The sequence below is a fragment of the Lactobacillus sp. UMNPBX19 genome (assembly GCF_002553805.1).
Classification (GTDB): Bacteria; Bacillota; Bacilli; order Lactobacillales; family Lactobacillaceae; genus Lactobacillus.
Window position 1 is genome coordinate 1 of record NZ_PCYR01000012.1, and the last position, 52,975, is coordinate 52,975.

50 protein-coding genes, 1 tRNA gene, 1 pseudogene and 2 riboswitches are annotated in these 52,975 nt (G+C 35.0%); of the genes and pseudogenes, 19 read left to right on the forward strand and 33 right to left on the reverse strand.

Annotation, left to right across the window (positions count from 1 at the left end; genetic code table 11):
• Nucleotides 1–396: 396 nt before the first annotated feature.
• Entirely contained in the window at nt 397–462 is a 66-nt protein-coding gene (locus CP370_RS04870; RefSeq protein WP_228764854.1) for a putative holin-like toxin, read from the forward strand.
• 158 nt (nt 463–620) lie between these two features.
• On the opposite strand, the gene CP370_RS04875 is transcribed toward CP370_RS04870, so the two are convergent.
• Nucleotides 621–1,130, reverse strand: a complete 510-nt coding sequence (locus CP370_RS04875; protein WP_087713302.1) for a YbhB/YbcL family Raf kinase inhibitor-like protein — start codon at nt 1,128–1,130, stop codon at nt 621–623.
• 162 nt (nt 1,131–1,292) lie between these two features.
• Entirely contained in the window at nt 1,293–1,925 is a 633-nt protein-coding gene (locus tag CP370_RS04880) for a TetR/AcrR family transcriptional regulator (protein WP_087713303.1), read from the reverse strand.
• A 155-nt stretch (nt 1,926–2,080) separates the two neighbouring features.
• Here CP370_RS04880 and CP370_RS04885 point away from each other — a divergent pair, with 155 nt between their 5' ends.
• Entirely contained in the window at nt 2,081–2,473 is a 393-nt protein-coding gene (locus tag CP370_RS04885; protein ID WP_087713304.1) for a hypothetical protein, read from the forward strand.
• Between the two features lie 90 nt (nt 2,474–2,563).
• Here the strand turns inward: CP370_RS04885 and guaA are convergent, their stop codons facing one another.
• Entirely contained in the window at nt 2,564–4,117 is a 1,554-nt protein-coding gene (guaA, locus tag CP370_RS04890; protein WP_087713305.1) for a glutamine-hydrolyzing GMP synthase, read from the reverse strand.
• 187 nt (nt 4,118–4,304) lie between these two features.
• Between guaA and CP370_RS04895 the strand changes: the two genes are divergently transcribed.
• From CP370_RS04895 to CP370_RS04905, 3 genes are all read left to right on the forward strand, one after another.
• On the forward strand, nt 4,305–5,081 hold the full coding sequence (locus CP370_RS04895; protein WP_087713306.1) for a beta-carotene 15,15'-monooxygenase: 777 nt from the start codon (nt 4,305–4,307) through the stop codon (nt 5,079–5,081).
• Nucleotides 5,082–5,125: 44 nt separating this feature from the next.
• Nucleotides 5,126–5,224, forward strand: a riboswitch (purine riboswitch).
• Between the two features lie 70 nt (nt 5,225–5,294).
• Nucleotides 5,295–5,873 (forward strand): xanthine phosphoribosyltransferase, encoded by a 579-nt coding sequence (locus tag CP370_RS04900; RefSeq protein ID WP_087713307.1) that lies wholly within the window; start codon nt 5,295–5,297, stop codon nt 5,871–5,873.
• A complete protein-coding gene (locus tag CP370_RS04905) occupies nt 5,874–7,202 on the forward strand; it encodes a nucleobase:cation symporter-2 family protein (RefSeq protein WP_087713308.1) in 1,329 nt (442 codons plus the stop codon).
• A 73-nt stretch (nt 7,203–7,275) separates the two neighbouring features.
• Here the strand turns inward: CP370_RS04905 and CP370_RS04910 are convergent, their stop codons facing one another.
• The 4 genes from CP370_RS04910 to CP370_RS04925 all read right to left on the reverse strand — a co-directional run bounded on the left by CP370_RS04910 (nt 7,276) and on the right by CP370_RS04925 (nt 11,435).
• Nucleotides 7,276–8,541: a UDP-N-acetylglucosamine 1-carboxyvinyltransferase gene (locus CP370_RS04910; protein ID WP_087713309.1), complete on the reverse strand. Its 1,266-nt coding sequence runs from the start codon at nt 8,539–8,541 to the stop codon at nt 7,276–7,278.
• Nucleotides 8,542–8,672: 131 nt separating this feature from the next.
• Nucleotides 8,673–10,295, reverse strand: a complete 1,623-nt coding sequence (locus tag CP370_RS04915) for a CTP synthase (protein ID WP_087713310.1) — start codon at nt 10,293–10,295, stop codon at nt 8,673–8,675.
• A gap of 129 nt (nt 10,296–10,424) precedes the next feature.
• Nucleotides 10,425–10,967 carry a DNA-directed RNA polymerase subunit delta gene (rpoE, locus tag CP370_RS04920; protein WP_012845594.1) on the reverse strand — a complete coding sequence of 181 codons (543 nt, stop codon included), beginning with the start codon at nt 10,965–10,967 and terminating at the stop codon, nt 10,425–10,427.
• A gap of 48 nt (nt 10,968–11,015) precedes the next feature.
• A complete protein-coding gene (locus CP370_RS04925; protein WP_087713311.1) occupies nt 11,016–11,435 on the reverse strand; it encodes a DUF1934 domain-containing protein in 420 nt (139 codons plus the stop codon).
• 112 nt (nt 11,436–11,547) lie between these two features.
• Between CP370_RS04925 and CP370_RS04930 the strand changes: the two genes are divergently transcribed.
• Complete coding sequence (locus CP370_RS04930; protein WP_087713312.1) at nt 11,548–12,912, forward strand: HD domain-containing protein; 1,365 nt, start codon at nt 11,548–11,550, stop codon at nt 12,910–12,912.
• A gap of 37 nt (nt 12,913–12,949) precedes the next feature.
• On the opposite strand, the gene CP370_RS04935 is transcribed toward CP370_RS04930, so the two are convergent.
• From CP370_RS04935 to trpS, 22 genes are all read right to left on the reverse strand, one after another.
• On the reverse strand, nt 12,950–14,566 hold the full coding sequence (locus CP370_RS04935; RefSeq protein ID WP_087713313.1) for an alpha-glucosidase: 1,617 nt from the start codon (nt 14,564–14,566) through the stop codon (nt 12,950–12,952).
• A gap of 73 nt (nt 14,567–14,639) precedes the next feature.
• Complete coding sequence (locus CP370_RS04940) at nt 14,640–15,497, reverse strand: sugar ABC transporter permease (RefSeq protein WP_004895978.1); 858 nt, start codon at nt 15,495–15,497, stop codon at nt 14,640–14,642.
• Nucleotides 15,498–15,499: 2 nt separating this feature from the next.
• On the reverse strand, nt 15,500–16,855 hold the full coding sequence (locus CP370_RS04945; RefSeq protein ID WP_087284872.1) for a carbohydrate ABC transporter permease: 1,356 nt from the start codon (nt 16,853–16,855) through the stop codon (nt 15,500–15,502).
• 36 nt (nt 16,856–16,891) lie between these two features.
• Nucleotides 16,892–18,109, reverse strand: a complete 1,218-nt coding sequence (locus tag CP370_RS04950; RefSeq protein WP_087713314.1) for an extracellular solute-binding protein — start codon at nt 18,107–18,109, stop codon at nt 16,892–16,894.
• A 110-nt stretch (nt 18,110–18,219) separates the two neighbouring features.
• Nucleotides 18,220–19,323 carry an ABC transporter ATP-binding protein gene (locus CP370_RS04955; RefSeq protein ID WP_087713315.1) on the reverse strand — a complete coding sequence of 368 codons (1,104 nt, stop codon included), beginning with the start codon at nt 19,321–19,323 and terminating at the stop codon, nt 18,220–18,222.
• 20 nt (nt 19,324–19,343) lie between these two features.
• Nucleotides 19,344–20,006: a beta-phosphoglucomutase gene (gene pgmB, locus CP370_RS04960; protein ID WP_012845587.1), complete on the reverse strand. Its 663-nt coding sequence runs from the start codon at nt 20,004–20,006 to the stop codon at nt 19,344–19,346.
• Nucleotides 19,991–22,261 (reverse strand): glycoside hydrolase family 65 protein, encoded by a 2,271-nt coding sequence (locus CP370_RS04965; RefSeq protein WP_087713316.1) that lies wholly within the window; start codon nt 22,259–22,261, stop codon nt 19,991–19,993. Before CP370_RS04965 ends, pgmB begins: the two co-directional genes overlap by 16 nt.
• Nucleotides 22,262–22,415: 154 nt before the next feature.
• Nucleotides 22,416–24,140: a glycoside hydrolase family 13 protein gene (locus CP370_RS04970; RefSeq protein ID WP_087713317.1), complete on the reverse strand. Its 1,725-nt coding sequence runs from the start codon at nt 24,138–24,140 to the stop codon at nt 22,416–22,418.
• A gap of 19 nt (nt 24,141–24,159) precedes the next feature.
• Nucleotides 24,160–25,815 carry an alpha-glucosidase gene (locus CP370_RS04975; RefSeq protein ID WP_087713318.1) on the reverse strand — a complete coding sequence of 552 codons (1,656 nt, stop codon included), beginning with the start codon at nt 25,813–25,815 and terminating at the stop codon, nt 24,160–24,162.
• Nucleotides 25,816–25,919: 104 nt separating this feature from the next.
• Nucleotides 25,920–26,864, reverse strand: a complete 945-nt coding sequence (locus CP370_RS04980) for a LacI family DNA-binding transcriptional regulator (protein ID WP_087713319.1) — start codon at nt 26,862–26,864, stop codon at nt 25,920–25,922.
• A 149-nt stretch (nt 26,865–27,013) separates the two neighbouring features.
• A complete protein-coding gene (locus CP370_RS04985) occupies nt 27,014–27,985 on the reverse strand; it encodes a ribose-phosphate diphosphokinase (RefSeq protein ID WP_004898715.1) in 972 nt (323 codons plus the stop codon).
• 110 nt (nt 27,986–28,095) lie between these two features.
• Nucleotides 28,096–29,481, reverse strand: coding sequence for a bifunctional UDP-N-acetylglucosamine diphosphorylase/glucosamine-1-phosphate N-acetyltransferase GlmU (glmU, locus tag CP370_RS04990; protein WP_087713320.1), 1,386 nt, complete (start codon nt 29,479–29,481; stop codon nt 28,096–28,098).
• A gap of 47 nt (nt 29,482–29,528) precedes the next feature.
• Nucleotides 29,529–30,365, reverse strand: coding sequence for a pur operon repressor (gene purR, locus CP370_RS04995; protein ID WP_087284887.1), 837 nt, complete (start codon nt 30,363–30,365; stop codon nt 29,529–29,531).
• Nucleotides 30,366–30,482: 117 nt separating this feature from the next.
• Nucleotides 30,483–30,722 (reverse strand): Veg family protein, encoded by a 240-nt coding sequence (locus tag CP370_RS05000; RefSeq protein WP_012845579.1) that lies wholly within the window; start codon nt 30,720–30,722, stop codon nt 30,483–30,485.
• Nucleotides 30,723–30,797: 75 nt separating this feature from the next.
• Complete coding sequence (gene rsmA, locus CP370_RS05005; protein ID WP_087713321.1) at nt 30,798–31,688, reverse strand: 16S rRNA (adenine(1518)-N(6)/adenine(1519)-N(6))-dimethyltransferase RsmA; 891 nt, start codon at nt 31,686–31,688, stop codon at nt 30,798–30,800.
• Nucleotides 31,678–32,241 carry a ribonuclease M5 gene (gene rnmV, locus CP370_RS05010; RefSeq protein WP_087713322.1) on the reverse strand — a complete coding sequence of 188 codons (564 nt, stop codon included), beginning with the start codon at nt 32,239–32,241 and terminating at the stop codon, nt 31,678–31,680. Before rnmV ends, rsmA begins: the two co-directional genes overlap by 11 nt.
• Entirely contained in the window at nt 32,225–32,998 is a 774-nt protein-coding gene (locus CP370_RS05015; protein WP_087713323.1) for a TatD family hydrolase, read from the reverse strand. Before CP370_RS05015 ends, rnmV begins: the two co-directional genes overlap by 17 nt.
• A complete protein-coding gene (gene metG, locus CP370_RS05020; protein ID WP_012845575.1) occupies nt 32,998–34,974 on the reverse strand; it encodes a methionine--tRNA ligase in 1,977 nt (658 codons plus the stop codon). Before metG ends, CP370_RS05015 begins: the two co-directional genes overlap by 1 nt.
• A gap of 98 nt (nt 34,975–35,072) precedes the next feature.
• The gene (locus tag CP370_RS05025; RefSeq protein WP_087713324.1) at nt 35,073–36,104 is read right to left on the reverse strand and encodes a cation-transporting P-type ATPase; all 1,032 of its coding nucleotides are present in this window, start codon (nt 36,102–36,104) and stop codon (nt 35,073–35,075) included.
• A 69-nt stretch (nt 36,105–36,173) separates the two neighbouring features.
• Nucleotides 36,174–36,346, reverse strand: a riboswitch (M-box (ykoK) riboswitch).
• Between the two features lie 56 nt (nt 36,347–36,402).
• A complete protein-coding gene (locus tag CP370_RS05030; RefSeq protein WP_012845573.1) occupies nt 36,403–36,990 on the reverse strand; it encodes a TPM domain-containing protein in 588 nt (195 codons plus the stop codon).
• Nucleotides 36,980–37,468 carry a deaminase gene (locus CP370_RS05035; RefSeq protein WP_003649538.1) on the reverse strand — a complete coding sequence of 163 codons (489 nt, stop codon included), beginning with the start codon at nt 37,466–37,468 and terminating at the stop codon, nt 36,980–36,982. The genes CP370_RS05030 and CP370_RS05035 overlap by 11 nt, the downstream gene beginning before the upstream one ends.
• 19 nt (nt 37,469–37,487) lie before the next feature.
• Entirely contained in the window at nt 37,488–38,516 is a 1,029-nt protein-coding gene (gene trpS, locus CP370_RS05040; protein ID WP_012845572.1) for a tryptophan--tRNA ligase, read from the reverse strand.
• 134 nt (nt 38,517–38,650) lie between these two features.
• Between trpS and CP370_RS05045 the strand changes: the two genes are divergently transcribed.
• Both CP370_RS05045 and CP370_RS05050 read left to right on the forward strand, forming a co-directional pair.
• The gene (locus tag CP370_RS05045) at nt 38,651–39,262 is read left to right on the forward strand and encodes an SOS response-associated peptidase family protein (protein ID WP_087713325.1); all 612 of its coding nucleotides are present in this window, start codon (nt 38,651–38,653) and stop codon (nt 39,260–39,262) included.
• A gap of 26 nt (nt 39,263–39,288) precedes the next feature.
• Nucleotides 39,289–39,359 (forward strand) — tRNA-Gly (locus CP370_RS05050).
• 43 nt (nt 39,360–39,402) lie between these two features.
• Here the strand turns inward: CP370_RS05050 and CP370_RS05055 are convergent.
• Nucleotides 39,403–40,065 (reverse strand): type II CAAX prenyl endopeptidase Rce1 family protein, encoded by a 663-nt coding sequence (locus CP370_RS05055; protein WP_087713326.1) that lies wholly within the window; start codon nt 40,063–40,065, stop codon nt 39,403–39,405.
• Between the two features lie 142 nt (nt 40,066–40,207).
• On the opposite strand from CP370_RS05055, the gene CP370_RS05060 reads away from it, so the two are divergent.
• The 9 genes and pseudogenes from CP370_RS05060 to CP370_RS05100 all read left to right on the forward strand — a co-directional run bounded on the left by CP370_RS05060 (nt 40,208) and on the right by CP370_RS05100 (nt 47,980).
• Nucleotides 40,208–41,068: an ROK family protein gene (locus CP370_RS05060; RefSeq protein WP_087713327.1), complete on the forward strand. Its 861-nt coding sequence runs from the start codon at nt 40,208–40,210 to the stop codon at nt 41,066–41,068.
• Nucleotides 41,069–41,270: 202 nt separating this feature from the next.
• A complete protein-coding gene (locus CP370_RS05065) occupies nt 41,271–42,650 on the forward strand; it encodes a glycoside hydrolase family 1 protein (protein WP_180707166.1) in 1,380 nt (459 codons plus the stop codon).
• Nucleotides 42,650–44,080: a PTS sugar transporter subunit IIC gene (locus tag CP370_RS05070; protein WP_087713328.1), complete on the forward strand. Its 1,431-nt coding sequence runs from the start codon at nt 42,650–42,652 to the stop codon at nt 44,078–44,080. Before CP370_RS05065 ends, CP370_RS05070 begins: the two co-directional genes overlap by 1 nt.
• A 146-nt stretch (nt 44,081–44,226) precedes the next feature.
• Nucleotides 44,227–44,550, forward strand: coding sequence for a PTS sugar transporter subunit IIB (locus tag CP370_RS05075; protein WP_004896007.1), 324 nt, complete (start codon nt 44,227–44,229; stop codon nt 44,548–44,550).
• A gap of 4 nt (nt 44,551–44,554) precedes the next feature.
• Nucleotides 44,555–44,772, forward strand: a pseudogene (locus tag CP370_RS05080) (hypothetical protein).
• 116 nt (nt 44,773–44,888) lie between these two features.
• Nucleotides 44,889–45,215, forward strand: coding sequence for a PTS lactose/cellobiose transporter subunit IIA (locus CP370_RS05085; protein ID WP_003647909.1), 327 nt, complete (start codon nt 44,889–44,891; stop codon nt 45,213–45,215).
• Nucleotides 45,215–45,940, forward strand: coding sequence for a GntR family transcriptional regulator (locus tag CP370_RS05090; protein ID WP_004898682.1), 726 nt, complete (start codon nt 45,215–45,217; stop codon nt 45,938–45,940). Before CP370_RS05085 ends, CP370_RS05090 begins: the two co-directional genes overlap by 1 nt.
• 66 nt (nt 45,941–46,006) lie before the next feature.
• The gene (locus CP370_RS05095; protein WP_087713329.1) at nt 46,007–47,500 is read left to right on the forward strand and encodes a glycoside hydrolase family 1 protein; all 1,494 of its coding nucleotides are present in this window, start codon (nt 46,007–46,009) and stop codon (nt 47,498–47,500) included.
• A gap of 72 nt (nt 47,501–47,572) precedes the next feature.
• The gene (locus CP370_RS05100) at nt 47,573–47,980 is read left to right on the forward strand and encodes a DUF3284 domain-containing protein (RefSeq protein ID WP_087713330.1); all 408 of its coding nucleotides are present in this window, start codon (nt 47,573–47,575) and stop codon (nt 47,978–47,980) included.
• Between the two features lie 49 nt (nt 47,981–48,029).
• Here CP370_RS05100 and CP370_RS05105 read toward each other — a convergent pair whose 3' ends face one another.
• The 3 genes from CP370_RS05105 to CP370_RS05115 form a co-directional block, all read right to left on the reverse strand.
• Nucleotides 48,030–48,728: a GntR family transcriptional regulator gene (locus tag CP370_RS05105; RefSeq protein WP_087713331.1), complete on the reverse strand. Its 699-nt coding sequence runs from the start codon at nt 48,726–48,728 to the stop codon at nt 48,030–48,032.
• 75 nt (nt 48,729–48,803) lie between these two features.
• Nucleotides 48,804–50,156 carry a PTS cellobiose transporter subunit IIC gene (celB, locus tag CP370_RS05110; protein WP_087713332.1) on the reverse strand — a complete coding sequence of 451 codons (1,353 nt, stop codon included), beginning with the start codon at nt 50,154–50,156 and terminating at the stop codon, nt 48,804–48,806.
• 22 nt (nt 50,157–50,178) lie between these two features.
• Nucleotides 50,179–50,676 (reverse strand): hypothetical protein, encoded by a 498-nt coding sequence (locus tag CP370_RS05115; RefSeq protein ID WP_012845562.1) that lies wholly within the window; start codon nt 50,674–50,676, stop codon nt 50,179–50,181.
• 198 nt (nt 50,677–50,874) lie between these two features.
• On the opposite strand from CP370_RS05115, the gene CP370_RS05120 reads away from it, so the two are divergent.
• Nucleotides 50,875–52,323, forward strand: coding sequence for a 6-phospho-beta-glucosidase (locus CP370_RS05120; RefSeq protein WP_087713333.1), 1,449 nt, complete (start codon nt 50,875–50,877; stop codon nt 52,321–52,323).
• A 148-nt stretch (nt 52,324–52,471) separates the two neighbouring features.
• Nucleotides 52,472–52,903, forward strand: coding sequence for an Hsp20/alpha crystallin family protein (locus tag CP370_RS05125; protein WP_012845560.1), 432 nt, complete (start codon nt 52,472–52,474; stop codon nt 52,901–52,903).
• Nucleotides 52,904–52,975: the final 72 nt, after the last annotated feature.

A 52,975-nucleotide genomic window follows, 5' to 3' on the forward strand; every position in this document is an offset into this window, starting at 1 on the left:
CAGGTCCGAATGGACTTTTTATTTTTTATCAAGTGTTCAATTTAATTTTACAATCGGCGTTTTTTTATCTTTCAAAAATTCCTCCACCTTACTCCAAATAAGTTTTCTCTTTTAACTCTATCATATCAATAATTTTACTATAGTTTAGTATCAGCTACTTACGATGATACTTTTCAAAGAGAACTATTTTTTGAATATAATTATGGTAAAAGCCCGCAAATTAATTGTGAGCTTTTTGACTAATCTATATTCTTTTGCAAACAAATTTTCGCTATAATTATATCCGCAGAAATTTTTATGAGCGGTGGCTGTTTTTTCTCCCGGAGGTGAGGCCTATGGTCCGACATCAATTGGAAAGGGTTCAGCCTAATGAGTGTTTACGAGGCCATTTCGTTAATGCTATTGTTTGGTACTTTTGTGTTAGCATTGCTAACATATATCGACAACCACAACAAAAAATAAAAAACGCCGCTCAATATATAACTTTTGACCGAGTTATTGAGTAGGCGTTTGCCAAAACTATAATTTTGTCACCGCTCTTAAAGCGGGCTGCAAAGGAGATCTTATGATCTCCTTTTTCTTTATCTAAATTATAGCATATTTATTAGTAACTTCGACTTTTATTTTGCTCTACTTGGAACTGAAATAGTCGCACTATCAATTATATGACCTTCCATCTCACGCAAAAAGTCGTTTAACCAATAACCTTCTTTTAGATCAATTTTTGTGTCTAATGCATACACGGTTAAGGTGTAATAGTGCGTCTTATCAGGAGGCATCGGACCTGTATAGCCTTCAACTGGGCCAGAATTTTCACCCAAAAACTTGCTAATATTACTATTATTTCCTTGAACAAAATCAAGGCTGCTATTCTTAGAATGACTAATATTAGCTGGAACATCTCGAACCGGAAGATTGGCAGCTAACCAGTGAATCCAAGTAAATCCACAGACTGGAACTGAATCAAAATCTCTAAAATACACAGCTAAAGTTTTTGCCTTATCAGGCGCATCAGTAATAAAAATTGGAAAAGATCTACTAGGCTTCCCTTCAATCTTTTGATCAGCATTGGCAAATTTACCGTAGCAATCTGGAATAAATCCATTCATAGTTGGAATTTCTATTTTCATTGACGTATCCCCTAAAACTTCGTTTTTTAATTACTATTCTTCTTATGCTACTTCATATTTAAGTACAATTATTTCTCAATTGCCAACAAAACCACTTCATTCAATACTTTAGCCAGTTATCGTGGAATTTAGCCTAGTATACTATAAATTATTTTATCGTCTCTATTTTTTATTTATATTCATGGAAGCTATCGGTGACTCACGTAAAAATGTAAGTATACTTTGACGAACGTCATATGGAGCTAATCTATCGCTGCATTCAAGCAAGACTCTTACCATGCCAATGATGCTATGTACAAATACCTGCACACTAATCATCATTCTCATTTGGTCTTTTTCGTCCATTTTTAACTCATCAATATGTTTCATCTGGCTCATACGTTTCATAATTTCCTCACAACCAGTGTGGAAAATCATATTATAGAAGCGCGTATCCCCATTATCAGATAACAAGAGTTGAATCTCTTTTTTATGCGCATAACAGAACTCAATGGTATTCTTTGTTGCATTTAAAATAGTCTCTAACTGATCTTCAAAAGGCACATCTAAATCAAGATCTCCTAGTGAATCACGATCTTTTTCAACATTTTTTAGATATTCTGCAATAAAGCTATCTTCTGTATCTCTTAGCAAATCATTGACATCTGAATAATATTGATAAAACGTTCTAGTACTTACGCCAGCCTTATCAATAATATCTTTTACCTTTAGCTCATGCACACTCTTATCTTCTAAGCAGCTTAAAAGAGCAGTAATTAAATTACTCTTTGTATTCTGCACCCTAATATCACTCAAACTTTTTCCTCACTTCTCTTTCCTGGATAACTTACTCTTCGTAACTTTCTTTGATATAAAAATTTTTTCTTTTTCAACTTAGTTAACATTCATTGTTTTTACTTTTTTCAATTTATATACTTTAGGTGCAATAGTAAGAATAGGAATTGATAGCGATGATTAACTTAGATAGCAATGATTATGTCATTAACAAAAAAGATCAAAAATTACTTAAACAATTTGAAAAACAAGTTCTAAACTCTCAAATCTTATATCCTTTTCATCAGATTAGACATATCAACTGCGAATTTTTCCACTTTATTAAAGGCTCAGGAAAAGTCTTATTACTTGATTTTGTAATGCAACCTAAAAAACGTAATGTAATTTTTTCTGAGCTACTATTTATTAGTTACAAATACTTAGCTAAGGTCAGATATGACATTGATGACTATTTTCTTAGAAAAAATTGGGTTAATCTGATTAATGTCTCATATACCAATGACATTATTACCGATGTTTCATCTTTCCTAACTAAGATCGATGAAGCAAATAAGCTTGAGTTTAATTAAATACTATAAAAGCCTATTAAATCATGGTTCATCAATACCAAGATTTAATAGGCTTCTTTCATTTATATTCTTTTTTCAGAGATGAGTCTCTTATTCCCATTCAATAGTGGAAGGTGGCTTACTGGTAATATCGTAAACTACGCGGTTAATGTGGTCGCATTCATCTACGATTCTAGTAGAAATCTTGCTCAAAACATCCCATGGAATTTGGGCAAAATCAGCAGTCATACCATCAATTGAAGTTACGGCACGAATACCGATAGTGTAGTCGTAAGTACGCCCATCTCCCATAACCCCAACTGAGCGAATACCTGGAAGAACCGTGAAGTATTGCCAAATATCTTCTTGAAGACCAGCATTCTTGATTTCTTCACGTAAAATAGCATCTGATTCACGCACGATCTTCAGCTTGTCTTCAGTAACTTCGCCAATAACACGAATACCAAGACCTGGACCTGGGAATGGTTGACGCCATACTAAGTCATGAGGAATACCGAGCTTTTCACCAAGTTCACGAACTTCATCCTTGAATAGCTTACGAAGTGGTTCAATTAATTCGAAGTGCATGTCTTCAGGAAGACCACCAACATTGTGGTGTGACTTAATAGTTTGAGCGGTATTCGTTCCAGACTCAATAACATCAGTATAGAGAGTTCCTTGGGCCAAGAAGTCAACATCTTTTAACTTTTTAGCTTCTTCGTTGAAGACTTCGATAAATTCTTTACCGATGATCTTACGTTTTTGTTCAGGATCAGTTACTCCCTTAAGCTTACTCAAGAAACGCTCTTGGGCATTCACGCGAATAATATTAACGCCAAGATCCTTGTTCAAAGCTTGCATTACTTGATCGCCTTCGTCTTTACGAAGCATCCCGTGATCAACAAAAATTGCAGTTAATTGATCACCAATTGCCTTGTGAAGAAGAGTAGCAGTAACACTAGAATCAACCCCACCGGAAAGGCCCAAGATAACCTTCTTATCGCCAACTTTTTGACGAATTTCATCAACTTGCATCTCGATAAAGTCATCCATAGTCCAGTTAGCTTCGGCACCACAAACCTTAAAGGCGAAGTTCTTCAAAATATCTAAACCATACTCTGAATTACGAACTTCGGCATGGAATTGAATTCCGTAGAATTTATTCTCATCGTTAGCAATTGCAGAAATTGGACAGTTCTTACTCTTAGCAGTTACAGTAAAGCCTTCTGGAGCCTTAGTTACTAAGTCACCATGACTCATCCAAACGTATTGTTCTCTTGGCAAGCCCTTAAATAAAACTGCATTAGGATCAATTACCTCAATATCAGCACGACCATATTCGGAATTATCAGCCTTTTCAACCTTACCGCCCAAATCGTAACTCATGAGTTGCATCCCATAACAAATCCCCAAAATTGGAATACCAAGCTTGAAAATTTCAGGATCAACTTTTAAAGCACCTTTGTCATAAACACTGTTTGGACCACCAGAAAAAATAATTCCCTTAGGGGCCATTTCCTTGATCTTTTCAATACTTAAGTCATGTGGTAAAAGTTCTGAATAGATACCAAAGTCACGAATTCGACGAGTAATCAATTGGTTATATTGACTACCAAAATCAAGCACAATAATCTTGTCAAAATCATTTAGATTAGTCTTAACCACAATTTTCTCCTTCTAAAAAATAATTTATCCCTATTTACTAGAAACTTTACTAAGAAAAATTCAATTGGTCAATCATTAATTTATAATTTAATTTCACAAGCATTAAAATATCGCTCTCATAGTCTGTTATATAAAATTAAAGTAAAACTATATTACTTCAGCTTTATATACAAAAGAGGTGACTTTTATGTCTGAAAGAAATTATCTATCTCAGTCTTCTGTTCAAGAATTCTTAACTGCAAGAAAACGCAGCTCAACTTTTATTGCTACTGGAGTGATGCTTTGTATTTTTTCACCGATCACTTTATTGCTTTTAATTAGTCTAACCAAATTAGGTACTCTAACTTCATCCATCAACTTTGCAACCGGAATTGGAGTAATTGCTACACTAGTTCTCGTTGCCATCGCTGTTGCCTGCTTTATTGCCGGTAATTACTGGCTAAAAGTAAACGAAAATTATGAATATGAAGATTGTAATCTTTCTGAGGAACTGCATAAAAAAATTCTCAAGGAAAGTAGAGATTACGAAAACAAACACTACATCTTTAAAATTATTGGTATCGCTTTTTGTATTCTGTCTGCTATTCCTCTTATGAGTGGTGCTTTATTCACTGATGCTCTCTCCAATAGTCGATTAGATGATTTTATGACTGGCCTTTCTTCAATTACAATTTTTCTTGTTGGTATTGGGGTCTTTTTCTTGGTTAAAACTAATATTGTTCACGATAGTTTTAATATTATTTTGCAAATAGATGATTATACTACAGAGAAAAAAGCTGGCAAAAAAGTCATTGAAAAATATACAAGCATTTATTGGATGATAATTGCTTTTATCTACTTAACCTACAGCTTTCTGAGCAATAACTGGCAACAAAGCTGGATTATTTGGCCACTTGCTGGAATTGCATATGGAATTCTTGAGGCAATCCTTTCTTTAAAAAAGAAAAAATCAATTTCAGAATAATATATCAAAAAAAGAGGCCTTGTGTTCGGAAAATGATTCTGCTACACTCTAGATATCAAAATATCTATATATCGTCGTAATAAGGTCGACAGTTTCTACCCGGAACCAATTAATTCTGGACTATAGGTAATCGATGTCATAAGTAGCACTACAAAGGACTTCTTTTACCCTAATTTACGGGTAGAAGAAGTCTTTTTTTGCAGGAGGATAAAATTGAAATTACTTGAGGAACGGATTCGTAAAGATGGAGAAGTATTAGATGGCAATGTTTTAAAAATTAACTCTTTTCTAAATCATCAAGTCGATCCGCAACTTATGATGGAAGTCGGTAAGGAATTTAAGCGTTTATTCGAAAACGAAAAAATTACTAAAGTTCTTACTTGTGAAGCTTCAGGAATTGCTCCTAGTATTATGGCTGCATATCAGTTAAGAGTTCCAATGGTTTTTGCGAGAAAGAAAAAACCTTCAACTCTTAATGATGCTGTTTATTGGGCAGAAGTATTTTCCTACACTAAAAAAGTTAATAATAAAATTTGTGTTGAAAAGAAATTCTTGAGCAGTGACGATCACTTATTAATTATTGATGACTTCTTAGCCCATGGAGAAGCTGTTAAAGGGATGCTTAATATTGCAGATCAAGCAAATGCAACTGTAGCTGGTGTTGGTGTAGTTGTAGCTAAAGAATTCCAAGGTGGCAGCGAATGGGTTAAAGATCATGGCTACCGTCTTGAAGCCTTAGCTAGAATTTCTGATTTTGAAAACAATCAAGTGCATTTTGTAGGAGAAAAATAAATGAAGCACACACAAGTTAACCACAAAAAAGCTGCTTTACTAGGTCTACAACATTTACTCGCAATGTATTCGGGAGCAATTGCCGTTCCTCTTTTAATTGGAACTGCCTTGAAATTCAACTCCACTCAGATGACTTATCTAGTTTCAATCGACATTTTCATGTGTGGTTTAGCAACTGCTCTCCAGCTTCTACGTAATCGTTATTTTGGAATTGGCCTACCTGTTGTTTTAGGGTGTGCTATTCAAGCTGTAGCTCCTCTTCAAATGATTGGGAAAAAATTCACCATTGGTACTATGTATGGTTCAATCATCGTAGCGGGAGTTTTCGTATTTTTAGTAGCAGGCTATTTTTCTAAAATCAAAAAGCTCTTTCCACCAGTTGTAACGGGAAGCTTAATTACAGTAATTGGACTTTCCTTAATTCCGGTTTCTATTCAAAATCTTGGTGGGGGCAATTCTACAGCTAAAAACTTCGGTGATCCTAAAAATCTTTTAACTGGCTTTATAACTGTAGCAATTATTCTTGCCCTTCAAGTTTGGGGCAAAGGATTTATCAAATCCATCGCTGTTTTAGTGGGATTAATTGCAGGAACATTAATTGCCAGTACTCTTGGTATGGTTTCACTTACTCCAGTTGCTCAAGCTTCTTGGTTCCACTTACCTCAACCTTTTTACTTTGGAATGCCACAGTTTGAGTGGTCATCCAGTTTAACAATGATTATCATTGCTCTCGTTTCAATGGTAGAATCTACCGGAGTATTCTTTGCTATTGGCGATTTACTCCACAAAGACATCACTAGCGATGACCTTAAAAAGGGTTATCGTGCTGAAGGGCTCGCACAGATCCTGGGCGGAGTCTTTAACACATTCCCCTACACTACTTTTTCACAAAATGTAGGTTTACTGGAATTATCAGGTATTACCACAAAAAGACCAATTTACTGGGCATCCGGATTTTTAATGTTAATGGGATTATTACCTAAGTTTGGTGCTTTAGTAACTATTATCCCTGACTCTGTCTTAGGTGGCGCAATGCTTGTAATGTTTACAATGATTGCCGTCCAAGGAATGAGAATGCTAAAGAGAGTAGACTTTGAGGATACTCGTAATATCCTAATCGTAGCTATTTCAATTGGTCTCGGATTAGGTGTTACTGTTTATCCACAAGTTTTCCAAGCTTTACCAGAAACTATTCAATTATTCCTTGGAAATGGTATTGTTGTAGCAAGCTTAAGTGCTACGATTCTCAATTTACTATTTAAAGGAAAATCTGGCTTAGAAGAGCAACATATTCCTGCTACCCCAGAAAAAATTGAAGTACAAAGCTAAATAAAAATATTTTCTTAAAACCAATAAAAAAGGACTTGGAGATTCCAAGCCCTTTTTTAATGTTCTATTTTAATTAAACATCAATCACAGATACCTCTGCACCTAGTTGACGCAACTTTTGTTCAATTCTATCATAGCCACGCAAAATGTTTCCTGCATTTGAAATGATAGTTTCACCATCTGCCATTAAGCCAGCAAGCATCAAACAAGCTCCTGCTCTAATTTCACCAGCACTAACATGTGCTCCATGCAAATGATGAGTTGGATGAACTAAGATAATATTATCTTCTACTTGAATATTAGCACCCATCTTCTGAAGTTCAGGAATATGACCAACACGTTTAGGATATATTTGATCAATTACTACGCCTTCACCGCTCTTAGCTGTTAAAAGAAGTGGAGTAATTGGCTGCTGTAAATCAGTCGCAAATCCAGGATATACGTCAGTTCTAACTTGAATCATTTTCAAGTCACCTGCTGGATAAACATAAAGTGAATCTTCATCAGCATCAATTACTACACCCATTTCTTCTACTTTAGCTAAATAAGAATCTAGGTGTTCTTCGATAATATTATGAATTCTAATACCATTTCCGATGCAGGCGGCTAGAGCCACATATGTTCCAGCTTCAATTCGATCAGGAATAATAGTATGAGGAGTTTGTGCTTTTAATTCCTCTACTCCTTCAATTCGAATCACTTCAGTACCTGCACCACGAATAACAGCGCCCATATTATTCAAAAATGTAGCTAAATCAATAATTTCCGGTTCCTTAGCCGCATTTTCAATAATAGTTTGGCCCTTTGCCATTACGCTAGCCATAATTATATTCATTGTTGCGCCTACAGAAGGCATCTTTAAATGAATTTTTGCACCACGAAGCCCAGTTTTAGGAGCTGTAATGATAATTTGATCGTTTTCATTCTCAACAGTTGCACCTAATGCTTCAAAGCCTTTAATATGCTGATCAATAGGACGAGGGCCAATATCATCTCCGCCTGGAAAGCCCACCACAGCTTTACCAAAGCGACCTAATAATGCACCCATAAAGTAATAAGAAGCTCTCAAGCTCTTAATCTTTCCTGCTGGAAGGGGACTACGCTTAATGTTATCCGGATTTATTCGTAAAGTAGTTTCATGAAAATCACACTTTACATCCATTTCACCAAGTAGATCCATCAAATTATCTACATCAGCAATTCGCGGAACCCCTTCTAGGGTAACAGGAGTCCGCGAAAGTATTGACGCTGGAATCAATGCTACAGTGGAATTCTTAGCACCGCCGATCCATACGTCGCCCTTCAGGGGCTTTCCACCATGAATAATCATCTGTTTCATTGGGGAAACAATCCTTTTCTCTATTTGTAATACCCAAATGTATCACAAAATATATTAAATGAAAAACTCAAAAAAAACAAGAGAAGCCGAGGATTATGGCTCTCTTGTTACCGAAATTTAATTTTTAAAGTCTAGTTAAAATGTTGTGCTGGAAGACCACTTGCTGCACCAATAAATGCTTTAAATAATCCTTCTGGTCTTTGTGGACGACTTAAAAATTCTGGATGATATTGAGCTGCGATAAAGAATTTTTTATTTGGAATTTCAATAATTTCTACTAAATGATTATCTGGAGAAACACCAGAGAAGACCATGCCTGCCTTTTCAAATGCTTCACGATATTCATTATTGAATTCATAACGGTGACGGTGTCTTTCTTGAATTACATCTTGGTCATCATATGCTTCACGGGTCTTAGTGCCCTTCTTTAAAGTTGCTGGGTATAGACCTAAACGAAGCGTACCACCAATATTTTCTTCATCACGCTTGTCAGCCATAATATCAATAATATTATTCTTAGTGTCTGGATTAGCTTCTGCACTATTAGCATCTTTTAAGCCGAGTACATTTCTGGCAAATTCAACGCTTGCCATTTGCATACCTAAGCAGATTCCTAAAAATGGGATATCGTGTTCACGGGCATATTTAATTGAAGTAATCATACCTTCAAGACCACGTGTACCAAAACCACCAGGTACAATTAATCCATCTGAATCCTTCATAATTTCTGCAATATTGTCTTCAGTAATGTCTTCTGCTTGAACCTTATTTACCTTAATTTTAGTGTCATATAAGTAGCCAGCGTGTTGCAATGCATCAGTAACAGAAATATATGCATCTTCAAGTTCTACATACTTACCTACTAAGGTAATGGTAGTTTCGTGCTTTAAGTTCTTTGCACGTTCATCTAATTTCTTCCAAACTTCCATATCTGCTTCTGGCTTTGGAGTCTCCAAGTGTAAAAAGTCGCAAACCTTTTGATCCATACCTTGAGCTTGAAAAGCAAGTGGTAAATCAAAAAGTGAAGGAGCATCAATAGATTCAATAATGCGGTCTACTGGAACATCAGTAAAGGTAGAAATCTTATTTTTTAACTCTTGAGCAATTGGTTTCTCAGCTCTTAAAACAAGCATATTTGGTTGAATACCAATACTTCTAAGTTCGGCAACTGAATGTTGTGTTGGCTTAGTTTTCATTTCGTGAGCAGCATGAAGATAAGGTACTAATGTACAGTGAATATACATTACATTTTCTTCACCAACTTCACGACGCATTTGGCGAATTGCTTCCATAAATGGAGTAGACTCGATATCACCTACAGTACCACCAATTTCAGAAATAATGACATCTGAATCGGTTGTTAAGGCAGCACGCATGATTTTTTTCTTAATCATGTCCGTAATATGCGGAATTACTTGCACAGTTGCACCATGATAGTCACCGCGACGTTCTTTATCAAGCACTTCTTGATAAATTTTACCAGTAGTAACATTAGAATATTTACTTGTTCTAACATCAACAATTCTTTCATAGTGACCCAAGTCAAGGTCAGCTTCTGTACCATCATCGGTAACATAAACTTCCCCATGTTGATATGGATTCATTGTACCTGGATCGATATTAATGTAAGGATCAAACTTTTGCATGGTAACTTTTAAGCCACGATTTTTAAGTAAACGTCCTAAACTTGAAGCTGAAATCCCCTTACCTAGTGATGAAACAACTCCACCAGTCACAAAAATATACTTTGTCATGCCGTGCTTCCTCTCTTTTCTTTTATTCTCTGTTAAAATCAAAAAAAGCTCCCAAATACATGGGAGCTTAATTGCACATAGAGTGCCCATACAAAATACTAAAGGGAAATTTGCTTTCCGTCAAGTACTTTACTCATCATCGTCATCAAGATCATCTTGATGAAGTTCAGATAATTGGCCTTCAATACCATCATCTAATTCATTGTCATCGGCATCATCAAGATCATCATCTGAGTAGTCGTCTTCATTAGTATCTTCTTCGTCAACATCCAAATCTTCATCTTCTGGATCATCTGAATCGTAGTCGATAATATCATCATCGTCAGAATCACCAATGAAAGCATTAACTTTCTTATGGTGTTTCTTACGTGGTACATCTTCTTCATCTTCTGGATGGTTTACTTCTTCATCAACAGATTCATATGGGAACCAAGAACGCAATGCCCAAACATTATCACCCATTGAAATGAATTCACCATCAGTGTTCATATCAGTGTAAAATTGTGGCAAACGCTCACGAATTTCTTCGTCACTCTTACCCAGAAAGTTCTGGACGGCGTTAACGATATCAGCAAAGGCCATTCGCTTGCCGCTATCTTGTAAAATTGTACGAGCAACTTCGATCATTGACAATTCGTCTTTATTTTGGCCTTGAAAATCATCTAACCCCACAGTGGCACGTCCTTTCACGTAATCAATTTATCTAAATTTGCTAAAGATCTATTCTATTATATCAATCTTTATTGCATAGTTACCTACTAAGTATAGACCAGAAAAGAGATCATATTCAACTTTTAGTTGCATCTTTCCTAGAGAAATTTCAGAAAAATTCAATTTATTAGTCAAAGACTCTAAATTCATTTGCTTACCAGAAGCTACAACCTTGCATTTTCTTTTTTCTCCTGGTTCAAATTTCATTAGCGTATGATCACCTTTAGCGTCTCCTCGTTGCATTACAAGCTCATTTGGCTTAATTAATAATTTTACTTCAACATCGCCCTCTTTATTTTTTTCCCTATATTTTATGCGCCAATCTTCGCCAACTTTTTCAATTGATCCTAAGCCATCTCTTTCAAAAACGGCTGACTCATCTTCCTGATGAATTTTACTAGTAATTTTAATCTCAACTTTCTTGCTCATATTTTCACCTTCATTCACGCCAAGATAGCCTTAAAGTAGCATTATTGTTATAATCAAATTGATTATACGTTAGCAAATTTATTTTATTATCCGAGAAAATAGTATAAGAAAAATGGAAAAATTTCAAAGTAAAAAGCTGGATCATGAAAAAGTATTAAGAGATCCAGTTCACAATTATATTCATGTTAAAGATCAAGTTATTTTAGATATCATTAATTCAAAGGAATTCCAACGTTTACGCCGAATTAAGCAATTAGGACCGGCATCTTACGTTTTTCAAGGAGCAACTCATACACGTTTTGAACATAACCTAGGTGTTTATGAATTAACTCGAAGAATTTGTGATATCTTTGAAGAAAAGTATGTAAGTAAAGAACCAGGCGATGGATTATGGAATCCAGATGAAAGACTCTTAGCAGAATGTGCAGCTTTACTTCATGATATCGGTCATGGCCCTTATTCTCATACTTTTGAGCATCTATTTGGTACTAATCATGAAAAAATGGGCCAACAGATTATTACCGATAAAAATACTGAAGTTAATCAAGCCTTAAGAAAAATAAGTCCTAATTTTCCAGAATTAGTAGCTAGTGTTATTGCTAAAACCTACCCTAATCCTCAGGTAGTCAAACTAATTTCAAGTCAAGCAGACGCAGATAGAATGGATTATTTATTACGCGACGCTTATTTCACTGGTGTTACTTACGGAAGCTTTGATTTAACGAGAATTTTAGAAGTAATCCGTCCATATCGTGATGGTATCTGCTTTACAGATAAAGGAATTCACTCAGTCGAAGATTACATTATTAGCCGTTACCAAATGTATCAACAAGTTTACTTTCACCGTGTCAATCGTTCAATGGAAGTTATCTTACATCACTTACTTGAAAGAGCTCAAATCATCTATGAAGAAGGCAAACTTCAAGTTACTCCTCAACTAGAAGCATTTTTAAACGGAAAATGGACTCTTGAGGATTACATTAAGTTAGATGATGGCGTAATGGAAACTAATTTCTTACTCTGGACCAACTCAGGGGATCAAATTTTATCTGATCTTTCAAATCGTTACTTATACCGTCATCCCCTTGAAAGTGTCAAAATCAATGAAGATACTAAGAGTTTACTGCCAAAACTAAAGAATCTTATTAAACAAGCCGGCTTTGATCCTAATTACTACACTGCTACCAATTCAGCTTTTGATGAGCCATATGACGCATATAAGCCAACTGGAAAAAATGCTCACAGTCCAATTGAAATCATGCAAGCTGATGGTAGCTTAGTCGAACTATCTGAATTGAGCCCACTCGTTAAATCCTTAAATGGAACTCTTCAAGGAGATGAACGTTTCTTCTTTCCAAAAGTAATGGTTAAAGAAACTGATGAACCTCAAATTTTTGATCCAATTTATCAAGAATTCCAAAAATATATTCGAAATAATACTTTACGTTACTTACGACGTCCAAATAAAAAGAAATAAATTAAAGACGCATTGATAAAATTCAATGCGTCTTTTACTATGCCTTAACTGCAAAAGCTTCATAAGGTTTTAAAACCATATCTTTTAAACTGTCTCGTTTTTCATAGTTACTAATCAAAACTTTTTTAAAAGATATATCTAAATTTAGATTTTGTTCTTCACCAGACAGGTTAGATACTATTAACCACTTTTCATCTTCTAGTTTTCGCCAAAAGGCCAAAATATTATCACTAGTATTTTCAACAAGTTCAAAATCTCCATCCACTACAACAGAATTTTCATGACGAAGTCTAATTAATTTTTGATAGGTGTAAAAAATAGAATTTGGATCTTCTAAGGCTTCTTTAACGTTAATGGTCTTGTAGTTTGGGTTTAATTTTAGCCACGGTGTTCCTGTAGTAAAGTCAGCATTTTCTTCGTTTGACCACTGCATTGGACGTCGTGCATTATCTCGACCTTTAGTATTAATTGCTTTAATTAGTTCATCCTTACTGTAGCCCTTATCAATTCTTTCACGATACATATTGATACTTTCAATATCTTCTACTTCATCAATTGACTTAACAGGGCAATTGGTCATCCCAATTTCTTCGCCATTATAGATGTAAGGTGTCCCATGCATTAAATGCAGTACAATCGCAAACATTTTTGCGCTTTGAACTCGATATTCTTTGTCATTTCCCCATCGTGAAATAACTCGCGGAATATCATGATTTTCCCAAAAAAGACTATTCCATGCATGATTAAAATCAATTTCTGTCTGCCATTTAACTAGAACTTTTTTCAATTCGCCTAAATCAAGCGGACGTAAATCCCATTTTTCTTTTCCTTCTTGCTGATCTAAGCTTTGATTTTCAAATTGAAATACCATCGATAATTCATGACGAGCTGGATCTGAATATTTTGCAGCAATCTTTGGAGTAGAGTTCCATGTTTCACCCACTGTCATTAATTCTTTACCGGCAAAAGTATTCTCATTCATCTCTTTTAAATATGGATGAAGCATTGGACCATTCTCACGAATCTTTTTATCGGGATCTTTTCCGATAAGTTCAATCACATCCATCCTAAAGCCGCCAATTCCCTTATCGATCCAATAATTCATCATTTCATAGATTTTATTTCTTAATTTTGGGTTCTTCCAATTAAGATCTGGCTGTTGATCTGCAAAGAAGTGTAAGTAATATTGACCAGTTTTTTCATCAAACTTCCAAGCCGATCCAGAAAATGCCGACTTCAAATCATTAGGTGCATGGCCCTCTACCGGATCACGCCAAATATAGAAATCTCTGTATGGATTCTCCTTACTTTTTCTTGCTTCAATGAACCAAGGATGCTGATCAGATGTATGGTTAACGACAAGGTCCATAATAATGCGTATATGATGTTTTCTAGCTTCTCTAATCAGATTATCCATGTCATCCATTGTTCCGTATTGTGGGTCTATTTTTTGATAATCAGAGATATCATAGCCATTATCTACACCAGGGGATAAGTAAACGGGTGATAACCAAATAGCATCAATTCCTAGTTTTTCTAAATATCCTAATCGCGAAATGATTCCTGGAATATCTCCAATTCCATCTCCATTACTATCTTGAAATGACTTAGGATAAACTTGATAAACGACCGCTTTTTTCCACCAAGGTTTCATATTTTTCTCCTTCAAACAAATAAAAAAGTGCCCTGTTAAACAGGACACTTTTTTCACATAAACTTTAATTTGATTAGCCTTTATCAGCACCTGCTGTGATTCCATTAACATAGAATTTTTGCATTACAATGAACAAAATTGTAATTGGGATCGCAATGATTACACATCCGGCAATGAACTGAGTAAAGAATTGAGCCATCGTACCCTTTGCCGAGTGAACCATGTTGTACAGTCCATAGGCAACAGTGTAGGTCTTCGGATTTCCTGAGGTAGAGAGGATGATACCTGAGAAAATGAAGTCTACCCATGGTGCCATGAATGAAGTAAGAGCAGTATAAACAATCATTGGCTTTGAAAGTGGTAATCCAATATGAATGAATACTTGCCATTTCGTAGCGCCATCAATTTCAGCAGCTTCATCAATTGCTCGTGGCATTGTATCAAAGAAACCTTTTGCAATGTAGAAGCCAAGGCCAGCACCACCAACATAGACTAAGATCAATCCACCAAGGTTTAACATGTTTAATGCCTTTAAAATGTAGTACAAGGCAATCATAGACATGAAACCTGGGAACATCCCTAATACCAAAGCAATTTGTAAGAATGGCTTACGGAAGCGGAAACGTAATCTTGATAATACGTAAGCAACTCCGATAGTTACAAACGTTGATAATGTTGCTGAAACTACAGCGACAAATAGTGTATTTAACACCCAATTTACAAATGGATATTGTGAACTAGTAAGAATACCAACATAATTTTGCCAAGTAAATTTTTCTGGCCAAATTGTAGATACAAATCCTGTGTTGTTGTATGAAAAACTTGCTAAAATGATCCAAATAATTGGGAAAATCCATAATACGGCTAGGATAGCTAATAGAACATATCTAAAAATTAAAGCAATTCTTCTTTGGTTATGATAAGACTTCATTTTTAGCCCTCCTTGTACGCATTAGTATGACGATATGCAATTAGTGAGAATGTAGCACTAATGATAAAGATCAAGATACCCAAAACAGCGGATGCATTGTAGCGTTGCTCTTGACCAAATGTCAAGTTATAGAGCCAAGTTACAAGCAAGTCTGTTGAACCAGCACCATTGTAGTTATTGTTCATTGGTGCACCACCAGTCAGCAAGTAGATAACATTGAAGTTGTTGATGTTACCAATAAATTGTTGAATCAAAGCTGGAGACATTACGAATAAAATTTGAGGGAATGTAATGTGGTTAAAAATTTGTACTGGGCTTGCACCGTCAATACGCGCAGCTTCAATTTGATCTTGCGGTAAGTTTTGAATAATAGCTGTTGAAGTTAACATTGAAACTGGGATACCAATCCACATGTTAACAACAATAACTGTAATTCTAGCAACAAGGGGACTAGCCTGGTTATCAATGAAGTGAATTGGATGGCTAATCCATCCCCAATTCATAAGTAAGGTGTTCAATGGTCCTTGATAGTCAAGGAATTGTGCCATCATTAATAGAGAAACAAATTGTGGTACAGCATAAACAATTACGAAAATTGTTCTCCATAAATTCTTATGCTTAATTCCCTTTGATTCAATCAAAAGGGCTAATAAGACACCAAAGAAGAAAGTAGTAGCGGTAGCAGCAACTGCCCAAATTAAGGTCCAACCTAAAACTGGGAAGAAAGTACCTGCTAAATCACCACTCAACACGTTTCCAAATGCTTGAAAACCAGTCCAGGAAAATCCAACTGAGTGTTGACGATCATAGTTAGTAAATGCCATTGAAATCATGAAGACTGTTGGCAAAACCGTAAATAAAATGATTAAAACAATTGGAATTGTCATCAAAGTTGCATGCAATCTTTGGTCAAACAAAGATGCAATTTCTTCACGGTTAGTTGGAATATGTTCATGTCTCTTTTCTAATAAGAAAGTATGCTTATTAGATTTTAAATTAATGATATATAGATATATAAAACCAGCAACAATGAATAAAGCCAAAATACCAAATAATAGAATTAAAACAGAACTATCTGGCTGCTGAGTAACATATACTCCTTGAGCTTTATCAAATACAACGCGTTTACTCTTTATTGCACCTAAGTTACTTAAACCAGCAATTGAATGAATTCCACTTAAAAAGAACCAAACTAAAAATACAATTTCAGCAAATAAAAGTGAAAATCCTTTTACCCATTGCCGATGTTTAATAGCATTTAAGCCCATGATGAAGAATGATAATTTAGTTACTGTATCTCCATCTTTCCATGTTTCCTTTAAGGTAACTGCAGGCGTAGCATGTTTTTTCTTAAACATAATTAATCAAACCTTTGCTTATGTGATTTTTCAAGATTACTCTTCTTTAGAAATCTTCTTTTGTAATTTAGCAAGCTTACTCTTGTATTGAGATGGCTTAATCTTGCCGTCGTAAGCACCGCTAATTAATGGAGCTGAGTCGTTCCAGAAGATTGACATTTGTGGCAATTTAGGTTGAAGAACTGAGTAGCCTGGTTGAGCCATTTGAATTACAGCTTTAGCAACTGGATCATTCTTAACCTCTGCAGTATTTTGAGCTGCCTTGTTTACAGGAATTTCACCAGCATTCTTGTGAACAATTAATTGGTTTTCTTTGTTAGATAAGTATTTAGCTAAAATCGCTGCATTCTTAGCATTAGAAGTATGTGAGTTAACAGCGAAACATTCAATACCTAGGAAAGCTTCCATTTGAGCAGTCTTACCGCCCACTTCAATAGTTGGATATGGAGCAACTCCTAAGTTCTTGCCTAAAATCTTCTTAATATTAGCTGCGTTCCACGGACCATCTAAGATAGCTTGAGCATTGCCCTTCTTCAATTGGTTAAGTGCATTTGAAGTTTGCATAACGCCTTTATTACTCTTTTGTTCTGCATACCACTTCATTGCGTTTACACCATTTTGTGAATCCATAGTAGAGCCTTTTACATCTTCTCCGCTATTACCAAATAACTTTGTACCTGCAGAGAACATTACTGGCCACATTACATAAGCATTAGTGAAGTCAGTTGCAACTACACCTTTAGAGGTCATAGTCTTCCAAGATTTAACATCTTCTGGTGAAAGCTTAGACTTGTCATAGTAAACAGTTTGAGCTTGTTCAGAATATGGATATGCGTAAAGCTTGCCTTTCCATTCAACACCTTTGTATGCTTCTGGAACAGAATTCTTCTTAATTTCTTTAGTATCAGATGGTGACAATGGGTTAATGTAACCTGAATCTGCCATTTGACCTAATTGGTCATTTGGAACACCAAACACATCGGCAGCTTTTGAAGGATCTTTAGCAACATCAGTTTTAGCATTAGCTGAACCATTAGGGTTTTGAGTAACCTTAACTTTAATATTAGGGTGTTCTTTTTCAAAGTCCTTTACCACGCCCTTATACCAACTAACACGAGCAGTATCTACCCAAAGAGTTAATTGTTTGTTTGAGCTCTTTGATTCATTTGAATTAGAGTTGTTACTACAAGCTGTTAATGAAATAGCTGATAGAGCTACAACACTACTTAAAGCCAATTTTTTCCATAACTTCATGATATTTCCTCCTAGCCATGACTGGCTGAATACATTATTACAACCGTGAACCAAATTTCACACTCGTTGTAAACTTATTAATATTTTGCAGAAGCGTCCTCTCCTGCAAGTTAACGAATTGCATTCGTTGTATCTTTATCAAAGAAGTGGGCTTTATTAACATCAAATCCCATTTTTACTTTATCGCCTGGAGTATGGTAATCACGGGCATTTACAATGGCTACAAATTCTGTTCCATCAACTTTTTGATAAAGCTGAATAGTTGAGCCCAGTAGCTCTGAAACAACAACAGTTGATTCAACAATTTGGTTAGGCCAAGTTTCAAGGAATGCTTCCTCTGAATGAATATCTTCTGGACGGATACCAAATACTAAATCTTTATCGTCATATCCCTTTTCTTTAAGCATCTTTGCTTTACCTTCAGGGATTTCGATATCTAGACCTTTTCCGTCGCTAATTCGATTTCCTTTAAAGTGAACATTAAAGAAGTTCATTTGAGGAGATCCGATAAAACCAGCAACAAACATATTTACCGGTCTATTGTAAACTTCTAGAGGTGTACCAATTTGTTGAACTTTACCAACTGACATAACTACTACCCGATCTGCTAAAGTCATGGCTTCAGTTTGATCGTGAGTAACGTAAATCGTAGTAGTTCCCAAATTTTGGTGCAACTTAGCAATTTCGGCACGCATTGTGACACGTAATTTTGCATCCAAGTTTGATAAAGGTTCATCCATTAAGAAAATTGGAGCATCCCGGACAATTGCCCGTCCTAAGGCAACACGCTGTCTTTGACCACCAGATAATTCAGCTGGTTTTTTATCAAGATATTCTGATAAACCTAAAATATCTGCTGCATGCTTAACTCGCTTATCAATTTCGTCTTTCTTATAGTGACGAAGCTTTAATCCAAAAGCCATGTTGTCGTAAATAGACATATGAGGGTACAAAGCATAGTTTTGGAAAACCATGGCAATATCTCTATCTTTTGGTGCAACGTCATTCATTACCTTATGGTCAATCTCTAAAGTACCTTTAGAAATATCTTCTAGACCGGCAACCATTCTCAAAGTAGTTGATTTACCACAACCAGATGGTCCAACAAAAACGATAAATTCCTTATCTTTAATATGTAAATCAAAGTCATTAACTGAATATTTATCATTTCCTTCGTACTTTTTATAGATATGGTTTAAATCTACTTCAACCATTCTCTTTCCCTACTTCCCTCTTACTTTTTATTAAAAACTGATTCAATTTCTGAAAGTTTCAATTCTTTAGTAGTTGGAACAATATAATCAGCCTCTTTCAAGACCTCTTTATTCCCAATTCCAACTGCAAATTGACCAGCACTTTTAATTGATTGAACACCGGCTTGAGCATCTTCAAAACTAATTACTTCGTCTGCATTCAAACCAGCCAATTCTTGTGCCTTTTCATAAATTTCTGGATCTGGTTTTCCGCGATGAAGCGTTGCTGGATCAACAATGCCATCAAATTCATCCATAATTCCTAACTTTGTTAAAATCTTAGGTGCATTTTTTGAGGCAGAAGCAATAATCATTTTTAAGTTTTGCTTCTTTGCATCACTAAGTAGTTCTGGAATACCTGGCAAAATATCTGCTGGCGTCATTTTTTCAACTTGTTCAACAAATTTAGTATTCTTTTCTGCTGCGAACTTTTCTTTTTCTGCTTCAGAATATTTATCTTCCTGATCGCCATATTTCAAAATTAGATTTAAAGAATCCATTCTTGAAATACCCCTTAAGCTATCAAGTTGATCATCCGTTAAGTTAATCCCTAATTCCTTAGCTAAATTATTCCAAGCAGTTAAATGGTAGACAGCTGAATTTGTTAAAACTCCATCTAAGTCAAAAATTAGTCCTTTAAGCATTCGCTTTCACCTTCTTTAAGCATTACCTTCTTATCATTAACAAGAATTTCTAGATCTTTGCCTTCAAGTAAAGAGATCTTGGTTTCTTGATGATCAACATAAACTTTAATTAAACGACCACGGTAGTTAATCTTAAAGCTATAGTGATCCCAGTTATCTGGAATAAATGGCTTAAATTTCAATTGGTCATGATCGTATCTCATTCCAGCAAATCCCTGAACAATAGCTAACCATGATCCACTCATCGAAGTAATATGCAAACCATCAACTGTATCATTGTTGTAATTATCTAAATCAAGTCTTGCAGTTCTTTCATACAGTTCAACTGCCTTATCTTTTTTTCCTAATTCAGCAGCTAAAACTGAATGAATTGAAGGTGAAAGTGAACTTTCATGAACAGTTAAAGGTTCATAGAAATCAAAGTTCTTTTCTTTTTGATCCTTAGTATAGTTTTCTGGGAAGAAATAGATACCTTGCAAAACATCAGCTTGTTTAATAAATGGTGATCTTAAGATCTTATCCCAAGACCAATGTTGGTTAATAGGACGTTGATCTTCAATTTCACTAACGGGACGAATCTCTTTATCAAGAAAATCATCTTGTTGTAAGAAAATACCTAATTCCTTGTCTTCCGGTAGATAAATCTTATCAACAATGTCTTGCCACTTTTCTTTTTCTTCTTCAGTAACATGAACTCGTTCTTGTGCCTCCTTAGTTGCAAGCGGCAAACGCTCTAGTGTATATTTCAGAAGCCATCTTGCCATAGTATTAGTAAACCAGTTATTATTTACATTATTTTCATATTCATTTGGCCCGGTAACACCATGCATTACATACTTGTTACGCCACTTAGACCAATGAACTCGAGCTGCCCAGAATCTTGCGGTTCCAACTAAGACATCCATACCTTCATTCTTAACATAGCTATCATCGCCCGTATATTCGGTATACATAGCAATCGCATGTGGAATATCAGCATTTCTGTGAATTTCTTCAAAAGTAATTTCCCATTCGTTATGACATTCAATACCATTGAAAGTTACCATTGGGAACAAGGCACCTGGAAGGCCTTGTTCTTTAGCATTGTGATATGCTCCTGGTAATTGATTATGACGATATTGAAGAAGGGCTTTAGTAACGCTTGGGTTAGTAATTCCTAAGTACATTGGAACGATGTAAGCCTCAGTATCCCAATAAGTAGCACCACCGTATTTTTCGCCAGTAAATCCCTTAGGACCAACGTTCAAGCGTTCATCTTCACCGTAGTATGTCATGAACAATTGAGCAATATTAAATCTAATCCCCTGTTGTGCTGCTGCATCACCAGAAATTTCAACATCACTCATATCCCAACGTTTTTGCCATTCAGCAGTATGGTCAGCTAAGTTTTCTTCAAAGCTCTTTGATTGAAGCTTATTCATTAAATCTTCAGCAACACTTGCTTGATCTTTTTCTTCAACATCTCTACTTGTTATAACAATAACGTCTTTTTCAAGTTCGTAGCTTTGTCCTTCACTTAATTCTACTGAAAACTTTTCGCTTAACTTGGCTTCTTTAGTAGAAGCTTCAGTTTGAATTAGTTCACCATTGTGGCGTAAAGATTCTTGAAGTAAAACTGTGAATTGAGGCACTTCATAAGGATTAGGCTTAGTTTTTACCTGGATAGTTTTTGTATCCTTATTCTCACCAAGTGGAATCCAGAATCGTTCATCGTAGTTGCTATCTTCATTAACAACTGTTCCATCTAAAGTGGAATCAAAATCAATCTTGGCCTCTCCTTTAAGTACTGTCGCTTTTACCTTAATTAAAGCAGCTTCTTTTTGTACAATATGGAGAAAACGTTCAAATTCAAATTTAACTTTGACATCTTTACCTTCATAGATAAAACTTCTTGAAAGAAGTCCTTGATGCATATCAAGTGATAATTCAAAATCACTAAATTTCACTTTGGCTAAATCAATTTTTTCACCGTTGACGGTGATCCCAATTCCAATAAAACTTGGAGCATTTGGTGTCTTACCAAAGTACTTTGGGTATCCATTCTTCCACCAACCAACAACTGTCTTATCTGGGAACCACACACCTGCTAAATATGTTCCTTGAAGTGTGTCGCCAGAGTAACCCTCCTCAAAGTTTCCTCTCATTCCCATATAATCGTTACCAATTGCAGTAATACTTTCTTGTAACCTTTTATCTTCCTTAGAAAATTCATGTGTCGTTACTTTCCAAGGATCAACTTCAAAAATTCTCTTCATCATCATTCTCCATCACTTTCGTGAAGTCTTTTTATTTACAAATCTATTATCTAATCATTGAAAGCGCTTAACAACGCTTATTTTAATGTTACCGGTATCAAAAATTTATAAGAAAAAAAGCAGCATCTCATTGCTGCTTTTTATTCTTCATATATTAAGCTTTAACCTCAATCAAAAAGCCATCTGGCGCTAACACTCCCGCTTTATAATTCTGACTAAGAGCTGCTGTTTTATCAATTTCCACATTATGTTTACTGGTATTATAGTAGGCCTTTATTGCTTCTTTGCCTGTTCGTTCAACTTTTAGAAGTCCTTTTTCTGTTACCGTTAACTTAACAGTACCTTTATTTAAGGTATCACTATGATCTAGTCTGAATTTCACTAATTCATGAACTCTTTGCCATACCGGACCATTTATCTTACTCCAATCCATTGGTTTACGACAATCCGGATCATTATCACCGCTCATCCCCATCTCTGTTCCATAGTAAATACATGGCACTCCAGGTTGAACAAATTCATACGCAACTGCTTGCAAAGCTAAATCTTGATTGTCTTTTGCTAAAGTTAAAATTCTAGCCGTATCATGGGAATCAAGCATATTCATCATAGCCTGGTCAACCATATCTGGATACATCATTAACTGATCAGTTAAGTGCTCACTAAGGTCTTTAGCATTCATTTTATGTTTAAAGAAGTGGTCTTCAATTTGTAAAGTATATGGATAATTCATTACACCTGTAAATTGATCTCCCTGAAGCCATGGACGAGCTGAATGCCATATTTCCCCAACAATATAAAAATCAGGCTTTATTTTAACTAATTCATCATGGAATCTCTTCCAGAAATGGTGGTCAACTTCATTTGCAACATCTAGCCGCCAAGCATCAATATCAAAATATTTTACCCAGTAGGTCGCAATTTCTAATAAAAAGTCCTGTACTTCTGGGTTAGCCGTATTTAATTTAGGCATATGTTTTTCGAAGGCAAAAGTTTCATATGGTGGATTTTTTTCACCTTTACTTGGGTCCCGATATGGTTCAACAGGATATGAATTAATGTGGAACCAATCTTTAAAGCGTGATTTTTCGCCATTTTTAACTACATCTTGCCACTGCATTGATTGATCACCTAAGTGATTAAATACAGCATCAAGCATCACTTTCATCCCACGCTTATGTGCTTCATTAACTACTTTTGCAAATAAATCCTTGTCTCCAAAAGCTGGATCTACTTGTAAATAATCAATTGTGTCATATTTATGATTAGAACTTGCCTTAAAAATTGGGCAGAAATATAATCCCGTAACCCCTAATTTCTGTAGATCATCTAGATGATCTAAAACTCCCTGTAAGTCTCCACCATAAAAATCTTCTCTGCCTGGATGATCTTCTGGATTCCATTCTTTAACATTTGCTGGGTCATTACTTTTATCGCCATTAGCAAAACGCTCCGGAAAAATTTGATACCAAACAATGTCTTTAAGCCATTTTGGAGTCTTGATGCGATCAATATCATGGAAGTACGGAACTTTAAAATACATTCCATCTTCTCTTAACTTTTTATCGCTAAATTTTTCAATACTACGATCACCGAAGAGAACATGACTTCCATCTTTGCCAATTATTTCAAAAGTATATTTAATTCGGTGATATGGAGCAGTTAAGGTTGCTCCCCAGTAATCATTAACTTGACCACTACCTATTTTCTCCATTTCAAGTTCTTTAGCTTGTTTTGGTGGGAGATAGTTATCCGTGTAATGAACAATTACTTTTTCCACATCATCTTTTGCTGTATAAAGTCTAATTTTAACGTGTGAATGATCAATAACAAAACAATCTTCACTTTCAGTTCTATGTTTTAAAGCTGCAAGTTGCATATTTTATCCCTCAATCTTTTTAATTTTCTAATACTACTCCGGCATATGGTTCTAATCGTAATTTTCCTGCCATTAAATCATATTCGCCAGCCGATAACCTTTCACTACTAAATTCTTTTCCTACTTCAATTTCAATCGGTTCTTGACTCAAAGAAACAGCAATAAGAGCTTTTTTGTCTTTTAAATTACGCTCATAGACGTAGCTTCCATCTGACGTTGACCATAAATAATAATTACCATCTTGAAATAGTTGTTCTTTTTTCAAGCTAATAAGCTTTTTGTAAAAGTTAAACATACTACTATCATCTGCTATTTCATCAGCTGCATTTATCTCATCAAGCTTTTTACCCTTAATCCAAGGTTCTTTATCTGTAAAGCCATTATTTCTTTCGTTATCCCATGGCATTGGACCTCGAGCAGGAAGTTTATGGGTTTTACTTGCCATTAACAATGCTTCTTTTGAAGTTACGCCTGCTTTTTCTGCACTCTTTACAAACTCTTTTACAGTATCATCTTGAAAATCATTTACATTTTCAAACTGTAAATTTCTCATTCCTAACTCTTCACCATAATAAATGATTGGAATACCACATTGTAAGTACATCAACATAGCCAAACTTCTTGCTTGAGTATCATTTTTAGCAATCCTGGTTGCAAGCCTTGCCATATCATGATTATTCCAATAAAGAGTAGGCTTAGAAATTCCACTTAAGGTCTGTTGCCAAATAGTCTGATTTTGTTTAAATTTAACCCAATCTAACGGCTTAGGTTGATAATTACTCAAAAAGCTAGGATCGATTTTGCTCTGATCTTCAGTAAAATATCTAAAAGTAATTACGCTATCCATTAAGTGATTATCCTTATTTGTATAATCCACAGCTAAATTTACATTTGCACTTGCTGCTTCCCCTAAAAGTAATGCATCAGGATAATCCTGTTTTATTTCTTCACAAAATGGCCGCATCCATTTTTGAACTTGTGGTAAATTAGCAAAAAAAGGTTCTGCAATTACTGGCTCTTCATCTTTACTATTAACCGGAAAATTCTGTCTTAGATCGGCTTTTGCAATATGAATAAAGGCATCCAGTCTTAATCCATCAATGCCCTTTTCCAACCAATATTTTGCAATCTCGGTCATTGCATGTCTAACTTCGGGATTCTTCCAATTCAAATCAGGCATTCTTTTATCAAAAAGATGGAAATAAAATTGTCCAGTTCCTGCAGGATCCTTTTCCCAAACACTTCCTCCGAAAAAACTTCCCCAATTATTTGGACGCTGATTGTTTTCTCCAGCAAAAATATAATAGTCACGATATATACTTTCTGGATTTTTTATAGCATCTTGAAACCAGGGATGCTGATCAGAAGTATGGTTCAATACAAAGTCCATAATTACATGAATACCAGCCTCATGCATCTCTTTAATTAAGTTATCCATATCCTCCATTGTTCCCATCTTTGGATCAATGGCAAAATAATTTGATACATCATAACCATTATCCACTTGTGGAGAAACAAAAATTGGATTTAGCCAAACAGCATTGATTCCTAATTCCTTTAAATACGGTATTCTTTTTCTTATTCCATTTAAGTCACCAATACCGTCACTATTAGAATCTTGGAAAGACTTCGGATAAATTTGATAAATAATTGCTTGATCATACCAATGTCTCATAATAAACTTCCTCCATAGCTTTTATTTTAAGCAATTATTTTAAGCGCTTACAATATATTTTATATGTTACCGGTATCAAAAAAGGAAGCTGTCTAAACAGCTTCCTAATTTCTTGTAGATTCACTTTTTATTAGTTCTGGTTCAATCAAGACTTCACCCTGCTGAGCTCCATCTTGTTTAATTTTTTGCAGAATCATCCCAGCTAAGAGCTCACCAAGCTTAAATAAATTTTGCTTAACGGTAGTGAGTTTTGGATTTGAGACCTGATCTAAAAAAACTCCGTCAAAACCAATCACACCAAAATCCCGAGGAATATTTCCATTCTTTCTTTGTATAGCTCGTACTACCCCCACTGCAATTCGATCACTAGCACAAATAAAGCATGTATTCGGTGCGAATTTTCTCCAATTATCAATAATTAATTTTTCAGCCAGACTACTATGGTTTTGGATTCGAAAAATTTTTGGAATCATATTATGTTTCTGAAGTGTGTTGATATAGCCGGCTTCTCTTGAATATTCAAAAGGCTCTTTTTCATCAATTCCAATGAAAACAATTGATTGATAATTTTTATTAAGTGCATACTGTGTAGCCAACTGTTCACCTAATTTGTTATCTGTATCAATAAAATCATAGCCATAACGATTTTCTCCAAATAAAACAAAAGGTTTATCTAATTGATCTAACCATTCTGCATCCGTTGCTCGCCCACCAGTTATAATGTAGCCGTCTCCTTCGCCAACATCCCTGTCTGTGGCTAATTGAATTGCGTAGTGTTTTTTGCTTAGTCCTTTAGCAATCCCAAAAAGTAGATTCATATAGTATGGCTCAGTTGTATCAATATCTTCTAAAATTACCAATTTAACCACATTAGTCCGATTATGAGCTAAAGCACTCGCAATTGAATTGGGATGATAATTCAATTGCTCCATTGCTTTTTCCACAATTTTTCTTAATTCTGGCGTCACCTGTTGCGGATGATTAATAACCCGCGATACTGTCATCTTAGATACACTAGCTTTTTTTGCTACATCAGATAAAGTAGTCATATTACCATAGTTCCTTCTTCAAAACTGTATAGTTTAATACTACCTTAATTATCCGATATATGTAAACGCTTTTTCTGATTTTAAAATAAAGGTATAGCTTTTATAGGGCAAAAAAAACCAATACCTAAGTAGATATTGGTTTTTATTACTTAATTATGTGATTGAAAACGAGTATTAAATAGTGGACTAACCGGTTTATGCTCTTGAATCAATTTAATTGCTTCACCCATTAATGGTCCAACAGAAACAATTTCAGCCTTAGATAAATCTTTTTCTTCAGGTTGGTTAATTGAATCAGTTAAGATCAATTTCTTAATTGGTGAATTATTCAAACGTTCAATTGCAGGGCCTGATAAAACTGCATGGGTAGCTGAAGCGTAAACTTCAGTTGCACCAGCATCCATTAAAGCTTGAGATGCTAAAGTAATAGTACCAGCTGTATCGATCATGTCATCAATAATAATGGCACGCTTGCCTTTTACATCACCAATAATGTTCATAACTTCTGCAACATTTGCCTTTGGACGACGCTTATCCACAATTGCAATTGGAGTCTTAAGGAATTCTGCTAGCTTTCTTGCTCTAGTTACACCACCATGATCAGGAGAAACTACAACGGCATCTTTTTCTAAATCATGACTCAAGAAGTAGTCAGCAAGAAGAGGTGCTCCCATCAAATTATCAACAGGAATATCAAAAAAGCCTTGGATTTGTGGGGCATGTAAATCAAGTGAAAGTACTCGATCAGCACCAGCTTTTTGCAACATATCAGCTACTAACTTAGCTGTAATTGGTTCACGAGCACGAGTTTTTCTATCTTGACGTGCATATCCGTAGTAAGGCATTACTAAGTTAACACTTCTAGCTGAAGCACGCTTAACAGCATCAATCATGATCAACAATTCCATTAAATTATCATTTACTGGAGCTGAGGTTGATTGCACTAAATAAACATCTTTACCACGAACTGACTCATCGATGTTAATTTGAATTTCACCATCGCTGAAACGTTTAACATCAGACTTACCAAGCTTAACTCCCACCTTATCAGCAATTTTTTCTGCTAACGGCTTATTAGAGTTGAGCGCAAAAATTTTAATTTCTTTGTCTAATTGAGACATAATTTCCTCCACCGAAAAATTACAATTCCACATTTAATAATAGCAAAAAAATGCTTGTTACGCTTGTAAATAGCAAAAAAAGAAGTTGTATTTAACAACTTCTTTTAAATTTATTCCCATTCTTTATCTTTTGCTAAAGGTAATTTGTGCCAATAATCTGGTTTGTTAGTCTGTCTACCTCTGGCAATTGCCATATCGTACTTCTCAACATCTTTAGTAATTGTAGAATCTGCTGCAACAAATGCATGATCGGCAATATTAACTGGGGCAATAATCGTAGCACCTGCACCAATGAATGAATGATCACCAACATTAGTATGGAACTTCTTAACGCCATCGTAGTTAGAGAAAATAGTGCCGCAGCCAATATTAATATCTTTACCTAAAGTTGCATCCCCAACATAAGTTAAGTGTCCTACCTTAGTATTTTCTCCAATTTCAGCCTTTTTAATTTCAACAAAGTTACCAATATGTGCACCCTTGCGAATTACTGCCTTTGGACGAAGGTGCGAGTTAGGACCAATGTCAGTGTTATCATCCATTTGAGCTTCTTGAAGAGTTGAAGAAGTGATAGTTACATTGTTGCCGATCTTAGAGTCAATGATTCTTGAACTATTAGTAATATAGCAGTTACTACCAATTTCGGTTTTACCCTTAATAACAACATTTCCTTCGATAACAGTATCGTTGCCAATTTTAACATCGCTATCAATATATGCAGTATCAGGATCAATAAATGATACACCATTTCTCATGTGTTCCTCATTGATTCTTCTTTGCATAATTTTAGTTGCTTGAGCAAGAGCTATTCGATCGTTAACCCCTAGACTTTCACTAAAGTCTGGCATTTTATATGCACCAACCTTGTGACCAGCCTTGCGCATAATTTCTAAAACATCAGTTAGATAGTATTCACCTTGCGCGTTATCGTTACCTACTTGTTTTAGAGCTTTAAATAATTCTTTATTGTCAAAACAAAAAACACCAGTATTAATTTCATCAACAGCTAACTCTTCTGGAGTACCATCTTTTTGTTCAACAATTCTCAGAACATTTCCATCTTCATCACGAATGATACGTCCATAGCCAAATGGATTTGGAGCTTTTGCGGTCAAAACAGTTGCACTATTTCCGCTCTCTTCGTGTTTTTTAAATAAGTTATTAAAGGTTTCAGCTGTAAATAATGGAGTATCCCCAGTAGCAACTAAAGTTGATCCCTCTGAATTCTCTAATAGATCATTTGCTGCTAAAACTGCATCTCCAGTTCCTAATTGCTTTTCTTGAAAAGCAAATTCTGACTGACCTGCTAATACATCTTTAACACTCTCTGCGCCATTACCAACAACAGTGATAATCTTATCTGGATTAGTTCCCTTTGCTGCATCAACGACATGTTCTACCATCGTTTTTCCGCAAACCTTATGTAATACCTTGTAAAGTTTTGACTTCATACGGGTGCCTTTTCCAGCAGCTAAGATAACAACATATTTATTCATGAATTTAATATCCCCTCAATATTGTATTTAAGCTATCTATCAGTATATCATTTTGGGAAACGATTGAAGTCTGTCTGCTCTAAGAAATTACCTGGTCGTACTTTGATTAGTTTCTTATCCCTGTCAACTTCAGTGATTTTAATTAAAGATTGGTAGTCATCAACTACTTTTTGAGAGGCATACTTTGTTTCGCAAAGTACACACATACCGGCAACAGTACCTTTAAATTCTTTAACTAGTTCTTCCATCCCAGTTAAAGTGCCTCCACCTTTCATGAAGTCATCGACAATTAGTACATTACTTCCTTCTGGGAGGAGTCTTTTGGCCAACTCCATTTTTTCAACTCGTTCACTTGAAGAAGCAACATAATTAACTGAAATTGTTGATCCCTCAGTAATTTTAGGACGTCTTCTAACCATTACAAATGGAACATTCAAGAAACGACTTACAGCTTGTGCAAGAACAATTCCTTTAGTCTCAATCGTCATTACATAGTCAACATTACTATAAGCATATTTGGTAGCAATAAGTTGCCCAATTTGACGTAAATCTTGTGGCGAGCCTAAAATATCGGATAAGTAAACAAAATTACCGGGTAAAATACGATCAGGATCTTCAATACGGTCAGCTAAATCATGAAGATAGTCTGTAGCTTCTTTTTTTCCTACAAAAGGAATGTATCTTACTCCACCGGCTGCTCCTGCTACAGTTTCTAAAATTCCATTTTGATCGTTGGCTAAAGTTTGACGTAGAATTGCCAAATCTTCTGAAATTGAAGATTTGGCCGCACCATAGCGATCTGCAAAAAATGGTAATGCAATCAAAGTATGAGGGCGAGCCAAAAGATACTTAACCATATCAACTAATCTTTCTGAACGTTTCATGCTTTTACCTTCCTAAACATTAAATAGATTTCTACGTTTAAATATACTCTATATAAAGAAAAATCACTAGCATTTTAAGAGAAATACTAGTGATTGTTCGTAATATTCTATTGTCGACTACATTTGATCAAACTCAAGCTCAATGTTCTTGGTTAATAAATCGGTATAACTATAAGATACTCGTTCAAAATTATTTTGATCTTGGTCAAGATCTACAACAAATACAGCCCGATAAGTCTTAGTTAATCTACCTTTACGACGGGTTACTTTTTTTCTTCCTGCTTGAGCTACTACTACCAGGTTTTCACCCAAATGAGAATCCAAACTTTGTTTAATTGCCATTAGTGTTGTTGGCACTGGACGTCACTCCTTTACTTGGATTCATTTTATCAAAAATTTAACATTTTTTCAAGTCTGTAATTTGTAATCGTTTTATGCTTGCCGATCTTTTAGAAGATGTGCCAACTGAACAAATTGATTTAGAGTTAATTCTTCCGGACGAACTCTAGCATCTAACCCTAAATCATTAATTAATTTCTCGCGTTCATCTTTATCTTTAATTAAAGTCTTCAAATTATTGGCTAAAGTTTTACGACGTTGAGCAAAACACATTTTCACTACATGATCGAAGAATGCATAATCATTAATGTCAGGCTTTTCAAGAAGTGGCGTTAAGACAACAACCGCGGAATCAACTTTAGGTCTTGGCATGAAAGATGTGCTCTTTACTTCTTCGGCTAAGCGAACATTCATCCGGCTTTGCACTGCAATAGACAAAGGACCGTATTCTTTTGTCTTAGGCTTAGCAACTAACCGTTCAGCAACTTCTTTTTGCATCATTAAGGTTAAACTTGAAAAATCTAAATCGCTCTTAATTAGATTAAAAATAATTGGAGTTGTAATGTAGTAAGGCAAATTAGCAACAATCTTAACTGATTTACTTAAATCAAGAAAGCCATCATTATCCTCTACAAAGTTAGCTTTCAATACATCTTTCATTACCAACTTAAAGCGATCTTTCAATTCTTCACCATCAATTTTTTGTGGCAATTCATTGTTTAAGATTTCTGGTAAATCTTGATCAACCTCATAAGCCAAAACTTTAGCTCCAGCTAAAAGAAGTTGTTCAGTTAACGAACCAATTCCAGGTCCAATTTCAATAACTTGGTCTCCTGGTTGAATATCTGCTGCTTCAACAATTCCTTTAATTGCTGGTAAATCTACTAAAAAGTTTTGACCTAAATTCTTTTTCGCATGCATAAAATAGCGATTAACAATTGCTTGAGTTCTAACTGGACTTGCAATCGGCATACTATTTGACATCTTCAACTGCCCTCTTTAATTCATCATAAGTAATTCCAAACATCTTTAAGCGTTTATAAAATTGTTTACTATTTCCATATCCAATTCCTAGCTTAATCCCAACCTTCTCACGTAAAAGACGAGCGCACGAACTCATTCCTAAGCCTAACTCATCGTACTTTTCCTTAGTGATATCACTTTCTATCGGCTTAACTTCATGTAAATCACTTAAAGCACGAATCAAAGCTTCTTTTGAAGCGTGTTCAACTCCTAAACTATTTCCACGCTTAGTTGGTTCTCCTTCTTTGCGTGTAATAAAAGCTTGCTTAGCCTGAGGAGCTGCTTGCGTAACTAAACGTCGAATCCTTTCGCCATTATAATCTGGGTCAGTAAAAATAATTATTTCTCTAGTTTGCGAAAGTTTCTTTATTTCAGCTAAAGTTTGTTCAGATACCTCTGAACCATTGGTTTCAATAGTTTCAATTCCAGGAAAAAATTGTTTTAGACGTTTGGTATCATCTCGACCTTCAACAATTATTACAGCATTAAATTGTTTTTTATTTTCTGATTCCATATGCCCTCATCGTATTCTCAAATGTATGCTTGGCTACTTCTTCAACAGAGCTTCCACGCAAATCGGCAATTGCTTCAGCTACATAACGTACATATCCTGTTTCATTTTGTTTTCCACGGTATGGCTTCGGTGTTAAATATGGAGCATCAGTTTCAATTAAAAATTTGTCCCACGGCACAACCTTAGCTGAAGCATGAACATCACCTGCTTTAGTAAAAGAAACCACACCAGAAAATGAAACCATCATCCCTAAGTCAAGAAACTTCTTGAGCCATTCCGGATCACCATTGAAATTATGAATTATCCCACCATATTCACCGACATGACTATCTTTCAAAACTTGATAAGTATCTTCAAAAGCATCTCGAGTATGAATATTAACAGGCATTTTCAAACTATGAGCCAAATCAAGTTGTCGCGCAAAAACTTTGCGTTGTACCTCTCTCGGAGATTCATCCCAATAATAATCTAGTCCAATTTCTCCTAAAGCGACAGTTTTAGGTTCTTTTAGTTGCTCGACTAGCTTATCCTCAGCTTTTTGATCATAGTCTTTAGCAACATCCGGACAATAGCCAACAATAGCATATAAGTTATCGAATCTTTGACTCAAGTTAATCGCACGTTCGTTAAATTCAGGATCTTGTCCAGCAACCGCACTTTTCACAACACCTAATTCTTTAGCTCGTTCAAGATAAACGTCTTCTTTTCCACGAAAAGGTGCATCATTTAAGTGTGTATGCGAATCAAAAATCTCCATTAGCCTAATTCAGCTCCAACCTCATGTTCATCGCCAACAATAGCTAACTTAACCTTGCCATCCTTTTCACTAGATAAAAGCATACCTTGACTTTCATGTCCTAGCATCTTACGTGGCTTTAAGTTAGTAACTGCAAGGACCTTTTTATCTAAAAGTTCACTTGCATCTGGATAAAACTTACGAATACCACTTAAAATTTGACGTTCGTTTCCATCACCAAAATCAAGTTTAAACATTAATAATTTACTTGATCCCTTTACTGGCTCAACGGATAAAATTTGACCTACTTGAATTTTAACTTTGTCAAAATCATCAATTGTAATGTGTTTTTCTTCTTTTTGTTGACTTCTAGTCTTCTTCTTTGGCTTAGCCTTCTTCATTTCTTCCTTAATGTACTTAACTTCAACATCATTTTTAAGTCGTGGGAAGATTGGAGTTGGCTTTTCTGTTACCTTAATGTTCCAGTCAAAGCCGCCAAAATCAAGTTTCTTTTGGTCATCATTCTTCCAGTCAAGTCCGAGTTGTTCAAACATCTGAACTGGACTCTGCGTCATAACTGGTGCAATTAAAATTGCAATTAAACGTAAACTTTCAGCCAAGTTAGTCATTACTTTAGCTAATTCTTCATTCTTGCCCTCTTTGTTTAACGTCCAAGGTGTAGTTTCATCAATATATTTATTTGCACGAGAAATAAGCTTCCAAACACTATCTAAAGCTTGAGAGAAGTGGAGGGCATCCATTTGTTTTTGATATTCAGCAATTGTTTCATTAGCTGTTTTAATTAAATCTTTTGCAAATTCGTCTTGTTCTGAAGCAACTGGAGCAACTTGTCCATCTTGATATTGATTAATCATTGAAACAGTTCTATTTAACAAGTTACCTAAATCATTAGCTAAATCAAAGTTAACTCTTTCAACAAAATCTTCAGGAGTAAAAATACCATCTGAACCAAATGGAATTGCACGCATCAAGTAATAACGAAGAGCATCTAAACCATAACGTTTAACAATCATTTCTGGGTAAACGGCATTACCCTTTGATTTAGACATTTTACCGTCTTTCATCAATACCCAGCCATGACCAAAGATTTGCTTTGGAAGAGGAAGATCTAGTGCCATTAACATAATTGGCCAGTAAATAGTATGGAAGCGAACAATTTCTTTACCAACTAAATGTACGTCAGCTGGCCAATATTTCTTAAATAATGAATCATTATCTGAACCATATCCTAAAGCAGTAATATAGTTAGAAAGAGCATCAATCCACACATAAACAACATGTTTAGGATCACTAGGTACAGGAATTCCCCAATCAACTGTCGTACGAGTAACAGATAAGTCTTCTAAGCCTGGCTTAATAAAGTTATTTACCATTTCTTTTTCACGAGAGTGAGGCAAAATAAAGTCTGGGTGATCCTTGTAGTATTGAAGTAAGCGATCAGCATATTTACTCATTCTGAAGAAGTATGATGGTTCCTTAACTAAGCGTACTTCATGTCCTGATGGAGCCTTTCCGCCAATAACATTACCATCATCATCTTTATATACTTCAGCAAGTTGTGATTCAGTGAAGTATTCTTCATCTTCTACCGAATACCAACCAGTGTACTCGCCTAAGTAAATATCGCCCTGCTTTAATAATCTTTCAAAAATCTTTTGCACAGCTTTAACGTGATCGTCATCAGTCGTTCTAATAAAGCGATCATAGGAAACGTCTAACATTTTCCATAAATCTTTATAGGAATTAGCCATTTTATCTACAAATTCTTGTGGCTTAATACCTTGTGCTTCAGCTTTTTGCTCAATCTTAAGTCCATGTTCATCAGTTCCAGTTAAGAAGAATGTATCAAAACCGCGAGATTTTTTATAACGAGTCATGGTATCAGCAGCAATAGTAGTGTATGCATTACCGATAGTTAATTTTCCAGATGGATAGTAAATAGGTGTAGTAATATAAAAAGTTTTCTTTTCAGCCATCTTTATTCTTCCTCTCATAAGTCTTTTAACTGCTAGTATAACATAGCATGCCTATATAAATTTGTGTACCAAAAAAGGAATTTCTTTTTTAGAAATTCCTAGTTAGATTGATTTTGTTTTTTCATTACCATGCTATTACTCGGATGGTGAATTGAATTTTTTAGTAATTGGCTAGTGATAGAAATAGGAACTGCATCAGAGGTTAATCCTACAACTACTGCAAGCGCAAATACTAAAGTATTTTCCCAATTGCCATGCATCATACTACTAATTACTAAAAACAAAGGAACAATAATTGCAGCTAGAATCAAAAATACTCTTGTTAAATTTTTGGTATCTAAATTAAACACGTGCTTTTTTAATTCCATCTTGGAAATATTTTGAGATAATTTTCCAAAAACAGTCTCTTTTCCAGTCGCAAATACTACTCCAACTCCAGAACCTGCGATAATTCTTGTACCTGCGTATAAAATATTGGAATAGTCTACATAACCATGGTTGTTTCTCTGACCCAAAGAAGTGATTTCACTCTTATATACTGGATTATCTTCATCCATAAAGAAATCGGCTGAACAAATTATATTATTATTCTTTAAAATTCTTACATCTGCCGGAACAACTTCTCCAGCTTGTAACAAGATAATATCCCCAGCCACTAACTCTTTAGTTGCCAACTCTTGTGGCATGCAGTCGCGCATAACTTTAGTAGTGGGTGATATTTTATGTAGTAAATTTTGAATAGCCGCTCTAATTTTGATATTTTGAATGAAACTTAATATTCCAGAAATAGCTAAAACTAAAATAATTAAAACAGGTGTATCTAAATTATGAACTTTTAATTTATAGTTAAGCATAATAGATACAATTGCTAAGCCTAAAAGAATACTTGTAAAAGGCGTCATAAATGCTTCACATAAAAATTGCAGTCTAGTATTTTTAGGTTTATTTACAATTTCGTTAGGACCATTTTTTGCTAAGCGTTGCCTCGCATCTTTAGTTTGAAGGCCACTAATTGAGGTTTTTAATCGTTGCAGTGTTGCAAATTTATCTTCGCATGCAATCCGGCGCACCAGCTTGGTGTCTGTAGTATGTCTTTTGCCGGAAGTGTTGATTTTTAACATCTTCAACATCCTTTCTTAAGAACCTAGCAAACAAACAAAAAGCCGATGCAAAAACTGCATCGGCTTAAATCCAAGCGATTTTTATACTCGTCGTTCAGTTTTAACACTACGTGACGTAAGGTTATAAAAATATAACTAGCTGGCTGGGGAGGGCCTTATATCGACGATCCCTGTTTGACCCGTTGGCATCTCTGGATGTTGCTGGGCGACAGCATGTGTTCACGTAGGAGTCTCACCTAACAGTTTATTTGCTCTAATATTTAATTTCTATTGATACTTTAACGGCTAACTAGCTTTTAGTCAAGCCCTAATGTGGCTTTCGCGTGCTTTTGAATAAAACTAATCCAAAACTAATTAAAGCTGCAATCACTAATCCCCAAACTAAACTTACACTTTGTGGATGATCAATTTTTTGTAACTCTTCTTGCGTCAAAGAATTTTTATCATAAGATAACTTATCTTTTTGGGCAATTAAAGTTGCACAGGCATTAAAAACTAATAGAATTCCTGAGTTGAAGCTTGATTTTTTCTCACTTCTTAATTTATCGCCCGCATATCGAATAATGTTACTACACTTATTTTGTGTCAAAACATCTTGGTAATTTTTACCAACAAGAATTTGAACATTTTTTCTTTTATTTTGTAATGCGGCCACAATAATTACCTGATTTTTCATCGGCCTAATTTTATTAATATCATTACTATTTTTTAGACTTAAAATCCGAACCTCAGGTTTATTTTTTGTTTTTTGATACTCTTTATTTTTTTGAGTTACTAATTCTTTAGTTTGGTTATTAAATAAATTTTGCGGATCACTAACAAAAGAAGCTGTACTAGCAGTAAATAGTAAAAAAGAAATTAGGAGTATTCCAAAACTGATAAACTTATTTTTCATTATCCGCCTTCTCTAACCTGTCAGCTAAGCTTTGAACATATTTATGATCTAGCGTTACTTGTTCAATCGCCACACCCTTTTCACGCAGTAATTTGAGTGCTAACGGATTATCATGATAATCATAATAATAGTTAATTTTCTTAATACCAGCCTGAACTAAGCATTTGCTGCAATTAAAGCAAGGAAAATAAGTCACATAGATTTCAGTACCTTCAGTTGAAATGCCATTTTTAGCACACTGAATTAAGGCATTCATTTCTGAGTGAATAGTTCTAACACAGTGTCCATCAACCATTAAATGACCAACGTCATCACAATGAGGTTGTCCAGAAACACTTCCATTATAACCAGTGGCAATCATCCGGTCGTCCTTGACCAACACACTTCCCACTAAGGCTCGGTCACAAGTTGAGCGCTGTGCAATAACTAACGCTTGCATCATAAAATATTGCTTCCACGGAATCCTGTCTCTTGTCATCAGTCTTACCCTCTTTAAATTATTTATTTAATCTATCAAAATAATTTAAACCAATTGCTTCTCTAACTTCTTGTAAAGTTTGGTTAGCAACTTCATTTGCCTTCTTTGATCCCTCTAGTAACATTTCGTATACAGCATCTGGATCTTGAGCAAACTTTTCTCTACGCTCTCTAATTGGCCCAAGTTCTTCTTCAAGAACCTTATTCAAGTAGCGTTTAATTTTAACGTCCCCTAAGCCACCTTTTTGATATTGTTCCTTAAGTTCAGCCACCTTATCTTTATCTGGTGCAAAAACATCAAGATAAGTAAAGACAGTATTGCCCTCTACTTGACCAGGATCTTCAACATGAATATGGTTTGGATCCGTGTACATTGACATAACTTTCTTTTGTACAGTCTTTGCATCATCGGACAAGTAAATTGCATTTCCAAGTGATTTAGACATTTTTGCATTTCCATCTAAACCTGGAAGTCTACCTTGTCCCTTTGGTGGGAAGTAACCCTTTGGTTCAACTAAAATATCAGTGTTATAAACTCTATTAAAAGTACGAACAATTTCTCTAGTTTGTTCAAGCATTGGTTCTTGATCATCCCCAACTGGGATTACTGTTGCTTTAAAAGCAGTAATGTCTGCTGCTTGAGAAACTGGGTAGTTTAAGAAACCAATTGGAATTGAATCCTTAAAGTTCTTTTGCTTAATTTCAGTTTTAACAGTTGGATTTCTTTCTAGACGTGCAACTGTTACCAAATCCATGTAATAAGCAGTTAATTCAAAAAGAGCAGGGATTTGTGATTGTACATAGATAGTGGACTTTTCCGGATCTAGTCCAACAGCTAAGTAGTCCAAAGCTACTTGAATTAAGCTATTCTTAATTTTTTCAGGATCTCTAGCATTATCAGTTAGTGCTTGAGTGTCCGCAATCATAATATAAGGGTCATATTTACCTTCATTTTGTAATTTTACACGGTTTTTTAAGGAGCCAATATAGTGACCAATATGAAGTTTTCCGGTTGGTCTATCTCCAGTTAATAAAATTTCCTTTGTCATATTTTTTCTCCAATATATCTGTAATCTTTAGCTTTACCTCCAATTCTAGCAAAAATCCTTATTTGTTTAAACTTACCTAAAAGTTGCTAAAATTAAATTGAGAGAAAAATTACATAAAGAAAGTATGAATAGAGATGTGTAGTCATTATGAAATGCCATCGCTTAAAGAAATTAAGACATATCTAAAAACTGATTTAAAATTACCACTAGTTGTATCAAAAAACATTGAAGACAAATTTGAATCTGTTACTCAAATTTACCCTAAATCTCCATCTTTAGTTATGCTATATAGAGATGACGAACTAAAGTTAGTTGAAAAGAAATGGGGCTATCCAAGTCCATTTAAAAAGAATCGAGTAATTTATAATGCTCGGGTGGAGCGTTTTTATGAAGAAAAACCATCAATGTGGGATGATTCATTTGCTCGCCAGCGGTGCATTATTTTAGCTAATGAATTCTGGGAAAGTAGTAAGCAAACTTACCTTGCATCAAATAACAAAACCTATCATGAACACTCATCTTTTACTGCAAAAGATGAACCGATGGCATTAATTGCTGGTATTTATAAAGGGGATGACTTTTCAATGGTCACTACTGCTTCTAATGATACTGTGCTTCCAGTTCATGAAAGAATGCCTTTAGTGTTAAAGCCATCTGAATTACGTCGTTGGCTCTTTCAAAACTTTACTTCTCTACTTGACCGGTCAGAATATAACCTAAATAGACATCATTTGCCACATCGTTAGCAAAATGATATAATCATTTTGCTTATGCGGGTATAGTTTAATGGTAAAATGTCAGCTTCCCAAGCTGAAGATGCGGGTTCGATTCACGCTATCCGCTTATATTAAAAAACGAGGAACTTTATGAAGTTCCTCGTTTTTTGTTAGGCTAAAATCACCATAAAAATTCCATTTAGGATTGCTAAATAAATTGGCATCATGATTCTTTGTGAATATAAGTAAGACCAAGCAAAAAGCATCCCGTAAAGACTATTAAGAATAAATAAACTAAATGAAGTTTGAAAATTAAGTATTCCATAGAAAAAGCCTGAGCACATAATGCCAACTATACCGCTAACCATATTCTGTGCCCTAAACCCATAATTAAAGAAAAAACCTGTTGTTAAATATACTTGCATTGCTGGTAGCAAAAGACCAGTAGAAAATATAAGAAACCAAAATAAAAGATTACATTCAGCCTTTTGATAAGTTATTTGAAAAGACATTAAAGGTACGCTTCCCTTAGCTTGAAGATAGGAAACAAAAACACGTCCTAAAATCACCAGAATAGATACACCAACTATAAATCCATAATCTGCCAATAAAGGCATCGTGGGCTTTTTTTCAAAAAACCTTTGTTCTCGATTAAATTGTCGAATATAAAAATATAAAGTAAACAAGGCACAAAGTAAGAAAAAAAAGTACCCTATTTTATTTACATGATCATTTAACAGAGCTAATTTTTTAACCCCAATTACAATTAAATATAAGACCAAATAAACAATATACCTAGTCAAATTCCCTTGTCTGGACGATGGTGTATTCATGTCTTTTCCCCTTTATATCAATTACTTTCAATTATAGCAAAGCATTTAATATTAGTTGTACTTCATGAAAAATATATACTTATTGACAGCGCTTACGCTGATGATTAAGATGAAAGATACGAGAAAAAGTGAGGTAATACTAATGAACTTAATCGCAATTGATATTGGCGGCACAACTATTAAAATCGCTACTTGGATAAATCAAAAATTAAAGATGGCATTTACGATTGATACACCAGATAATTTAGATACTTTTTATGAGGAATTGACTGATGCAGTTAATGAAATAAAAGCCGATCATAAAATTGATGGTGTAGCAATTTCTTCTCCTGGTGCTGTTAATAAAGCTACCGGAGTAATTGAAGGAGCAAGTGCTCTACCTTATATTCACAACTTTAAGATCGTGCCTGAATTAGAAAAAAGATTTGGTTTGTCAGTAAGTATCGAAAATGATGCAAACTGCGCAGCTCTTGCGGAAATCACTGACGGAACAGCTAAAGGATGCAGTAGTATGGCATTTTTAGTTATTGGTACTGGTGTTGGCGGAAGTATCATTATTAACAATCAAATCTGGCATGGTGCCCATCTCTACGGTGGTGAATTTGGTTTTATGATTATTGATGGTAAGCAGTTAAGCGATCTAGCTTCACCTGTTACCATGGCTAAGCGCTACAATAAAAAAACTGGAAAAGATTTTGATGGTAAGACCGTTTTTGAGCTTGCTGACACTGATGATCCAATTGCTCAAGAAGAACGTAAAAAGTTTCTACATGCTCTTGCTGTTGCAATTTTTAATATTCAACACAGTTTTGATCCTGAAAAAATTATTATTGGTGGTGGAATTTCACAAAATCCGGAATTAGTTCCACTACTTGATGATGAGATTGCTAAATTAAGAAATAAGATCGAAGTTACGACAATTAAACCAATTTTGGATATTTGTACGTTAAAAAATGAAGCAAATTTGCGTGGAGCGGTTGCAGATTTTGAAAAAGAGCATTAAATTTTATATAGACACTTTTTTATTATTAAATAAATGTGTTTGAAAGCATCATGAAAAGGACTGAGGAAACTACCTCAGTCCTTTTTTGTTATCTAAATAAGTAAAAATATATATTTTTAAATGAAAGTGCTTTACTTTTTTAAAAAAATAAGTTTATATTTATACATGTAAAATATGTAAGCGATTGCAAAAAAGGAATATTATGAATAAGCACAAAATGCCTAAAGACTTCTTCTGGGGCAATTCAGTTTCAAGTATGCAAACTGAAGGTGCTTGGAATGAAGACGGTAAAGGCTTATCAGTTTACGATGTACGACCTGCTACAGAAAATACTACAGATTGGCACACCGCAATTGATGAGTACCATCGTTATGATGAAGATTTAGACCTAATGAAAGAAATGAATATGAATATGTATCGTATTCAAATTTCTTGGTCAAGAGTTTGTCCCGAGGGAGACGGGGATTTTAATCCTAAGGGAATTGAATTTTACGACAAATTAGTAAATGCCATGCTTGATCGCGGAATCGAGCCAATGATTTGTCTTTATCACTTTGACATGCCCTTACACCTAGCTAAAGAATACAATGGTTTTATGTCGCGCCATGTTGTTGATGCTTTTGTTAGATTCGGCAAAAAGATGATTGATCATTTTTCAGATCGAGTTAAGTACTGGATTGTTTTCAATGAACATAATCTTTACTTCCAAGATGAAGTATTTAACATCTCTGGTTACGAAAAAGGTGACAAAACTTTAGATGATATGTATACCATCTTTCACCACACCATGATCAGTCATATTAGATTAGCTAATTACATCCATGAAAAATATGATGATGTAAAAATCGGCGGAATGCTTGCCTTCCAACAAATTTATCCTGAGACTTCAAAAGCTACAGATGTTTGGGCAGCAAAACAAATTCAAGAATTTTTGAATTTCAATATTTATGATGCAGATACTGGCCGCGGCTATTCACCAGAAGTTATGCAATATGCTAAAGACCACAATATCAACTGGGATATCACTGCAGAAGATAAAGAAGAAATGAAAAAAGCAAAGGCTGACTTCTTAGCCTTTAGCTACTATTCTTCTTGGACTATCTCTGCTGATAAAATTCCTGCTGACGTTGCCCCTAACCGTTACATGAATTATGGCGGTGTAGAAAACAAGTATCTCAAGACAAATGCTTGGGGCTGGACAATTGATCCACTGGGCTTTAGAAATGCTATTACCACTATGTATAACCATTACAAGATTCCAGTCTTCCCAATTGAAAACGGAATCGGCTTAAAAGAAACTTGGGATGGTGAGCACATGATCGAAGACGATGAACGTATTGCTTACCATGAAGAACATATTAAGGCTATGAAAGATGCGATGTTCTTAGATGGAGCTAAAGTTTTAGGTTATCTAGGCTGGGGATTAATCGATATTCCAAGTTCACATGCCGATATGGAAAAACGCTACGGTGCTGTTTACGTCAATCGTTCAAATCATGACTTAAAAGATTTAAAACGTGTTCCAAAGAAATCATTTTATTGGTTCCAAAAAGTATTGAAAGATAATGGAGACGAAATATAATGAGTGAGCAAAAAAAATCGGGCTTTAGTGTGTTTGTTAATAAACACATCCTGCCTCCAGTAATGAAATTTGTTAATACTAAGGCTATCCAAGCCTTACAAAATGGTATGATTTATACTTTACCATTTATTCTTATTGGATCTATTTTCTTAATTTTAGGAAATATTCCTATTCCAGCTGTAGCTAATGCAATTAATGCTTCCGGTTGGGATGCATTCTTCAACCAAGCCTACACTACTACTTTTAGTATTATGGCTATGTGGGCATCAGTTGGTATTGCCTATATTTATGTCAAAAACGAAGGCTATGAGCCACTAGCACCAGGTCTTACTTCCTTAGCTGCATTCTTAATGCTTCAAACTTTAACTATTGATAGTCCATTAAAGAATGCTATGGCTAAAGGTATTAACGGTGGAATGAGTGCAAAAGCCGTAACTGAAAATATTGATAAGTTACCACACGCTTTACAAACATTCTTAGAATCACCAGTTACAGGTGTCTTCAACATTACCTGGCTTGGTGGCGACGGAATGATCGCTGCAATTATTGTTGGTTTATTAGTCGGCTGGATTTACTCAACTATTATGAAAAAAGGTTGGACTATTAAGTTACCTGAACAAGTTCCAGCTGCTGTTTCTAACCAATTTACTGCTATGATTCCATCGGGAATTATCTTAATTGGTACTATGCTTATTTACGCTGGCTTTAAGTTAACTACTGGTTCAGACTTCTTACAATGGACCTACCAGACTCTTCAAATTCCACTTCAAGGTATTTCAGATTCACTTGGTGGTGCCATTGCTATTGGATTCTTAGTACCATTCTTCTGGTTCTTTGGTGTTCACGGTGGTTTAATTGTTGGTTCTCTTGCTGGCCCTATGCTTCAAGCTAACTCTTTTGATAATGCTCAATTGTACAAAGCTGGTAAATTAACTATTGCCAATGGTGCCCACGTTGTTACTAATGAATTCTACAACAACTTTATTAACTTAACTGGTTCAGGTATCACTATTGGTTTAATTATCTTTATTTTAATTGCTGCTAAATCAGCACAACTACGTTCAATTGGTAAAGTTGAATTATTTCCGGGCATTTTTAACATTAATGAACCATTCCTATTCGGTTTACCTATTGTTATGAACCCATTCTTAGCAATTCCATTCTTCTTAACACCAGTTGTAGTTGCTATCTCAACTTATTTTGTCATTAAGACTGGTATTGTTCCCCCTCTTAATGGTTTTGCTTGTCCGTGGACAATTCCAGCTGTTATCTCCGGTTTCCTAATTGGTAGCTGGAAGATGGCAATTTGGCAAGCATGTACATTAATTATTTCAACTTTTATCTACTGGCCATTTGCTAGAAAGTACGACAAGATCTTAGTCCAAAGAGAAGCTGCAACGCTTAAGAAGGACGAAGCTGAAGGTAAATAATTTTTTCAGCTATTAATTAACACTTATGATCAAAATCGTGCTATAATGTAAATGCTTTCAATAATGAAAGTGCATACATTTAATTTATAGATCAACACTCAAACACTGAAAAACACTTAATTAGATTTACAAAGGAGATAATTATTATGGCAGATAAAACTATTATGTTAGCTTGTGCAGCAGGTATGTCAACTTCACTTTTAGTATCAAAGATGCAAAACGCAGCTAAAGAAAAAGGTAAAGACTACAAGATCTTTGCTACTGCAGCATCAGGTATCCAAGATGAAATTGATAAGGAACACCCAGATGTATTAATGCTTGGACCTCAAGTTCAATACATGGAAGACAGTGTTAAAAAGATTACTGATGAAGCAGGCATCCCATTAGCAGTTATTAACATGCAAGACTACGGTATGATGAATGGTGAGCATGTTCTTGAAACTGCTCAAGAATTAATGGGCGATAAATAGTCAAATGACCGACGAAGTAAAAATTGTTAACGAATTTGATCGTAATGGTCATCACTTTAAAATTGGTGTCAGCGCAGATGAGCAAGTTTCTATTTAGATAATGAGCCTAAAGCTCATCATGGCTATCATTTTCCCGGCATTATCCAAGTCCCTAAAGGTCTTGAGATCGACGGACAAATGCTACTGCAACTACCAATTGACTGTGATGCAGCAATTGATTAAGGAATTCAAGAATTAAAACAAAAATAATTTATGGGAGATGCTTGCTGACATAGTAAAATAAATAATTGTCAGGAGCATCTTTTATTTTAAAAATACTATCTAGGAGAATTAAAATTATGGCACAAGAAAATAGCGATAACATGCAAGTTGTAATGGGAATTATTATGCAAGCTGGTAATGCAAAGGCTGCTGCTATGCAAGCAATCCAAGCTGCTAAAAAGGGCGACTTTGATAAAGCTGATGAATTTATTAAGCAAGCAAATGAAGGCTTGGTTAATGCCCACAATGTTCAAACTGATATGTTAACCCAAGAAGCACAAGGTAACCATGTAAAAGTTGACCTTTACATGGTTCATGCTCAAGACCACTTAATGACAGCTATTACTTTTATTGATTTAGCTAAGGAAGTAGTAGCTGTTTACAAAAAAATGGCTGAAAAATAATGGCTGCAGAAGCAAAATACTTAAAAGTTGCTCGAATTCTACAAAAAAGAATTGAAGATGGAGTCTATAAACCTCAAACTCCCCTTCCTGACCAAAAAACACTTGCAGAAGAATTACACGTAAGCCGTTTAACTGTTAAGAAGGCCTTAGATGGTCTACAAAGAAAAGGTCTGGTTTATAAAGAATCTGGTCTCGGCACTTTTGTCTTAGGCCCAATTCCAATTCAAGATAAATTTGATTCACCAGCAAATGCTTTTAGTGGTTTAGCTAATCTACTAGGATCTAATGAGGTCACTAGCGATATCATTGAGTTTAATGTTGAATTTCCAAATGAGGATGTTCAACACTATTTAAAATTAAAATCTAGCGATCCAGTTTACAATATCCGTCGTCTAAGACGGCTTGAAGGTAAACCTCTGATTCTTGAACATACATTTATGCCAGTTAACTTAGTTCCAGATTTAAATGAAGATATATTACATAATTCTATATATAATTATCTTCATCATAATTTGAAACTTAAATTTGGCGTTGCCTATCGTAAAATTAAGGCTACTAAGGCTGATGATTGGGATCAACAATATCTTCAAGCCAAAAAAGACGATCCAATCTTAGAGCTGGAACAAATTGTCTGGTTAAACAATGGTCAACCAGTTGAATATTCAACAAGCCGAAATCGCTACAATGAACGAAATTATGTCGTTTTAGAGACAAATAGCTTTTAAGTAAAAGTTCTAGAGCAATTCTAGAACTTTTTTTATAAATTTAAACAAATTAAGAAAGGAAAAAATATGACAAAAACCTACTCTATGCCTAAAGACTTTTACTGGGGCGGCGCTAGTGCTGCAAACCAGTATGAAGGTGGTTATAAAGACGGTGGTAAAGGATTAAACGCCGTTGATGTACTAACTAATGGTTCTGCTAGTGAACCAAGAAAAGTGACCTGGAAAACTGCTGATGGCAAAACTGGATCTACTCCAATGGTTTGGGGAAAAGAGTTTAAACTACCCGAAGGAGCAAAACCAGCCCCTTTAGCTGATTATTACTATCCAAGTCATGAGGGAACAGACTTCTATCACCACTATAAAGAAGATATTAAATATATGGCTGAGATGGGCTTTAATATGTTCCGCCTATCATTAAATTGGTCACGTATCTTACCAAACGGCGATGATAAAGAACCAAATAAAGAAGGATTAGCATTCTATGATAATATCTTTGAGGAATGTGCTAAATATGGCATTGAACCTTTAGTAACCCTCTCCCACTATGAAACTCCTTTATCTTTAGTTAATCGTTTTGGGGGCTGGAAAGACCGAAAAATGATTGACATTTTTGTTCATTATGCTGATATTGTAATGAATCACTACAAAGGAAAAGTTAAATACTGGCTAACCTTTAACGAAATTAATGCTATGGACATGGCTCCTTATATGGGCGGCGGGTTAATTGATGGTAGTGAACAAAATCGTGCTCAAGGAGCTCATAATCAGTTTGTAGCAAGTAGTAAAGTAGTTAAACTAGCTCATGAAATCGATCAAAACAATCAAGTAGGTCAAATGCTTGCCTACTCTGCTTACTATCCTTATACTGCTGATCCAGCTGATCAAATTTTAGTTATGAAAGCCAAACAAGAGATGCTATTTTACTCAGATGTCCAAACCGGCGGTCGTTATCCTGAATATCGCTTAAAACAATACGAACGAGATGGCATCAAACTTGATGATAGGCCAGAAGACTATGAGTTAATAAAAAACTATCCAGCAGACTTTCTAAGCTTTTCTTGCTACACTTCTAATGTTCTTACTACACATGAAGCAGACGCAAAAGTTAATGGTAATGTTTCCGCAGGTGGGGTTAAGAACCCTTATCTTGACTACAACGCCTGGGGATGGGCAACTGACCCAGATGTATTACGAATTGCCTTAAATGACCTTTGGGATCGATACCATAAGCCCCTCTTTATCGTTGAAAATGGTCTTGGTTGGGGTGATGAATTAACTGAAGATCATAAAGTTCATGATGACTATCGAATTAATTATCTTCGTGCCCAAATCAAATCAATGGAAGAAGCAGTTAATGAAGATGGCATTCCTTTGATGGGCTATACCATGTGGTCAGCAATAGACTTAGTCTCAAATGGTACTGGTGAAATGAAGAAACGCTATGGCTTTGTTTACGTCGATCGTGATGACAAAGGAAATGGATCTTTAAAGAGATATCCTAAAGATTCCTTTAACTGGTATAAAGAAGTTATTGCATCCCATGGTAAAGATTTAGACTAAAAAAACAAAATAGAACCTAGCATTTTCTAGGCTCTATTTTTTTGACAAGATAGATAGAGAAAGCCAAACAAAATGATTACAATCAAGGAACAAGCAGACTTTAAAGCAAAAGATTTCTTTAATTACCTAAATATGCAACTTACTCAAGAAATTAAAAAATCCCGTGGTAATGACTTACCTGTTAAAATTGCTGCAGGAACAACATATCAACAAAGAAATGTGAAAGCCGAAATCACTGAATATGAATTCGGTAAAAAATATGTTTCAGTTTTTAAGTCACCTAAAATAGATGTTAAAATTGGCTACTATTTAACTTATACACCGAAAGGTTGTCAGATTGTTTTTAAAGAGGATGTTCTTAGCTATGATGAAAAGAAACATTCTAATATCAGTACATGGTTTTATAACTGGCAGTTAAAGCAAGGCGCAAAAAAACAACTAAAACAAATGAAAAATAATGTCTTAGCCTATACAAAATAAAAATAGTCCTAGTCTCAAATAATTTATATTTTGAGACTAGGACTATTTTTTAAATAATGTCATCAGAACTTTGATCATAGAATTTAGAGTTTTGATAATTGTATACCAATTTAGAACTATCAAATGGTGTCCCATTGGCTAAATAGAAAGTATCATAAACTTCTAAACATGGATCTCCTTCTTCTAATTCTAGATATCTTGCTTCATCGGCTCTTAACTTTCTAACGCGCATATATTTATCAGAGAAACGAATTTCTTTCTTTAAACCATCTTTGATATAGTCAAAAATCGATCCTTCAGCAATTTCCTTACTCATAAACGGAATAATGCTCTTAGGATAATACGATTCTTCTAAAACAAATGGCTTCCCTTCTTGTCTGCGCAATCTTTTTATAAAGTAACATACTTCATCAGAATGCAGATACTCAGATAAAGGTTTAGGGGGTCTTTTCTCAACAAACTCAATTACTTCAGTAGTAGGATCTTTTAAAACATGAGCAAACCCAGCGTTATCAGTAAGTGACATATAACCATCTCGCCCTGTAGGTCTGACAAAAACGCCAGAACCTTGGACTTTATAAACTATTCCTCGTTGAGTTAACAAAGTAATCGCCTGTAAGATAGTAGATTTACCAACTTGATATTCTTTCATTAATTCGGTAATTGTTGGTAATTTATCTCCATGATGAAGTTTATTTTTGGTGATATAAGCTTTTATTTTATCCGCAACTAATTCATATTTTTTCATTACTATGTCCTTAAAATAAAAATCTTCATAGTTATATTTTAAACTACGAAGATTTTAAAAGTCTATACTTTTTAATTAAGCTTTAGTAGCATCTACTTGTTCCTTCTTAAGCAATTGACTGTCATAGTGCTTAATAAATGGATACCAAATCAAGAAAGCAATTATGGCATTGACCAAGGCTAAAACGAAACCTTGCCAACTAGCAGTAGCCATCATACCACCAAGACCTACAGGAATTGGCCATGGTTGTTGAACAATGATCTTGGGAACTAAGTGATTTGCAATTGCAGCATAAGCAGTCATTGAACATACCATTGGAGCAGCTAAGAATGGAATAAACAATTTAATGTTATAAACGATTGGCAAACCAAATAGTAAAGGTTCGTTAATGTTAAATACAGCAGGAACAGCTTCAAGTTTACCAAGTTCTCGTAATTGCTTTGATCTAGCGGCAAATGCCATCCAAAGAGCCATACCAAGAGTAGCACCAGAACCACCCATAATTACAAAGGCATTTGCGAATTCACCAGCAAATACATAGTGAGCACCAGAAGCATTAGCAGCCATATTTGATAATACAATTGCTTGATAGAAACTTGAAATAATGGTTGCACCGTGAATACCAAACCACCATAAGAAGTGGATCAGGAAGAAGATAATTAATACTCCCCACCAGGTATTAGCAATATTTGAAACAAATGAGAATGGGATAAATAGGAGTTGGAAAATATCTGTACCAAGTACAATTAAAATTACATCAATTACTGCAATAACTACTGCAATAACGAAACCAGGAATTAAGGCAGTAAATGAGTTAGCAACACCAGATGGAACAGATGCTGGCATCTTAATACGCCAATTATGTTTAATACAGAAGCGATAAATTTGAACAGTTAACCAAGCAACAATCAAACCAGTAAAAATACCAGTCGCACCAATTCTTGTTAAACCTGATCCAGAGATACCATATCCTCCGGCAACAACATTATCTTTCTTTAAGATATTAACAAAAATAGTATTGCCGCCCTTCCAAACTAATTGTGGAACGGTAATGAATAAGCCCATTAAAGTTAAGAAAACAGCATTTAATGGATCAAGCAATAAGTTTTCTTCTTTGCGATAAATATCGGCATAGTTATAAGCGAATGATCCAGCAAAGTATATCGCAATAATACCCATTGTGGCGTTGTAAATAACAGTATAAATATTGTTAAAACGTCCAAATGTATTGTTATAAAAATCTACAAATCCCTTAGCAGTAATAACTTGTGTTAAAACTGTTAAGACCAAAAACATAGATCCAATGATAGAAAAGGCAATAATAGAATAACCAGCACCCATAATTGCACGTACAAAACGTGAACCTGAGAACTTACCTAAAGCCTTCATCATTTTATCTTTAAATGATGGTTGCGCAGTGTCAGACATAGTACATCCCCCTCAATTTGTCCTACTGTCTATTACTTTCAAATGTCTTAATTGCTCCTGCGTATTTATCGCGACCATTTTGAATGTTACTAATCCTTCTTAAGATTAAGATGGATCCTAATATTCCAATAATTAAAATTGTAAAGATCACATTTGCGACATCATTTGTAGCCATAAAAGGAAATAGAATCTTTCCAAATGATAAATAGCAACTGATAGCAAAGATTACATTTGCAACTAGCTGGAGTTGATAATACAGTTTTGTAAATTTCAAGTCAGTATTTCTGACATTCCACTTACTTACCTGCTCTACTGAAGCTATTAATAATAAAACAAATAATAGTCCCGAAATTATCGAAGCAACAATATCGTGGTAACAAATTGCAAAAACTAACCAAAAGAGATTAGTGAATAAGAACGCCGCAGAAAAATAACGAATCATTAAATAGCGGCTAAAATTTATAGATCTCACACTCATGTCATGTTTCTTTTGTTCTAAACTCTGATCTCTTTTAGTCATTATTGTATCTACCCTTTCAATATTGTTCCTGAACAATTCAGACAACACCTGTATAATACCTCAAAATGAAACCGTTTGCAATAATTATTACTGTTTTCTTATAAAAAATAAAATTCTATACTTTTACGCTTTACAATTAAGTTTTTAATTTGTAGAATGAATTTCGAAAACGCTTACTTTAGAAAGGACGTATTGAATATGACTGGATACACTATGCCTAAGGGCTTTTTATGGGGCGGCGCTGTTGCTGCTCATCAACTTGAAGGTGCATGGAATGAAGATGGAAAAGGAATGTCTGTAGCAGATGTTATGACAGTCGGATCAGCTACTAAGCCACGTGAAATTACTGATGGCGTTATTCCCGGTAAAAACTATCCTAATCATGATGCCATTGATTTTTACCATCACTACAAGGGTGATATTAAATTAATGGCTGAAATGGGCTTTAAAGCTTTTCGTACTTCAATAGCTTGGACTAGAATTTTTCCTAAAGGCGATGAAGAAGAACCTAATGAAGCAGGTCTTAAGTTCTACGATGACTTATTTGATGAATGTCATAAGTATGGAATTGAACCTGTAATTACCCTTTCTCACTTTGAAATTCCTTATCATTTAGTCAAAGAATATGGCGGTTTTACTAACCGTAAATTAATTGATTACTTTGTTCGCTTTGCCCGTGTTTGCTTTAAGCGTTACAAGAATAAAGTTAAATACTGGATGACTTTCAACGAAATTGATAATCAATCTAGTTTTAACAACGACTTCTTAATGGCCACTAACTCTGGTATCTTGTTTAAGAATGGAATGGGCGATAAAGAAAAAGAAGCGGCTATGTATCAAGCTGCCCATTATGAATTAGTTGCTTCTGCTTTAGCAGTTAAAGAAGGCCACAAGATTAATCCAGACTTTCAAATTGGTTGTATGATTAATTACTCACCTGTTCGTCCTTTAACTCCATCATCAGATGATGTTTTACTTGCTGATAAGTTTGAACAAAGACGTGACTTCTTCTCCGATGTCCACGTTAATGGTGAATATCCAAATGCTGTTGAAGACTATATTGAAAGAAATGGCTACCGTCCAGATATCACCGAAGAAGATAAGATTGCCTTAAAAGAAGGTACAGTAGACTACGTTGGTTTCTCATACTATCAATCCACTACTGTTTCAAGTAAGAAAGTTAAACCAGATGAATTAACTGACTTACAAGAAGCTATCGTCGAAAACCCTACTTTAGAGCGTAGTGACTGGGGCTGGGAAATTGATCCAGAAGGTTTGAGAATCTCTCTTAACCACCTAACTGACCGTTACCACAAGCCACTATTTATCGTTGAAAATGGTCTCGGTGCTTACGACAAGCGCGAAGCTGACGGTTCAGTTCATGATCCATATCGAATCGATTACTTGAGAAAACACATTGAACAAATGGAAAAGGCCGTTGTGTTAGACGGTGTTGACTTGATGGGTTATCTTCCTTGGGGATGCATCGACTTAGTTTCAGCTGGAACGGGTCAAATGGACAAGCGTTATGGCTTCATCTATGTTGACAAGAATGACAAGGGTGAAGGAACGCTAGAACGCTCAAAGAAGGATTCATTTAACTGGTATAAGAAAGTTATTGAATCTAACGGTAAAGACTTAGACTAACCATTAAAAATAGGATTTAGAAGCACTCTAAATCCTATTTTTTTCAGTTTTATTAGCACCGCTCTAATTAGAGTGCTAAATATTTTACTTTCCCTACGGACTTACTACAATAGAGATTGTAGAGAGCGTAATGGAAGGAAGTTTTATTATGGCAAACGAAATGATGAAAAATCGTAACAACGATAATATGATGGATCAATTAAGTGATTGGTTTAGTTTTCCAAAAGACTTTTTTGACGACAGTTCCATCAAGAACATTATGCAATCTGATGTAGCAGAAACTGATAAGGACTATATTGTTAAGGTTGACATGCCAGGAATGGATAAGAAAGACATCAAAGTTTCATATAAAGATGGCGTTCTAAACGTTTCAGGTAGTCGGGATTCATTCGATAATTTAGACAATAACAATGGCAATGTTCTTCACCGTGAAAGAAGCGTTGGTCACATTCAAAGAAGTTATCGTATCCCTGATGTTGACTCTAAAGACATTTCTGCCAAAGACGTCAATGGTGTTTTAACCATTACCTTACCAAAGTTAACTGAAGAAGATAAGGAAAATTCAATTAATATTGAATAAATATTTAGATAAGAAAAGTGTCTGGGAAAAAACTAACTTTCAGATACCAAAAGACGATCAATCCAACTCTTA

Coding starts and splice junctions, on each gene's coding strand:
- CP370_RS04875 (WP_087713302.1), bottom strand. CDS start 1,130: ATGAAAATAGAAATTCCAACTATGAATGGATTTATTCCAGATTGCTAC.
- CP370_RS04885 (WP_087713304.1), top strand. CDS start 2,081: ATGATTAACTTAGATAGCAATGATTATGTCATTAACAAAAAAGATCAA.
- CP370_RS04895 (WP_087713306.1), top strand. CDS start 4,305: ATGTCTGAAAGAAATTATCTATCTCAGTCTTCTGTTCAAGAATTCTTA.
- CP370_RS04905 (WP_087713308.1), top strand. CDS start 5,874: ATGAAGCACACACAAGTTAACCACAAAAAAGCTGCTTTACTAGGTCTA.
- CP370_RS04910 (WP_087713309.1), bottom strand. CDS start 8,541: ATGAAACAGATGATTATTCATGGTGGAAAGCCCCTGAAGGGCGACGTA.
- CP370_RS04915 (WP_087713310.1), bottom strand. CDS start 10,295: ATGACAAAGTATATTTTTGTGACTGGTGGAGTTGTTTCATCACTAGGT.
- CP370_RS04925 (WP_087713311.1), bottom strand. CDS start 11,435: ATGAGCAAGAAAGTTGAGATTAAAATTACTAGTAAAATTCATCAGGAA.
- CP370_RS04930 (WP_087713312.1), top strand. CDS start 11,548: ATGGAAAAATTTCAAAGTAAAAAGCTGGATCATGAAAAAGTATTAAGA.
- CP370_RS04935 (WP_087713313.1), bottom strand. CDS start 14,566: ATGAAACCTTGGTGGAAAAAAGCGGTCGTTTATCAAGTTTATCCTAAG.
- CP370_RS04940 (WP_004895978.1), bottom strand. CDS start 15,497: ATGAAGTCTTATCATAACCAAAGAAGAATTGCTTTAATTTTTAGATAT.
- CP370_RS04945 (WP_087284872.1), bottom strand. CDS start 16,855: ATGTTTAAGAAAAAACATGCTACGCCTGCAGTTACCTTAAAGGAAACA.
- CP370_RS04950 (WP_087713314.1), bottom strand. CDS start 18,109: ATGAAGTTATGGAAAAAATTGGCTTTAAGTAGTGTTGTAGCTCTATCA.
- CP370_RS04955 (WP_087713315.1), bottom strand. CDS start 19,323: ATGGTTGAAGTAGATTTAAACCATATCTATAAAAAGTACGAAGGAAAT.
- pgmB (WP_012845587.1), bottom strand. CDS start 20,006: ATGCTTAAAGGACTAATTTTTGACTTAGATGGAGTTTTAACAAATTCA.
- CP370_RS04965 (WP_087713316.1), bottom strand. CDS start 22,261: ATGAAGAGAATTTTTGAAGTTGATCCTTGGAAAGTAACGACACATGAA.
- CP370_RS04970 (WP_087713317.1), bottom strand. CDS start 24,140: ATGCAACTTGCAGCTTTAAAACATAGAACTGAAAGTGAAGATTGTTTT.
- CP370_RS04975 (WP_087713318.1), bottom strand. CDS start 25,815: ATGAGACATTGGTATGATCAAGCAATTATTTATCAAATTTATCCGAAG.
- CP370_RS04980 (WP_087713319.1), bottom strand. CDS start 26,864: ATGACTACTTTATCTGATGTAGCAAAAAAAGCTAGTGTATCTAAGATG.
- CP370_RS04985 (WP_004898715.1), bottom strand. CDS start 27,985: ATGTCTCAATTAGACAAAGAAATTAAAATTTTTGCGCTCAACTCTAAT.
- glmU (WP_087713320.1), bottom strand. CDS start 29,481: ATGAATAAATATGTTGTTATCTTAGCTGCTGGAAAAGGCACCCGTATG.
- purR (WP_087284887.1), bottom strand. CDS start 30,365: ATGAAACGTTCAGAAAGATTAGTTGATATGGTTAAGTATCTTTTGGCT.
- rsmA (WP_087713321.1), bottom strand. CDS start 31,688: ATGTCAAATAGTATGCCGATTGCAAGTCCAGTTAGAACTCAAGCAATT.
- rnmV (WP_087713322.1), bottom strand. CDS start 32,241: ATGGAATCAGAAAATAAAAAACAATTTAATGCTGTAATAATTGTTGAA.
- CP370_RS05015 (WP_087713323.1), bottom strand. CDS start 32,998: ATGGAGATTTTTGATTCGCATACACACTTAAATGATGCACCTTTTCGT.
- metG (WP_012845575.1), bottom strand. CDS start 34,974: ATGGCTGAAAAGAAAACTTTTTATATTACTACACCTATTTACTATCCA.
- CP370_RS05025 (WP_087713324.1), bottom strand. CDS start 36,104: ATGTTGAAGATGTTAAAAATCAACACTTCCGGCAAAAGACATACTACA.
- CP370_RS05030 (WP_012845573.1), bottom strand. CDS start 36,990: ATGAAAAATAAGTTTATCAGTTTTGGAATACTCCTAATTTCTTTTTTA.
- CP370_RS05035 (WP_003649538.1), bottom strand. CDS start 37,468: ATGACAAGAGACAGGATTCCGTGGAAGCAATATTTTATGATGCAAGCG.
- trpS (WP_012845572.1), bottom strand. CDS start 38,516: ATGACAAAGGAAATTTTATTAACTGGAGATAGACCAACCGGAAAACTT.
- CP370_RS05045 (WP_087713325.1), top strand. CDS start 38,651: ATGTGTAGTCATTATGAAATGCCATCGCTTAAAGAAATTAAGACATAT.
- CP370_RS05055 (WP_087713326.1), bottom strand. CDS start 40,065: ATGAATACACCATCGTCCAGACAAGGGAATTTGACTAGGTATATTGTT.
- CP370_RS05060 (WP_087713327.1), top strand. CDS start 40,208: ATGAACTTAATCGCAATTGATATTGGCGGCACAACTATTAAAATCGCT.
- CP370_RS05065 (WP_180707166.1), top strand. CDS start 41,271: ATGAATAAGCACAAAATGCCTAAAGACTTCTTCTGGGGCAATTCAGTT.
- CP370_RS05070 (WP_087713328.1), top strand. CDS start 42,650: ATGAGTGAGCAAAAAAAATCGGGCTTTAGTGTGTTTGTTAATAAACAC.
- CP370_RS05075 (WP_004896007.1), top strand. CDS start 44,227: ATGGCAGATAAAACTATTATGTTAGCTTGTGCAGCAGGTATGTCAACT.
- CP370_RS05085 (WP_003647909.1), top strand. CDS start 44,889: ATGGCACAAGAAAATAGCGATAACATGCAAGTTGTAATGGGAATTATT.
- CP370_RS05090 (WP_004898682.1), top strand. CDS start 45,215: ATGGCTGCAGAAGCAAAATACTTAAAAGTTGCTCGAATTCTACAAAAA.
- CP370_RS05095 (WP_087713329.1), top strand. CDS start 46,007: ATGACAAAAACCTACTCTATGCCTAAAGACTTTTACTGGGGCGGCGCT.
- CP370_RS05100 (WP_087713330.1), top strand. CDS start 47,573: ATGATTACAATCAAGGAACAAGCAGACTTTAAAGCAAAAGATTTCTTT.
- CP370_RS05105 (WP_087713331.1), bottom strand. CDS start 48,728: ATGAAAAAATATGAATTAGTTGCGGATAAAATAAAAGCTTATATCACC.
- celB (WP_087713332.1), bottom strand. CDS start 50,156: ATGTCTGACACTGCGCAACCATCATTTAAAGATAAAATGATGAAGGCT.
- CP370_RS05115 (WP_012845562.1), bottom strand. CDS start 50,676: ATGACTAAAAGAGATCAGAGTTTAGAACAAAAGAAACATGACATGAGT.
- CP370_RS05120 (WP_087713333.1), top strand. CDS start 50,875: ATGACTGGATACACTATGCCTAAGGGCTTTTTATGGGGCGGCGCTGTT.
- CP370_RS05125 (WP_012845560.1), top strand. CDS start 52,472: ATGGCAAACGAAATGATGAAAAATCGTAACAACGATAATATGATGGAT.